The organism is Nocardia sp. NPDC052316 (genome assembly GCF_044547795.1).
Taxonomy (GTDB): domain Bacteria; phylum Actinomycetota; class Actinomycetes; order Mycobacteriales; family Mycobacteriaceae; genus Nocardia.
The window spans coordinates 571,164-628,834 of sequence record NZ_JBIUBB010000005.1 but is presented as its reverse complement, the minus strand read 5'-3'; the positions used below and the strand labels follow the sequence as shown (position 1 = coordinate 628,834).

Sequence of the window (57,671 nt, the reverse complement as noted above, 5' to 3'; positions counted from 1 at the left end):
CGGTTGCGTTCCGAACTCGGCGACGAGGACTTCCTGCCCGGCATCGCGTCCCTGTTCAATGGCGCGCTCATCTCCGCCAAGGCCGTCGACGTGATCGGCGTGCCCGACCTGCGCTTGTTCGTGCGCGGCGACGAGGTCGAGGTGCATCGCAGGCTGGTCCGCTCGGGACTGCCCTTCGGCACCTGTTTGCAGACCGCGTACCTGCATCCCAACGGTGCGGCCGAGTTCAAGCCGATCCTCGGCGGCCGGATGCACACCCAGTATCCCGACGATCCGGTGAAGCGCTACTTCACCTACCGTAACCGGGGGTACCTGATGTCGCAGCCCGGTATGCGGAAGCTGCTGCCGCAGGAATGGATTCGCTTCTCCTGGTTCTTCCTGGTCACCCGCCGCGACCCCGCGGGGCTGCGCGAATGGTTCCATCTGCGCTCGCTGGGCCGCCACGAGCAGTTCGGCAAACCCGACGAGCGTCCCTGAACCTGCGCACCGACGTGGGACGGGCCGACGGGGTAGTCGCGAACCGGCAATAAATGAGTTGCGTGGGGTGTCGAGCCATGTCAATGTTGGGCAACTGCGAGTGAGGCGAGGAGGTGTGGACCGTGGCTAGGAGCCTGCGGATTGTCGTGTTCGGACGAGCTGTGCCTGTGCACGCCGCCACACGAAACGCCCCCTCATTCTTCAGTCACTGAGTCCGCGTTGGGCTCGGTGCCCAACGAAAGATTCCTCCATCATGGTCGAGAACGACCTTCTTGTCCCTTACGGCTGGACCGAAGCCGTAGCCGATGAATACGCCTCGCTGATCGAGGAAGGCTGTGTGCCCGCCCGGGTGATCCGGATGGACCGCAGCGAATGTGATGTCGCCACACCCACCGGGCCGGCTCGGGCCAGCTGTCCACGCGCCGACGCCGAGGTCAGCGGGCTCTGCACCGGCGACTGGGTGACCATCGATGCGGAATCGATGGTGCGGCAGCTACTGCCACGCCGGTCGGCGATCATGCGATCGTCGGCATCCGGGCGCTCGCAAGGGCAGGTGCTCGCCGCCAATGTCGACACGGTGCTGATCTGCACCGCGGCCGACGGGGACGTCGACCTCGGGCGGATCGAGCGGATGCTCACGCTGGCCTGGGAAAGCAACGCCCAACCCATCGTGATGCTCACGAAAGCCGATGCGGCAGAAGCTGTTCCGCTCGACGACGTGCGGGCCGTCGCACCCGGTGCCGCGGTGGCCGCAGTGAGCGCGAACAGCGGTGCGGGCCTAGACGTGCTCGCCGCCATGCTCGACGGCACCGTCGCGCTGATCGGACCGTCCGGGGCGGGGAAATCCACCCTCGCCAATGCCCTGCTCGGGCAGGAAGTGTTCGCCACCAACGCCGTTCGCGCCGCGGACAAGAAGGGCAGGCACACGACCGTGCATCGGGAACTGCGGCCGCTGCCCAACGGTGGCACGCTGATCGATACACCGGGGCTGCGCGGGATCGGGCTGTGGGACGCCGCCGAAGGGATCGAGAAGACCTTCAGCGACATCGAGTCCCTCGCCGCCCGATGCCGATTCGGCGACTGCGCGCACAACGGCGAGCCCGGCTGTGCGGTGCTCGAAGCCATCGACAACGGTGAACTCCCCCAGCGGCGCTTCGACAGCTATCGCAAGCTGGCCAAGGAGAACGCCTGGATGGCGGCGCGCACCGACAAACGCCTGCAGGCCGAGCGCGACCGCCACTGGCGAAGCGTCATCAAACAGCAACGGCAGGGCTACAAGGAACGAGGCTCCCGCCGCTGAAACCGGACGGCCGGGGCGGGCGGTCGCAGTCGGCGATCAGCACCGCCCGCCCCGGCCACCGCGCCGCATGATGCAGCGGCACCAATCGGCCGCCCGAAACGCATCGTTGATCATGAAGACCTGCTCAGCGCCCTATGCAACTGGTTGCATATAACGAGGGTTTACGCTTAGTGTGCACACGGTGGACGGCTGCGGGGTCTCCCCCTGCGGCGCTGACGACAGGAGCAGGTCAATGACGGAACCGGGATCCAAGCCGCTCGCGGGCAGAACGCTGATCATGTCCGGCGGTAGCCGCGGCATCGGTCTGGAGATCGCCAAGCGGGCAGCGGCCGACGGCGCGAACATCACCCTGATCGCCAAGACCGATCTGCCGCACCCGAAGCTCCCCGGCACCATCCATACCGCGGCGGCCGAACTCGAGGCGGCAGGCGCGCAGGTGCTGCCGTTCGTGGGCGATGTGCGCATCGATGATTCGGTGGCCGAGGCCGTGCGGCAGACGGTCGAGCGGTTCGGCGGCATCGACATCGTGGTGAACAACGCCTCGGCCATCGATCTGTCGCCCACCGACACGCTGCCGATGAAGAAATACGACCTGATGCAGGACATCAACACCCGGGGCAGCTTCCTGCTGTCCAAGCTGAGCATCCCGCACCTGCGCGCCTCGGCCGCGGCCGACCGCAACCCGCACATTCTGACCCTGTCCCCGCCGCTCAATCTCGACCCGCGATGGGCGGGCATGGCGCTGGGTTACACCATCGCCAAGTACGGAATGTCGCTCACCACACTGGGTTTGGCGGAAGAACTCAAGGGTGACGGCATCGGCGTGAACTCGCTGTGGCCGCGCACGACCATCGCCACCGCCGCGGTGAAGAACTTGCTCGGCGGCGAGGAGATGATCGCGACCTCGCGCACCCCCGACATCTACGCCGACGCCGCCTACCTGGTGCTCACCTCGCCGGCCAAGTCGACCTCCGGCAACTTCTTCATCGATGACGATGTCCTTGCCGCGCACGGCATCACGGATCTGGAGAAGTACCGCGTGATCCCCGGCGACGGCCCACTCACCACCGACCTCTTCTTGGCCGACTCCCCACTGGGCAGGTAGCACCGAAACAGGGGGACGGGCGAGGCCCGTCCCCCTGTTCATATCCGTGCGAGATCAGTTGTCTTGCTTGGCATTCTCGATGCCGTACAGCCGCTCCCAGTTGGCGCGGCTGGTCAGCTCGGGCACCGCGGCGCGGTATTCCCGTTGCAGTGCGGGCAGCTCGTTGCGGAGCCTGCGCAGCACGTGAATGGTGCGGCGCAGCAGCTGACGGGCCCGCGCCTTGTCCCGCTGCCGGACTCGAACGCCGGACTGCGAGGCATCGGTGACCACCACGTGGTCGAACAGCGAGACATGCCACCAGTACGCGTCCTCGCGGGTGACCCCGATGACGCCGTGCTGGGTGCGGCCGAACCACTGGTTGACGGCGCGCTTGATCAGTACGAGCAGCGGGCGGCTCGGTTCGCCGGTGGCGCGGCGCAATTGGATGTCACCGGAGCGCACCGGCGGTGTCGACGCCGGATGCTTGATCGTCTCGGGGTAGTCGGCCCGGCTGCCGCGGGCGGCGGCCAGCGCGGCGATACCGCCGTCCTGCAACACCTTCGGGCCTTTCAGGAAGTCCTCAATGCCCTGCAGCGTGGTGTGCACCAGGCCGTACTGCATGGCGACCAGCTGCTCGGCCAGCTCACGGAACAGCTTGCGGGCGATCGCCTTTCCGTCGAGATCGGTGTGCAGCGAGCCGACGATCAACGAGTTGCGCGTGCTGAAGTAGCGCGCCCAGTCGTCGTAGTCCTTCCAGTAGAAGTCCGCGTGCCACACCGCCGCGTTCGGCAGGGTGACCGTGACGAAACCGTTCTCGCGGGCCCGGATGCCGTATTCGACGTCGTCCCACTGGAAGAAGATCGGGACGGGTAGGCCGATCTTGGCGACCACCTCGGCCGGGATCAGGCAGGTCCACCACGCGTTGTATCCGGCGTCGACGCGGCGCTCCTGGTTGCGCTTGAGCATGCTGGTGTTGCGCAACGCCTTCGGCACCTTCTGGCCGTGCCGCAGCTGCTGCAGGTGCACCTCTTCGGCGCCGACATTGAGGTAATCGGGGTTGAGCAGGAACAGCATCTGCGCGCCGACCAGGGTCGGCTCCACCGTCATGTTGGCGAAGGCGTTGAGCCGCAACACCGTTTCCGGTTCGCACAGGATGTCGTCGTCCATCAGGATGACGTCGGCGTGCTCGTTCGCCGCGGACACCTCGTAGAGCCCGCGCGTGAAGCCGCCCGCCCCACCGAGATTCGGCTGGCGCAGGTAGCGCAGCTTGTCGCCGAACGACGGAGCGACCTCTTGGTACAGCGGCCGGTCCTGCACCAGGTCGGTGCCCTGGTCCACCACGTACACCGCGTCGATCGCGCCGAGCACGACCTCGTCGGAGGCCAGCGCCGCGACGGTGTGCGCGCAGTCCTCGGCGCGGTTGAAGGTGCAGATGGCGATCGCGACGGGCCGGATGTGGTCCGGTGCCGCGGTGGTCCAGCTGACCTCGGTGATGCCGAGGTCGCCACCGATGGCGTCGAATTCGAGCCAGATGGCACCGCCGTCGACGTACTGGTCCAACGGCGCGGTGAGCGTCAGCGGGCCGCTCTCGGTGACCTGCGCGGTGTCGATGATCCGGCGATGCCCCGCGATATCGGAGGCGACCAGCCGGATCCTGGCCTTCTTGGTCACGTCGAGCACCATGGCCACCCGCACCTCGGTGACGGTGGTCCAGCGCTGCCAGTAGCTCGCGGCGAACCGGCCGAAGTAGGTGTTGGTGTGCGCGGCCGCGCCCTTTTCCAGCCGCAGCACCTGGCGTTCCCGATGCGCGCGACCCTTCACGACGGCATACAGCTCGTCGCTCACCTTCGCCGAGGGACCGGTGAAGATGCCGCGCTGCAACACCAGCCGATCCGGCGCCCGGTGGTCGGAGCGCAGCGAGGCAGGCGCGACAACGGCCGGCGCTCGATCGTTCGTTTCGGTAACGGCCTGGGTAGCCGACTGATCCATGAAGTCCTCGAAATCGTTATCGTGCCGGACGGGACAGACTGCCCCTGGATGCCGTTCGCGGCGGGGGTGAGGATATCAACCACCGTAGCGAGCTGCCTGCTCAGCCGTGGTGCCGCCGTGTCCTATTTCGATTGCTGAACGTTCGCTGCTCCGTCGGTGTCGGCCTGGTCGCCGCGCTCGCGCGCGCCGGTGAAGACGAATTTGTCGTAGGCCCAGTAGCGGAAGATCACCGCCACCATCTGGCCGATGAGCGTGCCGGAGATGTTGTCCGACAGCGGCGAGGACAGGTCGAGCACGTACCGGGAGAAACCGAGGCAGCCCAGTTGCAGGCCGATCGCGACGACATTGAAGACGGCATAGAGAAGGTATTCGCGCCCCGGATTGTCGGTCTTCTTGTGCGCGAAGGTCCACCACTTGTTGCCGAAATAGGTGACCACCGTGGCCACCGCGATCGCAATGATCTTGGCCGGCAGCGGGTAGTGATAAAGCATGCCCTCGCCGCCCCAGAACACCAGGAGGTTGTAGGTGCCCGCGTCGACGAGGAAGCCGATCGCCCCGACCACCAGGAATGCGCTGCCCTGCCGCAGCGCGGCGAGCACCTTCCCGACGATCGATCCCTGGGCGGGCGGCACGGTCTCGCCCGCCCGCGCGGTCGATTCACTGGTTGGCACGGCCCGACGGTACCGCAGGCCCGGCGCGGCATGGCGCGACCGAAAATTCCCCGTCGGCGCGCTGAGGTCGGCCACACGTCCGCAGTGCGTTCCCTGTACCCTCCCGGTGTTCCCACATTCACCACCGATCGCGAGGATTGACCCGGGTGGACTCCACCGAGCTTCGAATTGCCGCCGTGGTGCCGTGCCACAACGAGGAGGCGTCCGTCGCCAAGGTCGTGGCCGACCTGCTGGCCGCCGTGCCGGGAATCGTCGTCTATGTCTACGACAACCTGAGTACGGACAAGACGGCCGAACGCGCCCGCGAGGCCGGTGCGATCGTGCGCCACGAATACACCAAGGGCAAGGGCAATGTGGTGCGCCGCGCCTTCGCCGACATCGAGGCCGATGTCTATCTGATGATCGACGGCGACGACACCTACGAGGCGTCGGCCGCGCCGCTGATGATCAAGACCCTGCTCGACGGTCCGTACGACCACGTGCTCGGCGTCCGCAGGCAGGACGAGAGCGGATCGGCGTACCGCACGGGCCACGAGACCGGCAACAAGGTGCTCAACGGCGTGGTCGGCAAGGTGTTCGGCGAGAACGTCGAAGACATGCTGAGCGGCTTCCGGGTGTTCTCCCGCCGGTTCGTGAAGAGCTTCCCCGCCGTGTCGCGCGAGTTCGAGATCGAGACCGAGCTGACGGTGCACTCGCTGCATCTGCGGGTGCCGCGGACCGCGGTGCCGGTCGGCTTCCGCGATCGCCCCGCGGGCAGCGAGAGCAAGCTGCGCACGTATCACGACGGGTTCAAGATCCTGGCGCTGATCATCGGCCTGGCCAGGCACGAGCGCCCGGTCGCGTTCTACGGGCTGTTCGGCACGCTGAGCTGGCTGGTCTCCATCATCCTGAGCGTCCCGATCGTGGTCGAGTTCTACAACACCGGTGAGGTGCCCCGGTTCCCCACGCTGTTCCTCGCCTTCACCTTGCTGCTGCTCGGCAGCCTGGCGTGGACCGCCGGCCTGATCCTGGACGGCATCCGGCGCTCGCGGCACGAGGCCGCGCGACTGGTGTACCTGCGCTACTCCGCGGTGAGCGCGGACGAGCACCGGCCCGGCGGCGACGGCGGTGACGCCCGCACCGGCGGAGCAGGACTGTGACCACCGCGGCGGAGCACACCGAATCGAATTCGACACCGGCACTGGACGCATCGGCCGACGGGTCGGCGAAGACCACATCGGTCGAGGCGCCCGCGCCGACGAAGACTCGGTCGGCTCGCGACTTCGGCACGCGGATCGTGACGCGCCTCGGCGGGGCGACGGTCGCGTTCACGGTGCTGGTCGCGATCTTCGGCGGGCTGTTCACCGTGCTCACGCCGCCCTTCTGGGGCCACGACGAGATCACCCAGTTCGGCCGCGCCTACCAGGTCGCGCACGGCGGGTTGTTGCCGCAACGGATCGACGACACTCGCGGCGTCGCCTACGGCGGCGACGTGCCGAAAAGCATCACCGCCGTGATGGGTTACGCGCTGCGCGACTACACGACCAACCCCGAAGAGCCCGGCTCGATGGTCGAGGACCCTGCCGCCTACGACCGGCTCTGCGGGGCCGCGGTCTCCGACGCCACCGAGCCGGTCTGGTTCACCAACACCGCCGCCTACTCGCCGGTGCCGTATATCCCTGCCGCCGTTGGCATTCGGCTGGCCGAGGTGTTCGGGCTCGACGTCGGCGGGATGATCGCGCTGACCAGGCTCGCCGGGCTGCTCGCCTACCTGACGGTGGTCGGCTTCGGCCTGTACACGCTGCGCAGGCATCGGGTGCAGTGGCTGGCGTTCACCGTCGCGGTGCTGCCTATCGCGGTGTTCCAAGCGGGCACCGTCACCGCGGACACCATGACCAACGCGCTGGCCATCATGGTGTCGGCGCTGCTGGTGAAGGCGCTGTTCCTGGGCGACCGGCTCGGCCGAGTGGAAACCGGTGCGCTGCTTGCCGCGACGATCCTGCTGCCGGTGAGCAAACCGACCTATGTGCTGCTGGCGATGCTGGTGGTGCTGGTGCCCGCGGACCGGCTCGGCTTCACCGGTTGGCGGCGCTGGATCCCGTTGGCCTTCGCGGCCGCGGGCGGTCTGGTCTTCGCCGCGTGGATGAAGATCGCGGCACCCACCGGCGACGGCATGGGCCTGATGCGGCCCGAGCACCAGTGGCACTCGGTGAAACCGGGCGAGCAGCTGCGCGGAATCCTCACCGACCCGGGGCATTTCATCTCCGTGTTCGGCGAGAGCATCGCGCTGCGCGACGAGCGGTGGTTCAGCCAGTTCTTCGGCGAGCTCGGATTCGCCTACATCGATGTCCCCGCGCTGACGATGCTGGCCTGCCTGTTCGCGTTCGCGGTGAGCATCGGAGTCGCGGATCGACTGAGCGCGGCCACCTTCCGGCGCACCCTGCTCGTCGCGCTGACCGTGGCGGCCAGCGTGGCGATGATCTATGTGACGCTGTACATGTCGTTCACGCCGGTCGGCTACTACATCATCGACGGCGTGCAGGGCCGCTACTTCGTGCCGCTGGCGATCGTCGCCTTCGCGGTGCTGCTGCGCTGGATGCCGTTGCGCCTGACCGACATCGCGGGCCGGACGCCGACCGTCGGGCCCGCCGTCACCGTCATCGTCGCCACCGTGGTCGCGCTCATCGGCGCGGTCTGGAAGTACTACGACATCGTCTGGGGCTGAGCCGCACCGTTCTCGCTGGTGTGCGGCTAGTCGGCGGCGCTGCTAGTCGGCGGCGCTGAGGGTCTGCTCGCCCGCCGCCACGTAGGCGCGCTCGGTGATGGCTTTGTAGGGGCGCCACCAGGATTCGTTGTCCCGGTACCACTGGACGGTCGCCGCGAGGCCCGCGCGGAAGTCGGCGTAGCGCGGGGTCCAGCCGAGTTCGGTGCGCAGCAGCGTCGCGTCGATGGCGTAGCGCTGGTCGTGGCCGGGCCGGTCGGTGACGTGGTCGAAGTCGTCCGGATCCCGGTCGAAGGCCTGCAGGATCAGCCGCACCACGGACTTGTTGTCCAGCTCGCCGTCGGCGCCGATCAGGTAGGTCTGCCCGATCCGCCCGCGCTCCAGGATGTCCCACACGGCGCGGTTGTGATCGTCGACGTGGATCCAGTCGCGCACCTGATGTCCGGCGCCGTAGAGCCGCGGCCGGACGCCATCGATCAAATTGGTGATCTGGCGCGGGATGAATTTCTCCACATGTTGATAGGGCCCGTAGTTGTTGCTGCAGTTCGACAGCGTCGCGCGGACGCCGAACGAGCGGGTCCAGGCGCGTACCAGCAGGTCACTGGAGGCCTTGGTGGCCGAGTACGGGCTCGACGGGTTATACGGAGTGCGTTCGGTGAACGCGGGCTCGTCGGGGGTGAGATCGCCGTAGACCTCGTCGGTGGACACGTGGTGGTAGCGCACGTCGTAGCGGCGCACGGCCTGCAGCAGTGAATAGGTGCCGATGATATTGGTCTGCACGAACGGCCACGGCTCGGCCAGCGAGTTGTCGTTGTGCGATTCGGCGGCGAAATGCACCACCGCGTCGACGCCGCTGACCAGCTCGTCGACCAGATCGAGGTCGGCGATATCGCCGTGCACGAAATCGATCCGGTCGGCCACCGGGGCCAGCGAGGCGCGATTTCCCGCGTAGGTCAGCGCGTCGAGCACCGTTACGGTGGTATCGGGACGGTCGGCAACGGTCTGCTTGACGAAGTTGGCTCCGATGAATCCGGCTCCGCCGGTGACAAGCAAGCGCACGCCATGACCTTACTTCCACCGGTGCACCGCAGCGTGATCGATTCGAGATCGGCGCGCTCGAACGAACGAACTAGTCCATGCCGCCACAGTTGCGCTCTGTGACCTTGGTCTCTTACCCTTCAGTAGAAGTCGGACATCCAGTCCTCTTTGCAGCCCAAAACCGCACTTAGAGTGTGCGTTTCCGCCACCCCACCACGCCACGGGTCTCTTTGGTGAACAAAATTTGAATAAAAGGTCACAACCCGTTCACCACTCGTTGGCTGGTCTAGATTTCGATCGTCTAGTCCCCTCCGAACGCTTCACATTGAGGTTCCACCAAATGCTGATGAGGAAATTCGCCGTGACTTCGGCGCTGCTGATCGCCGCTCTCGGCGTGACTGCGGGCACCGTCAACGCGGCCCCCGCTGCCGATCAGAAGGTGATCAACTACACCGCCACCGGCACCGACACCCAGTCCATTCTCACGATCGACCAGGGCTCGATCCAGGTCGAAGACGGCGCCCTCAAGATCAAGGACGCGGCCGGCACCACCATCGCGGGCACCCCGCTCGTCATGCGGGTCGACGACTTCGAATTTCCGATCGCCGCGGACATCTCCGACCGCACCGCGACTCTGACCCCGCAGCTCGACATGGCGCACGCGACCTACAAGCCCGTCGCCCTGCCGTACGAGGACAAGGCGCCCTGGAAGACCGAGTACGACCGTGAGCAGGCCGCCTGGTCGCGCATGACCTCCACCATCTCCATGGGCGCCACCATCGGCACCCTCGTCGGCGGCCTCGGCGGCGCCGCGATCGGTTGTGTGCTCGGCGGCGCCGCAGGCCTCGTCCTGACCGGTGCCCTCTCCGCCATGCTCGGCGCCCCGGTCGGCTTCATCGGCGGCTGCATCGCCGGCTTCCTCGCCATGGGCGCCGTCGGCACCCTCCTCGGCCAGATCTTCGTGACCGCCCCCGTCGCGATCGGCGCAGCCATCCAGTACTTCACCACCATCAACGCCCCCTTCGTTCCCCCGGCCCCGGCCAAGTAGATACGTCTGTGCCCAGCTGAAGCTGGCCTGGCACAACTGAATTCGCCCAACCGAATTGAAACCGAACATCGAGCCAGGAACCCCTGCCCCCGGCGCACCGCCGGGGGCAGGGGTTCCTGAGGACCGCGCCCCGGTTACTGAAAGTTCGTGAGATCAGTTGCCGGCCGCTTCAATCACTCAACGCACCCGATGAGGACCAAAGCACATGCGTATCACTAAGTTTGCCGCCACCTCCGCGCTGCTGATCGCCGCTCTCGGCGTGACTGCGGGCACCGTCAACGCGGCCCCCGCTGCCGATCAGAAGGTGATCAACTACACCGCCACCGGCACCGACACCCAGTCCATTCTCACGATCGACCAGGGCTCGATCCAGGTCGAAGACGGCGCCCTCAAGATCAAGGACGCGGCCGGCACCACCATCGCGGGCACCCCGCTCGTCATGCGGGTCGACGACTTCGAATTTCCGATCGCCGCGGACATCTCCGACCGCACCGCGACTCTGACCCCGCAGCTCGACATGGCGCACGCGACCTACAAGCCCGTCGCCCTGCCGTACGAGGACAAGGCGCCCTGGAAGACCGAGTACGACCGTGAGCAGGCCGCCTGGTCGCGCATGACCTCCACCATCTCCATGGGCGCCACCATCGGCACCCTCGTCGGCGGCCTCGGCGGCGCCGCGATCGGTTGTGTGCTCGGCGGCGCCGCAGGCCTCGTCCTGACCGGTGCCCTCTCCGCCATGCTCGGCGCCCCGGTCGGCTTCATCGGCGGCTGCATCGCCGGCTTCCTCGCCATGGGCGCCGTCGGCACCCTCCTCGGCCAGATCTTCGTGACCGCCCCCGTCGCGATCGGCGCAGCCATCCAGTACTTCACCACCATCAACGCCCCCTTCGTCGCCCCTCCCGCGCCTGCCAAGTAGGCAACGCGCACAACCGAATACGAAGCAGAACCCCGCTCGGCATTTGCCGGGCGGGGTTTTTCGTGGTCCCGACATGCGCGAGCCCCGTCCCGGCCACAGCGGAACGGGGCTCGCCTGGACAGGCCGGCCGGCTTACGCCGTCCGCGCCTGTTGGCCTTCCTCGATCCGGGCCCGGACGAAGCGCGACACCCTGGCCAGTGCCGCTCTGCTCTCCGGCAGGCTCGGCGCGATGCTCATGAACGCGTGCACTTGTCCACGCCAGAGCTCCACCGCGTTCGGTACGCCCGCGGCGGTGAGCCGCTGGGCCATCAACTCGCAGTCGTAGCGGAGCACCTCGTCTTCGGCGGCGATCAGCAGCACCGGCGGCAGGCCCGCCAGGATCCCGTTGACCGGGGACAGCAGCGGATCGAGCTTGCCGTCGATCTCCGCGCCGATGCGGACCACGGCTTCCAGTGCCAGCAGCGGAATGTAGGGGTCGCGCCGCACATTCACGTGGGTTCGCTTCGCCGCGTAGTCCAGATCCAGCAGCGGACTCAGCCCGACCAGCCCGGCGGGTGCGGGCAGGCCCTCCTCGATCGCGCGCAGCGCGGTGGCGAAGGCCAGGTAGCCGCCCGCCGAGTCACCGGCGAAGACGATCCGGCGCGCGTCCGCACCGTGGCGCAGTAGCCAGCGGTAGGCGGTGAGACAGTCGTCGACCGAGTTGGTGATGCGCTTGCTCGGCAACTGCCGATAGTCGACGTTCACCACGGGCAGGCCGGTGCGCCGCGCCAGGCTCGCCGCGACCGGCCGGTGGGTACGCAACCCGCAGACCGCGAATCCGCCGCCGTGCATGTACAGCAGGGCACCGTGGCGCAGTGCCCTGGCCGCGCCCGCGGGCCGCACGATCTCCATCCGGAAACCGTTGAGCGACACCTGCTCCCGATGGACGCCCTGGGGTTCGGGCCGCAACCTGGCCAGCGTGTCGATCGCCAGCGCGCCGATCGGGATGGTCGCGCGGGTGATCGGTGCGGCGCGCAATGCGGGACGGACCACGCCGAGGCAGGCCGCCAGGACCAGACGCGCGGGGGCACTCAGATTTTCCGGATTCATGACAGTGGCTGACTCGCCGATTCTGGTCGCTGCCATCGCGCACCTACCTCACCAACTGGCGCGCCGAGCCACGACCGAGCGGTCCCAGGCGAGCTGTCGGCGCTGACATCTCACACAGTGTTATTTCAGAACACCATGCATTGTGTGACCTAAGCAACAGAATCGCTGAACCGACCGCTCCGGAAACCGTGAACGCCGATTCCGTAATCAATTCGACGAGTACTCGGAACCTCGCCGACGCTCGGCGCGGGCCGAACTGGCAGACTCCTGGTCATGCGGGGCATTATCTTGGCGGGTGGCACCGGTTCCCGGTTGCACCCGATCACACGAGGGGTCAGCAAGCAGCTGGTCCCGGTCTACGACAAGCCCATGGTCTACTACCCGCTGTCCACGCTGATGCTCGCGGGCATCCGCGACATCCTCGTCATCACCACGCCCGACGACGCCGACGCGTTCGGCAGGCTGCTCGGCGACGGCGCGCAGTTCGGCCTCTCGATCAGCTACGTGGTGCAGCCCGAGCCGGACGGCCTGGCCCGCGCCTTCGTGCTCGGCGCCGACCACATCGGCACCGACAACGCGGCACTGGTGCTCGGCGACAACATCTTTCACGGCCCCGGGCTCGGCACGAGCCTGAACCGCTTCGCCGGGATCGACGGCGGCGCGGTGTTCGCCTACTGGGTGTCGGACCCCACCGCGTACGGCGTGGTCGAGTTCACCGAGGGCCGCGCGGTGTCGATCGAGGAGAAGCCGAAGACGCCGCGCTCGAACTACGCCATCCCCGGCCTGTACTTCTACGACAACGATGTGGTCGAGATCGCGCGCACGCTGAAGCCTTCCGCGCGCGGCGAATACGAGATCACCGACATCAATCGGGCCTACCTGGAACAGGATCGGCTGCGGGTCGACGTGCTCGCGCGCGGCACGGCCTGGCTCGACACCGGCACCTTCGATTCACTGCTCGACGCCGCCAACTACGTGCGCACCATCGAGGAGCGGCAGGGCCTCAAGATCGGCGTGCCGGAGGAGGTGGCCTGGCGGATGGGCTACATCGACGACGAACAGCTGTGCAAGCTGGCCGAACCGCTGACCCGCTCCGGCTACGGCAGCTACCTGCTCGACATCCTCGAACGCGGCCGGGACTGGTGAGCATGGAGTTCAGGGAGCTCGATGTCCCCGGCGCCTGGGTGATCACCCCGCGCCAGCTCGGCGACGGTCGCGGCATGTTTCTCGAGGGGTTCAAGGCCTCGGAGTTCGAGAAGGTGACGGGCCGGCCGTTCGATCTGCGCCAGGTGAACTGCTCGGTCTCGGCCGCCGGTGTGCTGCGCGGCATCCACTACACCGAGGATCCGCCGGGGCAGGCGAAGTACGTCACCTGTGTGCGCGGTGCGTTTCTCGACGTGGTCGTCGACCTGCGCCCGGGTTCACCCACCTACGGGCGCTGGGACAGCGTGGTGCTCGACGACGTCGACCGGCGCTCGATGTTCCTGTCCGAGGGACTCGGCCACGCGATCCTGTCGCTGGAGGACAACTCCACCGTCACCTATCTGTGCTCGCTCGAGTACACGCCCGAATTCGACAGGGACATCGACGCTTTCGATCCTCGGCTGGGCATCGACTGGCCGACGGTCGGCCGCGACGGTCGGCCGCTGACCTTCATCCGTTCGGCCAAAGACACTGCCGCACCGCCCTTTTCCTGAGTAACACCAAGCAGGCCGGCACCACCTCGCGGTGGCACCGGCCTGCTTCTCCTGTCGGCTGTCGGAGGTCAGCCGACGAGCTCCAGCTCGGGCTCCGGTGCCCGCTCGACCTGCTTCGCGCGCTTGCCGAAGAAGGCCGAAAGGGCAACCAGCGCACCGACGATGGAGACGGCCGCAGCGAAGATCAGGCCGGGACGGTAGGTGTCGAGCATCGCGGTGGGCGAGGTGTCGCCGTGGCTGCCCGACGCGATGATCGCGGTGGTCACCGCGAGCACGATGGCCGCACCGACCTGCATCGAGGTCTGCAGCACGCCCGCAGCGAGACCCTGCTCGTCGTCGTCGATCCCGTTGGTCGCCTGAATGTTGATGGCGGGGAAGCCGACCCAGCCGATGCCGATCAGCATGATCGCGGGCAGCAGCATCGTCCAGTACGACGGGGCGGTGTCCAGTCGCAGGAACATCAGGTAGCCGACGGCCATCACGGCCATGGTGACGCCGATGATCGGGCCGGTGCCGAACCGGTCGACCAGCTTGTCGGAGAACACCGCGGACAACGCGACCATCAGACCGACCGGCAGCAGCGCCATCGACAGCTTCAGCGGCGACCAGCCCAGGGTGTCCTGCATGTACAGCGTCACGATGAACTGCCAGCTGAAGTAGGAACCGGCCACCGCGACGATCGCCAAGCTGGCGCGGACCAGCGACACCTTGCGCAGGATGCCGAGCCGGACCAGCGGGTGCTTGACCCGCTTCTCCACCGCGACGAAGCCGACGAACAAGACCAGCACCGCGGCGAACGACCCGAGGGTGCGTGCGGACGCCCAGCCCGCTTCCGGCGCAGTGACGACGGTGTAGACCAGCAGCAGCATCGCGGCGGTGGACAGCAGCGCGCCGAACAGGTCGTGGCCGCCTTCCTCGGCGGGCTTGTCCTTGGGCACCAGCACCCACGCGGCGGCCAGCGCGGCCAGCGCGATCGGGACCGGCAGCAGGAAGGTCCAGCGCCAGCCGACCCCGGTCATCAAGCCACCGAACAGCAGACCGGACGAGTAGCCGCCCGCGCCGAACACGGTGTAGATGGACAGCGCCTTGTTACGGGCCGGGCCCTCGGCGAAGTTGGTGGTGATGATCGACAGGCCGGTCGGCGCGGTGAACGCGGCGGCCAGACCCTTGATGAATCGGGTGAGGATGAGCAGCGGCCCCGAGCTGACCAGACCACCGGCCAGCGAGGCGATGGCGAAGACGGCCAGTGCGATCAGGAAGACCTTGCGGCGACCGAACAGGTCGGCGGTGCGGCCGCCGAGCAGCAACAGGCCGCCGTAGCCGAGGATATAGCCGCTGACCAGCCACTGCAGGGTCGAAGTCGACAGATCCAGTTCATTGCCGATGGACGGCAGTGCTACGCCGATCATCGAGACGTCGAGGCCATCGAGGAACAGCACGATGCACAGCGTGATCAGCATGCCCCAAAGCCGGGTTGTCCATATGTTCGCGTCGGTCGCGGAGGCGGCCGCGGGGGTTGCCGGTGAAGTCATGCGGAGTACGTTACATGCGCACGCATTAAATGCCAACACATTTAATGCAGTTGCATGGACCTCGATGGGCCACTAGGATGGGGCCATGTCGAACCCGTCGGCAATCGAGACAGCCCGGCGCACCGTCGCGCCGACCGGGCTGGTTGGCGAGTGGCGAGAGCTACTCGACCGGCATGCGACGGTGAGTTGCGCACTGGAAAAAGCGCTACAGGGACAGCATCAGATCGGACTCAGCGAGTTCGAGACGCTGGACCGGCTGGTCGACGCCAACTGTGGCGACTATCGAATGAGCGATCTGGCCAACGACATCTACCTGAGCCAGAGCGCCCTCTCGCGTGCGGTGGCCCGGCTGGAGCGCGACGGACTCGTCTCGCGCACCATGTGCCCCGAGGATCGTCGCGCCGTGTTCGTCTGCCTCACCGAGAAGGGTCACGAGGTCTACCAGCAGGCGCTGCCCACCCACCGTGCGGTGCTGAGCGACACCTGGCCCTCGCCCGGCCGGAAGTGCTGAGGCTCAGCCGAAGGTGCTGAGCCCCAGGTAATTTCAGACGGTGCAGCTCTCGCGCGCCGCTTCGATGCCGTCGCGTGCGTCCACCGCCACCGCACCCAGGTTCGCGAAAGCCCTTCGGTACCGGTCGATGTCGTTTTCCTTGTCCAGGTAGACCGGTCCGGTGAACGCCTCCACATAGACCACCGGCGGCTCGGACTGCTCGCCGACCCGCAACTCGGGGAATTCGAGCATGACGAACCGACCGGCGGCCATGCCCTCGTGGTACCCGGAATCCGTTGGCACCACCCGGATTCGCACGTTGGGCAGGTCGCACATCTGCCGCAGGTGCGCCAGCTGCCCGGCGGCCACCTCGGCCCCGCCGATGCGACGCCCGAGCACACTTTCGCTGATCACCGCGTCGAGTTGCACCGGCGCATCGGCCCGGGTGACCAGGGCCTGCCTGGCCATCCGCAGTTGAACCCGGCGATCGATCTCGCTCGCGGACATGTCGGGGCGCGCGGCGGCCAGCATCGCCCGCGTGTACGCCTCGGTCTGCAACAGGCCCGGCACCAGTTCGTTCTCGTAGGTCGACAGCCGGGACGCGGCCTCCTCGAGGCCGATGTACACCTCGAAGCCCTCGGCGATGACGTCACCGTAGGCGGTCCACCACCCCCGCGCCTTGGTCTCCCGCGCCAAGGCGGTGAGCGGGCCGATCAGGTCGGACGGCGCGCCGTACACCTTGCACATCGCCTCGACATCGAGGCTGCGCAAGGAGGTCTGGCCCGTCTCGATCCGCCAGATCTTGGCCTCCGACCACTCCAGCTGCTGAGCCGCCGTCCTGGTGGTCATCCTGGCGCGATTGCGCAGATCACGTAAGTGACGCCCCAGCTGGCGCCGGGGCATCGTCGATCCAGTGGTCCCCTGCGGTAAAGCCATAGTTGTTCCCCCCTCGTTGCCGTGCGCCGGTCGCACTGCCGAACCCCTCACGAGTTCGCCATTGTGACCATCCCTACCAGATGCTGTCATCGGAACACCGGCATCCAAACAGCATTGTTTCACAGCAAAACGGACAGAGGTCACGATGGGTGTCACAGCTAGGCCGGTGGCAAAACAACGCCAAAGGCGCTGTGCCGAGCGCGATTCGGCGCGTCTACCTGCGCGAGCCGCCCTTGCGGAAGCGCCAGAACTGCACGGCCCGAACGTCTTCGGAGAGCTGATTGACCGGCTCGGCGACATCGGACAGCGCCTGGAACAAATCGTCGGCCAGGTCGCTGATGTGCTCCACCCTGGTCGCCAACCGGGACGCGTTCACCAGGAACTCCAGCATCAGGCGCACCGCCGCCGCGATGGTCAGCCCCAACGGAACTCCGATCACCGCGGCCAGCACCCCCAGCACCGCGGAGACCCGCCACATGAGTACTGTCAGCGCGATCGGAACGGCGCAGGCGAACACCAGACCCAGGATGTAGGCCAGCGGCAGCAGCGTTCGCGTGGCAGGCCGACGGAACTGCACATCGAGCAAGCCGCGCGCCGCCTCGACACTCCACTGGCCGAAGGCGCGCGGACTCTCGAACGGCTCGGCCGGTTGCTCCTCCTCGATGGCAGCGGGCCGGGCGAACCGTCGGGTCGCTGATTCTTTCCAAGTGATCCACCGCGATTCGGCCTCGTACCCCTGCGGGTCGGGCGGCGCCGTCCCCTTGCCCGCGCCGGTGGACTCATCGCTCATGGTCGAAATCCTCCCCGCAATCCCACCGCCGAGCCAGCCGGAACTCCGAGCGCAGACCACATCAGTCCCATAATCCTCAGCGGTCTCGCAGTAATGACACAGCGAAAGGACAGGTCAGCCGCCCAAAGTAGCGGCGGGACAACAAAATTTGAGAAGTTCGAGCAACGTCATAGCAATTTGCTTTCAAGAGCACCTGAAAGAGACGTAGCCAACACTGGCAAAGAAGTTTCGAAGATCGCGTAACGCTGCGGACAGCTGGCACCGATACGACCCATGAATGCAGGACCCAGATCTACCGGGGAATGGAGAGAACAGTGCGCACCACGTTTCCGACTTCCGTCTCGGCGGCCGCTATGACCGCCGCTGCGCAGGACTACACCCAGCGCGGATGGACGGTCGCAGAAACGGCCAACGGTCTCTGCCTGATCACCGATGACGACCTTTCGGCCATCGAGGTCAGCGGCGAGCTGGCCGGCGAGGTTCGCCGCTTTTTGCGGGCGAACAATCTTTCCGGCCCGGTCATCGAACTGCCCGGCGCGGAGCGTCGCGAGATCCACCTGGTCACCGGCGTCCGCAAGGCCGCAATGGCGCTCGAGGCGCTCACCGCCGCGGGTGCCATCGTGCACACCGACGGCGCGACCGTGCCGCTGCCGCCCACCCACCTGCTGGCCGGTTCGGCCTGCTGGGGCGTCGCCCCGGGCGAGGCCCGCTGGGTTCCGCCGGTGGTCGCGATCGGCGCCGCTGTCCGGGCTGCGACCGCGCAGAAGCGCGACCAGCTCACCAGCGTCGCCTGCTGAAGGTTTGAACGACGGCCGGGAGCCCCGGCCGCACGACCGATATCCGATTCGCGTCGACAGTCCCGGCGCTCCGGTATCGGTCGTTCTGCTTCCAGCAGTAACCCGCCGATACGATCCGCAGTCGCGCTGGACACCCGCACCACGTCTTCGACGCCAGAAGACGGGTAGCGGGTATCGGTCGTTGTAGCCGCCACCCACACCGCATATCCCGCGTTCTCTTTTCAGACCGGCCATAGCGCGGGAGGATGTGGCATGGCCTCGATCACGGATGCACGCAACCTGTTGCGCACCTGCCCGCTCTGCGAGGCCGTGTGCGGACTCGAACTCACCCTCGACTCCGATGATCATGTGACCTCGGTCCGCGGCGACAAGCAGGACCCGTTCAGCAAGGGTTTCCTCTGCCCCAAGGGAGCGAGTTTCGGCCATCTCGACGAGGATCCCGATCGGGTGACCGAGCCGATGATCCGCGACCGGGCCACCGATACCTGGCGGACCGCGTCGTGGAACGAAGCCTTCGATCTGATCGCGGAACGCTTTCCCGCGGTGCTCGCCGAACACGGAAAACAGGCCGCGGCAGCCTATTTGGGCAACCCGAACGCACACACGGTGGCCGGGGCGCTCTATGTGCCCGTGCTGCTGCGCGCGTTGAGTACCAAGAACCTTTTCTCGGCGAGTACCGCCGACCAGATGCCCAAGCAGGTGGCCAGCGGGCTGATGTTCGGCGATCCGCTGACGGTGCCGGTCCCGGACCTGGATCGCACCGATTATCTGCTGATGCTCGGCGCCAACCCGCTGGAGTCGAACGGTTCGCTGTGCACCGCACCGGATTTCCCCGGGCGGTTGAAGGCGTTGCAGCGCCGCGGCGGCCGGTTCGTGGTGGTGGACCCGCGCGTCACCCGGACCGCGAAGCTGGCCGACGAGCACCTGTTCATCCGGCCGGGCAGCGATGCGTATCTGCTGTTCGGCATCGTGCACACGCTGTTCGCAGAGCAGCTCACCGACGTGCGGGTCGAGGTCGCCGGGCTCGACGAACTGCGTACGGCCGCAGCGGCCTTCAGTCCGGACTCGGTGGCGGTACGCACCGGGGTGCCCGCCGCGACGGTGATCCGCCTCGCGCGCGAACTCGCCGCCGCACCGACCGCGGCGGTGTACGCCAGGATCGGCACCTGCACAGCGGAGTTCGGCACGATCACCCAGTGGCTCGTCGATGCGATCAACGCGTTGACCGGCAACCTGGACGCGCCGGGCGGGGCGATGTTCGCCACCGCGGCGGCGGGCGGCATCCCGCGCAGCAGGCCGTTCCGGCTCGGCCGCTGGACCAGCCGGGTACGCGGACTGCCCGAGGCAATGGGCGAACTGCCGGTCGCGACCCTGGCCGACGAGATCCTCACCCCGGGCGAGGGGCAGATCCGCGCCCTGGTGACGGTCGCGGGCAACCCGGTGCTCTCCGCGCCGAGCGGTGCCCGGCTCGACGCCGCCTTCGCCCAGCTCGACTTCATGGTCAGCGTTGACCGCTACCGCAACGAGACCACCAGGCACGCCGACGTGATCCTGCCGCCGCCGCGACCGGTGCAGTCACCGCACTACGACTTCGCCCTGCTGCAGTTCGCGGTGCACAACTACGCCCGCTACTCCCGGCCGCTGGTGCCACTCGGCGACCGCCCGTCGGAGTCGGCGGTGCTGGCGCGGCTGGCCGCGGCGGTCTCGGGCATGCCGCACGAGGGTGCCGACGGGGTGGACCCGCTCACCGGGGTGGACGAACTGATCATCGCCGGCACGCTACAGAAGGCCGGAATGGCCGACCGGCGCGACGAATTGATCGGTGAGGGCACCACCGAACAGCGTCTGGATCTGATGCTTCGCCTCGGGCCGTACGGCGAGTGGAACGGGGGCACGCTGAATCTGCAAGTGCTGCTCGACAATCCGCACGGCATCGACCTCGGGCCGTTGCGGCCGAAGCTGCCCGGCGCCCTGCGCACCGAGTCGAAGAAGGTGGAGCTCGCCCCGCGGCAGTTGCTCGACGATGTGGCCAGGATGCGGGCCCGGCTGGCCGATACCGCGCCGGACGTGGTGCTGATCGGGCGGCGTCAGCTGCGGTCCAACAACAGCTGGATGCACAACATCGGCCAGCTGGTGAGCGGGTCGAATCGCTGCACGCTGCATATCAATCCAGCCGATGTGGCTCGGCTCGGGCTCGGCGAGCACGCGGTGGTGAAGTCGGCGGCGGGCACGCTGACGGTGCCGCTGGAGCCGACCGAGACGATCATGCCCGGCGTGGTGAGCCTGCCACACGGCTGGGGTCACACCGAAAGCACGCAGACGGTCGCGCGGGCGCACGCCGGGGTCAATGCCAATGTGCTGACCGATGATTCGGTGGTCGACGTGCCCTCGGGCAACGCCGTCTTCAACGGCGTCCCGGTGACGCTGACCCCGGCGTGACGCGCGACCGGACACCCTCTCCGGTACGTCGACCGGCCGCATACCATTCCGGCCGGTCGGCTTGTAGCTAAGTTTCGGAATCCCTTGCGCTAACTACGCATTCGGGGCATTCTCAACGTGGATTTCGTAGTGTTGCCAGGCCGAACGGACTTAACATGGACAGGATTTCGGTTTAGTCGCGGGGCTCAACGCCGAACCCTCGCAGGATCCGGATTCCGGCTACCAGAGGGTGACGAGAATGCCCAGTACGCAGTGCGGCAGTGACGGCGAGCACGAGCTACAGGAGCGGTACGGCACACAGGACAGAGCGGCGCGTTTCTACCACGACCAGGTGCTCGAGCAGCTCAATCCCACGATGATCGAGTTCATCGCCCGGATGGACATGGCCTTCATCGCCACCTCGGACAAGCACGGCGAGTGCGACTCGACCTTCCGGGCGGGCGAACCCGGCTTTCTGCACGTCATCGACGAACGCACGATTGCGTACCCCGAATACCGCGGCAACGGCGTGCACGCCAGCCTGGGCAACATCCTGGAAAACCCGCACGTAGGCATCCTGCTAATCGATTTCGTGCGCGATCTGATCGGCCTGCACATCAACGGATCGGCCCGCATCATCTCGGACGCCACCTTGCGCAACGCGGTGTCCGGCCTGCCCGAGAACCCCAAGGGCCGCACCGCCGAACGCTGGGTGGTGGTCGACGTCGAAGAGGCCTACATCCACTGCCGCAAGCACATTCCACACCTCGTCCCCGCCGACCGCGAACGCCGCGACTGGGGCACCGACAACGTCCGCGCCAAGGGCGGCGACTACTTCGGTGCCAAAGCACAGAGCGGCGACCGGGTCGAGGTGGCCGCGCTGGTCACCCGCTGATCGAGCAGGCCTAGTGGATCTTGAAGATCACCAGGCGCTGGACGACGAAGTTGATGACGGTGGCGGTGCCCTGGGCGACGACGAAGGCGAGCAGCTGGCGCCAGACGGCGTCGGGCAGGGCTTCGTAGAGCACCGCGTTGATACCCACCTGGACGGCGAAGGTGACCGCGTAGAGGATCACCACGGCGACGAACCGGGCTCGGCTCGGCGCCGCCTGGAAGGTCCACCGGCGGTTGATCAGGTACGCCGTGGTGGTGCCCGCGATGAAGCTGAGCGACTTCGCGGCCTCGCGCGGCAGCCCGAGCACGTTGAACAGCAGGCTGTACAGCCCGAAGTCGACGACCGCCGACAGACCGCCGGTCAGCGTGAACCGGACGATCTGGGTCTTCAGGTCGACGTCGGTACCGCCCGGCTCGTCGACCAGCGGCAGCTCGGCCGGGAGCGGCAGGTGGGGTTCGGCATGCACGCGACGAGCGTAGCGGTCACCAAAACGATATGTAGATCACTACTCCGGAGTAAGAGACCTCGACCGGATGTCCGGTCATACCTGTAGCCTCTATCCCGATGTCCACGAAAGCTCCGACCGCCACCACGACAACCGGTAACGAGAGCGGCACCACCGTCACAAACGATGGGGCCGACGCCGGGAACGCGTTCGCATTGCCGACGCACACCCGCACGTTGACCGGGTGGGGTCGCACCGCACCAACCTCTTCCGAAGTGCTCTCGACCAGCGATCCCGAACTGATCGCCAAGGCCGTCGCCATGGTCGCCGAGGACAACGACTCCAAGCCACCGCACCTGCGCCGCGGCGTCATCGCGCGCGGGCTCGGGCGCTCCTACGGCGACCACGCGCAGAACGCGGGCGGGCTGGTCGTCGATATGACGGCGCTGAACCACATCCACCGGATCGACCGCGATACGCGGATCGTCGACGTGGACGGCGGCGTCAGCCTGGACCAGCTCATGAAGGCGGCACTGCCGTTCGGGCTCTGGGTCCCGGTGCTGCCTGGCACCCGCCAGGTGACGATCGGCGGCGCGATCGCCTCCGACATCCACGGTAAGAACCATCACAGCGAGGGCAGCTTCGGCAACCACGTGCGCTCGATCGATCTGCTGACCGCCGATGGGCAGGTGCAGCACATCACCCCGAAGCGCAACGCCAAGCTGTTCTGGGCGACCGTCGGCGGCAACGGGCTGACCGGCATCATCCTGCGCGCGACCATCGAGATGACGCCGACGGAGTCGGCGTACTTCCTCAACGATGGTGTGAAGACCACCACGCTCGACGAGACCATCGCGGCACACAGCGACGGCAGCGAGGCGAACTACACGTATTCGAGCGCGTGGTTCGACGTGATCAGCCCGCTGCCGAAGCTCGGCCGGGCCACCATCACCCGCGGCAGGCTGGCCAAGGTCGACGAGCTGCCCAAGCGTCTGCGCAAGAAGCCGCTGAAATTCGATGCGCCGCAGCTGATGACCGTGCCCGACATCTTCCCGAACTGGACCATGAACAAGCTCACGCTGCGGTCCATCGGCGAGGCGTACTACGCCATGGGCGGCAACTACACCGGCAAGGTGCAGAACCTGACGCAGTTCTATCACCCGCTGGACATGATCGCGGAGTGGAACCGTGGCTACGGTTCCAACGGATTCCTGCAGTACCAGTTCGTGGTGCCGACCGAGGCGGTCGAGGAGTTCAAGCGGATCATCATCGATATCCAGGGGTCCGGGCACTACTCGGCGCTCAACGTGTTCAAGCTGTTCGGCGCGAGCAACCCGGCGCCGCTGAGCTTCCCGATGCCGGGCTGGAACATCTGCGTCGACTTCCCGATCAAACCGGGTTTGAACGAGCTGGTCAGCGAGCTGGACCGGCGGGTGCTCGAGTTCGGCGGCAGGCTGTACACCGCGAAGGACTCGCGGACCACCGCGGAGACGTTCCACCAGATGTACCCGCGGATCGACGAGTGGATCAAGATCCGCCGAACCGTCGATCCCACAGGCGTTTTCATGTCCGATATGGCGAGAAGGCTGGAGCTGCAGTGATCAATGCCGTAGGAAACCCGCAGGCCATCCTGCTGCTCGGCGGGACCTCCGAAATCGGCCTGGCGATCTGCGCGGAATACCTGAAGAAGGGCCCCGCGCGCATCGTGCTCGCGGCGCTGCCCAACGATCCGCTGCGCGAGGAAGCGGTCGCGCAGATGAAGGCGGCGGGTGCGAGCCAGGTCGACGTCATCGACTTCGACGCCCTCGACACCGACAGCCACCCGAAGGTGATCGACGCGGCGTGGGACGGCGGCGACGTCGATGTCGCCATCGTCGCGTTCGGGCTGCTCGGCAATGCCGAGGAGCTGTGGCAGGACCAGCGCAAGGCCGTGCAGATCGCCGGAATCAACTACACCGCCGCGGTGTCGGTCGGCGTGCTGATCGGCGAGAAGATGAAGGCGCAGGGCTACGGCCGGATCATCGCCATGTCCTCGGCGGCCGGTGAGCGGGTGCGCCGCTCGAACTTCGTCTACGGCTCGACCAAGGCCGGCCTGGACGGGTTCTACCTCGGCCTCGGCGAGGCGCTGCGGCCGTTCGGCCCGCGCGTGCTGGTCATCCGGCCCGGTCAGGTGCGCACCAAGACCACCATCGACGCCTGGGCCTCGGCCGGCGTCAAGGAGGCTCCGCTCACCGTCGACAAGGAAGACGTTGCGGCGCTTGCGGTTTCGGCTTCCCAGCGGGGCAAGGACCTGATCTGGGCACCCGGCGCATTCCGCTACGTGATGATGATCTTGCGCCACATCCCGCGCCCGATCTTCCGCAAGCTGCCCATCTGAGTTTTTGCTGCCTGCCGCACCTCGATCCGACCCCGCACCTGGTAAGCGGGTCGGCGAGGTGCGGTTTTCGTTTCGCCACGACCGGCACATGTCGCCGCATCCGCAGCCGGACCTGGCAGCATGATCGCCGATCCCCCGCACGCTCTCGATCCGAGACCGTGCGGCGCCGACGCGAATGCTCAGCCCGAGTGAACCCGGAGATGCCATGCGAGTAGTCCGAGAATGCCGCACCGGCACGGCGTGCCCGGCGCACGTCCAGGCCGCCGGAGTTGGCCGATGACGGCCACGGTCGCCGAGCGGGGCGAGGCACCCGCTCCCGTGCGTGGGCGAGGTGCGTTGCTGCTCAGGCACATCGGGTCCGGTGTTGGCGAGGCGCTGATGGCAACGTTGGTCGCCATCGCGGTGACCACGGTGGGGCTCGTGGCGTTTTCGATGGTGCAGTGGCCCGCGTTCAACTCCTCCAATGTGACTCGGGCATTGACGACCGTGGGGCAGGTCGTCGCCGCGGTTTTCGTGGTCGCGGCCATCGCGCTGGTTCGACACGGGGACCGTGGCAACTGGTTCACGCGGCCGTGGGTCGCGAAAGTGCTTTCTTGGGTTGGCATTTCGACGTTTGTCACCTGCACCCTCGGCATGCCGTTGGCGGCGACCAAGCTGTATCTGTTCGGTGTCTCGGTGGATCAGGAGTTCCGTACCGAATACCTGACCCGCCTCACCGACTCGGCCGCACTGCACGACATGACCTACGCGGATCTGCCGCCGTTCTATCCGGCAGGCTGGTTCTGGATCGGCGGACGGGTCGCGAACGTGCTCGGCATGGACGGCTGGGAGGCGTTCAAGCCGTATGCGATCGGGTCGATCGCGGTGGCGGCGGTGGTCTCGCTCGTGCTGTGGTCCAAGCTGATTCGCGCGGACTGGGCGATCGCGGTCACGGCGGCGGTCACCGCGCTCGCGGTGGCATACGCCGCGCCGGAGGCGTACAGCTCGGTGATCGTCATCCTGCTGCCGCCCGCGCTCGTCCTCGCGTGGGGCGCGCTGCACCGGCCGGCCGAAGCGACCGCCGGACGCGGCACCGCAGGCGGTTGGGGCGCGGTGGTCGGCACCGGACTCTTCCTCGGCGTGGCGGCGAGCTTCTACACCCTCTACTTCGCCGTCGCGGCCTTCGCCGTCGGCCTGATGGGTCTGGCGTCCGCCTGGCTCGCGGGGCGCGAACAGCGGCTCGCCGGTCATCCTCGGCGGGCGCGCACCGCCGAGAGCGTGGCGCGGCCGGCGTGGCGGGCCGCCGTCCCGCCGCTGGTGCGGCTGGTGGTGATCGCCGCGATCGCCGCGGTAGTCGCGCTGATCGTGTGGCTGCCAATCCTGTTGAAGGCATTGGACGGGGTACCGACGAGATCCGGTTCGGCGTTCCACTACCTGCCGGAGGGCGGTGCCGAGCTGGCGTTCCCGATGGCGGAGTTCTCGTTGCGTGGCGCGCTGTGCCTGGTCGGGTTGATCTGGCTGGTGGTGCGGGCGGCGTCGTCGCGACGGGCGCAGGCGCTCGGCATCGGCGTGGTCGCGATCTACCTGTGGACGCTGCTGTCGATGACGGCTACCGCGGCGGGCACCACCCTGCTGTCGTTCCGACTGGAGCCGGTCCTGCTGGTCCTGCTCGCGGCGGCGGGCGCCTTCGGCTTCGTCGAGGGCGCGCGGGCCATCTATCAGGCCATCGGCGAGCCCAGCCGGTTCCGGCTCGCGGCGGTGGCCGTCGCCGTCGTCGGCGCGCTGGCGTTCACCCAGCAGATCCCGCACATTCTGGGGCCGGAGATCACCACCGCGTACACCGACACCGACGGTGACGGCGTCCGCGCGGATCAACGCCCGCCCTCGGCCGTCGCGCACTACCGGGCGGTGGACGCGGCGCTCACCGCGCAGACCGGGCGCCCGCGCTCGGACACGGTGGTCCTCACCGCCGACACCAGCTTCCTGTCCTTCTACCCGTACTACGGCTTCCAGGCGCTCACCTCGCACTACGCCAACCCGCTCGCCGACTTCGCGGGCCGGGCCGCGACCATCGAGGGCTGGAGCAAGCTGAAGTCCTCCGGTGCGCTGCTGGACGCCATGGCCGCCTGCCCGTGGCGCGCCCCGGACGCCTTCCTGTTCCGGCGCGCCGATGACGCCTACACCTTGCGCCTCGCCAAGGACGTCTACCCGAACGATCCCAATGTCGAGCGCTACACCGTCAGTTTTCCCAAGGAGCTCTTCGCCGACCCGCGCTTCACGACTACCGACATCGGGCCGTTCGCGCTGGTCACTCTCCGCCGGTAGCGCAGCTCCGCATGGAACATCTCAGATGCGCGTCCTCACCTGCGCGTCTGCGATGTCCCGCGCGCCCGTCAGCCCCCGTTGCCAGGCACAACACAGCCTGTTCGGTTACCGTGGGCGGCTGAGTTAGAGCTAGCTAGTAGGAGAAGTTTGCAGGTGGTACGGGTAGAGCAGGTCGATTCGGGCGGTTTGGACGGGTCGGTTGTCGGGGTCGCGAGCAGGGAATCCATCGCGACCGGAGTGCTCACCAAGGGCCCGTCGGCCCCGGTTCGCAGGCGAAGACTCCCCCGTGTCCGGGTCAACCGGTTCGACCTGTTCGCCGGGCTCGGCTACCTCGCGCTGGCCACCTTGGTCCTGTCCGGGCAGTGGCGCAATACGCAGAGCGGGTACCTGATCAAGAGCGGTCAGGACCAGACGATGTGGGAGTGGTTCTTCGCGGTCACCGCGCACTCGGTGGCGAATCTGGAGAATCCGCTCGGCACGAACCTGCAGAACTTCCCCGCCGGGGTGAACATGATGGCCAACACGGCCATGTTCGGGGTCGGGGTGCCGTTCACGCCGATCACCCTGATGTTCGGGCCGACGGTGACGTTCGTGCTCGTGCTCACCCTCGGCCTGGCCGCCACCGCGCTCGGCTGGTATTGGCTGTTCTCCAGAGAACTCGTCGAATCCAAGTTCGCGGCGAGCCTCGGCGGGCTGTTCTGCGGCTTCGCGCCCGCGATGATCTCGCATGCCAACGCCCACCCCAATTTCGTTGTGCTGGTGCTTCTTCCGGTCATCGCGGGACACCTGATCCGGATGGCGCGGCGGGCCGACGCGGTGGGGGCGCGCGGGCGGATCCGGGATGCCGTCGTGCTCGGTTTGCTCGTCGCGATGCAGATCGCGCTGGGCGAGGAGCCGCTGCTGATCTTCGCGCTGGCGTTCGGGCTCTTCGCGGTCGTGTACTACCTGCACACACCGCGGCTCGGGCTGCGCGCGTTGCGCCGGGTCACGCCGACGGTGCTGCTCGCGGCGGCGCTCACCCTGGTGCTCACCGCGATACCGCTGTGGTGGCAGTTCTTCGGGCCGCAGAGTTACCGATCGATCGATCACGGGCCGATGGGCAACGACCTGAAGGCGATCGTGCAGTTCCCGTCCGAGTCGCTTGGCGGGATATTCTCGCCCGGCCAGTACGTGGCGATCAACGAGACCGAGCAGAACGCCTACTTCGGCTGGCCGCTGCTGCTGCTCGTCGCCGCCACCGCCACCCTGCTGTGGCGGGATCGACTGGTGCGCGCCGCGGGCGCGGTGATCGCGGTGTTCGGGGTGCTCTCGCTCGGTGCGGTCGCCATGCTGGGCAAGCGCAGCACCGGCGTCGAATTGCCTTGGCGCTGGGCCGAAAAGGTTCCGCTGCTCAACACGGTGCTGGAGTCCCGGCTCACCATGGCGGCGATCCCCGCCATCGCGGTGATCCTGGCACTGGCGAGCGATCGGGCCGTCCGGGCGTGGCGCGAGTCACCGGTCGACTGGCGACCGCTGGCCTGGTTCGGCACGCTCGCGTGCGTGTTGCTGCCGCTGGTGCCGACGGTGCTGCCGGTGATCGAGCGCGCGCCGACGCCGGAGTTCTTCGCGGGCGGCGCGGTGCGCGAGTACGTCCGCGACGGATCGGTGGTCATGGTGCCGCCGCCGCGCCCCGCCGACGCGCGGGCGTTGCGCTGGCAGGCCGACGCGGGGTTCGACTTCCCACTGGCCGGCGGGTACTTCGTCGGGCCGACCGGGACGCAGAAGAAAGGCATCTACGGCCCGGAGCTGCGCCCGACCACCGCGCTGCTCGTGCAGGCGCAAGACACCGGAATCGTGCCGCCGATCGGTGCCGAGGAACGCGCGCAACTGCAGAACGACCTGAACTTCTGGCAGGCCGACGTGCTGGTGCTGCCCGCAACCGCGAACGGCGACACGCTGTCGGCCACCGTGACGCGGTTGCTCGGCTTCGGCCCGATCCGGGTGGACGACGTGTGGATTTGGAACGTTCGCGCGCTGCGGTGAGCGCCGGTAACAGTGGTGATCACCGGGTCCGGCCCATCGGGTAGCTAGCATCAACCCCCGTGCGACCGGACCGATCAACTCGAGCGTTCACCCGTTACCGCCTGATCGCCCTCGTCTCCGGGTTCCTGGGATTCGTGCTGGCGCTGCTGACACCGCTGTTGCCGGTGCGGCAGGACCAGGCCACGCTGGACTGGCCACAGGCCGGGGTCGGCAGCGTCGAGGCGCCGCTGGTGTCGTATCAGCCACTGCGGCTGACCGCGACGCTGCCGTGCTCGGTCATCCAGGCGGTGGGGACGGGCACGGTGGTGTCCACCGTGCCGGTCGCCTCGGGCCAGGCCGCCAGCAAGGGGCTGGTCGTCTCGGTCACCGACGACACGCTGTCGGTGGTGCTGCGCGACGTTCCGCTGCTGTCCGCGCCGGTCGCCGAGATCACCGCGGCGGGCTGCACCGCACTCACCGTCGACTCGACCGCCACCGCGACGACCACGGAGATCACCGGGGCGTCCCGGCAGGACGGAACGCCCTTCCGTAACACCGTGACTCGCGACATCCGCCCGCAGGTGGTCGGGGTGTTCACCGATCTGGCGGCCGATCGGTTGGCCGATGCCAGGGTGCACGCCGACATCGACTCCCGGTTCTCCTCGTCGCCGACGGTGCTGAAGCTGGCGGCGATCGTCGCGGCCGTGCTGTGCACCCTCATCGCGCTGATCGCACTGCACCTGCTGGACACCAGCGACCGGCGCCGGGCCCGCCGGTTCCTGCCCGCGCACTGGTGGCGGTTCACCGTGACCGACGGCGTGGTGCTCGGCACGCTCGGCCTGTGGCACTTCATCGGCGCCAACACCTCCGACGACGGCTACATCCTGAACATGGCGCGGGCCTCCGGGCACGCCGGGTACATGGCGAACTACTACCGCTGGTTCGCGGTGCCCGAGGCGCCGTTCGGCTGGTCCTACGAGGTACTCGCCTGGATGACCCGGATCTCCGATGCCTCGCCGTGGATGCGGCTGCCCGCCGTGCTCGCCGGCGTGGTCTGCTGGCTGGTGATCAGCCGGGAAGTGTTGCCGCGCCTGGGTGCTCGGGTGCGGCGGAACAAGGTCGCGCTGTGGACGGCCGGGCTGGTGTTCCTCGCGTTCTGGCTGCCCTATGACAACGGGCTGCGGCCCGAACCGCTGATCGCGGCGGGTGCGCTGCTCACCTGGTGCTCGATCGAACGGGCCATCGCCACCGGGCGGTTGCTGCCCGCGGCGGTCGCGGTGTTGATCGCGGGGTTCTCGCTGGCCGCCGGGCCCACCGGGCTCATCTGCATCGCTGCGTTGATCGCGGGATCGCGGCCGGTGTTGCAGATCATCATCAAGCGGGCGCGCGGGGTGGTGCCCGCGGTCGGCGGTGGTGTGGCCGAAAGCCCAACGGGGGCAATGGGGCTCGAGCCTGCGGGTTCGCCGACTACGCCCGCGGATACGGGGACCGAGGCGGCGAACAGTGCGACCACGAAGTCAGGGGCACACGAGTCCCCGCGACCTTCCTGGGCGACAACGCTCTTCCGCTATCTGGCACTGCTCGCACCCGGCCTTTCCGCCGGAACCCTCGTGCTGGTGGTGGTTTTCGCCGATCAGACCCTCTCCACCGTGCTGGAAGCCACCCGGGTGCGCACCATCGTCGGGCCGAACGTGGCCTGGTTCGACGAACGCACGCGATGGGATTCGCTGCTGATGCTCTCCCCGGACGGGTCGCTGGCGCGGCGGTTCGGCGTGCTGGTCATGCTGCTGTGCCTGCTCGTCTGCGTGCTCCAGGTGCTGCGCAAGGGTCGCATCCCCGGCACCTCGCGCGGACCGTCGGTGCGGATTCTCGGCATCGTGTTCGCGTCGCTGGTCCTGATGATGTTCACGCCGACCAAGTGGACGCACCACTTCGGTGTGTACGCAGGCTTGGCCGGATCGCTGGCCGCGCTCGCGGCAGTCGCGGTGGGCAGCGAGGGAATTCGCTTGCCGCGCAACCGGGCGCTGTTCGCGGCGGCGGTGCTCTTCCTGCTCGCGATCACCTTCACCGGGTCCAACGGCTGGTGGTATGTGTCCAGCTACGGGGTGCCGTGGTGGGACAAGGCGCCGCTGTTCGCGGGCAAGGGCTTCTCCACGCTGTTCCTGGGGCTCAGCGGGGTGGCGCTGGTGGTCGCCGTCTGGCTGCACTATCGAGAGCCGTACCGCCGGGCTCGCACGGCGCCCAAACGATTCGATCGATTCGCGACCGCACCGCTGACCATCGCCGCGGCGGTTCTGGTGTTGTTCGAGGTGATGTCGCTGGCCAAGGCGGCGGTCGCGCAGTACCCCGCGTACTCGGTGGCAAAGTCGAATCTCCAGTCATTGACGGGTGATCCGTGCGCGCTGGCCAACGAGGTGCTGGTGGAGACGGACACCGCCAACTCGCTTCTGCTCCCCTACTCGGGCTCGCCCGCCGACGGATTAGCGGCTGAAACAAAGGGATTCACGCCCAACGGTGTCGCGAGCGACCTGACCGCCGACGCGGACGAAACCGTGGCGGGCGGCGCGAACTCGGTGAACTCCGACGCCGAGAACAAGACCACCAAGACCACCGGCGCGGGCACCGGAGGCGGCACCACCACGCAGACCGGCATCAACGGCAGCACGGTCGCCTTGCCGTTCGGCCTCGACCCGGCGACCACGCCGATCATGGGCAGCTACCAGGAGGGCGAGCAGCAGCAGGCCGCGCTGACCTCCCAGTGGTATCGCCTCGATCTGGCCGACAGTATGCGCCACGACCCCGCCTACCAGGTGCTCGCGATCACCGCGGCGGGCCGGATCAGGCATGTCGACGCCGACGGTGTGGTGACCTACGGTCAGGAGCTGCATCTCGAATACGGCGTGCGCGAGGCGGACGGCTCGGTGCGCAAGCTCGGCACGGTCGACCCGATCGACATCGGGCCCGCGCCGTCCTGGCGCAACCTGCGGGTGCCGTTGGACCAGCTGCCGGTCGAGGCGAACGCGGTGCGGCTCGTCGCGATCGACAACGACATCACGCAGAAGCAGTGGCTGGCCGTCACCCCGCCCCGGCTGCCCAAGCTGGCCCCGCTGAATTCTGTTGTCGGCTCGCATGATCCGGTGCTGCTCGACTGGCACGTCGGACTCGCCTTCCCGTGCCAGCGGCCGTTCGACCATCACGACGGCGTCGCCGAGGTGCCGAACTGGCGCATCCTGCCCGACCGGGTCGGCTCCGACGCGTCCAACGCCTGGCAGGACGACATCGGCGGCGGGCCACTCGGCTGGACCGGGCTGCTGCTGAAGTCGGAAACCATCCCCAGCTACCTCGATCACGACTGGTCGCGCGACTGGGGTTCGCTGGAGAAGTTCACCCCCTACGACCCGAAGGCCGAACCGGCTCGGATCGGCGTCACCGTCGAAACCCGCACCGGTCTGGCCACCGACGATCCGATCCGGGTCCGCTAGGTCGGCCGCCGCGCGACACCGAACCAGCCGGTTCGGTGTTGCGCTGGCGCAAAAATGTCGTAAACAGACCGGTTGGAAGCCTATTTCGCCGCACGATCGCAGGACGAAACCCACAGAAATCCGTAATCTGTGCAGTATGACGTCGACCTTCGACCACATGGATCTGCGCGATCTCGTTGGTCTCCTCACCGCCGAAGAACAGCGCGAACTGCGCCCCGCAGTGCTGCGCGTACTGGACCGCCTCCCCGCCCAGGAAGTCCTCCGCCGCGAACTCGGTCTGCGTATGACCAAGGTCTGAGCAACCCCACGGCCACTGCACCGGCGCGAAGCGATCCATACCGCACAATCCACGGTATGCCGTTGCCGCGCAACATAATCAGAGTCGCAACCCCCTAGGTTTTGTCTCCCAGGTCGACTGCGCACTGACCAACTGCGACAAAGTCGCCGACCCGGGCCGCTACGCCACCGAACCGGGCATTCTTGTTCCATACCGCCCGTCCCTTCTGGGGCGGGTTCAATTTTTTGGTCGCGCCGGAAGCACGCTGACCAAGCTGAGACACAGTCTCAAACCTGTCATCCAGCCGTCGAGTGCTGAGTCTGGCAACGCGCAGATGACGTTCTAGACCTCGGAGTCGGCTGTTACAACGCCCGGTCTCTGTCACCAACGATCACAGGCCCGTCGAGGCCGGCTGGGGTGCCGGTTCGACGGGCCTGCGGTGTTGTCGGGGTCGGTCTAGAACACCCGGAGGTTGCCTGGGGACCAGAGGCCGGAGCGGGTGGCGGTGCCGGTTTCCAGGCGGGCGGGGGTGGCATTGCGGTCGTACTGGTCGTAGCGCTCCAGGGAGCCCCAGTCGCGGGCCCAGTCGTCCTTGAGATAGGTGGGGACGGTGACGGAGTTCGCGAGCATTTGGGAGAAGCCGAGGAGCCCGCCGAACTCCTGGGCTTGCCAGGTGTTGGTGGAGGTGGTCGCCAGCGGGCGATCAGGGAGGATGCGGTAGCCGGGGACCTCCGCGACGCCGTTCTTGTGGTAGAGCGGACGCTGGCAGGGGAACTGGAGACCGACGGCCCAGTCCTCGAGCACCGGCTGATCGGGGCCGATGAAGGTGTTGAGCGACTGCAACTTCGGCATCCGCGGCGGCGTGAACGCCAGCCACTGGTCGCCGATCAGGATCGGGTCGTTGGCCACGATCCGCACCGCGTCGGCCTCCGGCGCGATCTCGGCGAGCGGGACGCGCAGGTTACGCCAGGACGGGGCCGGGCCGATATCGCGCGGCAGGTAGGTGCCGAGCTTGGCGACGCTGCCATCCGGCAGCCGCTTGCCGTAGTCGACGGTGAGCGACTGGCCGTACTCGGTGTCACCGGTGTCGTCGACCGACAGAATGCGACCGGCCGCGGAGATCACCACGAGCGGGCTGTCCGCCGAGCGCGGGGCGAGCCCGTACCAGCTCGACGTGAGATGCGCGGGCTGCTGCACATTGTCCTGGTAGCTGCCCAGGACCGGCGTGGTGGCCGGGTCGAGCCCGAACGGCAGCGCCACGGTGCTGCCGTTGACACCGCGCGCCCCCTGTCCACCGCCGGTGCCCGCGCTCTGCCCGTCGGCGAACGCGGCGCCGACGGACTGCTTCGAGGTGTTGCCGGTACCCGGCTTCACCTCCACGCTGTCGGCGGACAGATCGTTGGGCACCCCGTTCGGATCGAAGCCGACCGCGTCGACGCCGGCCAGCGGATCGTTCGGATCGGTGAGCGGGTTCGCCGGATCGGTGATCGGCTGCAGCGCACCACCGTTCGGATCCGATTCCACCAGGACGTCATTGGCGAGACCGCAGCTGCTGCCGCGCAGCGCGTCGAAGTTCGAGCGGGCCAGCGAGTACGCCGGGTACTGCGCGACCGCGCCCTTGACCAGCGACATCGCCTCTAGCAACACCATCAGTGCGGCGACAACGGTCAGCGGAATCGCGGCGAACTTGCGAATACGCTTGCCGCGCGCCGACTTCGGTGAGGCCTCCGGCTTGGCATAACCCTCACGCAGCGAGTGCCAGGCGACCAGCGCCAGCGCGAGACCGAACAAACCGAGCATCAGCGTGTTCGACTGGTAGCCGTGCAGCGAGATCCGCTTGTCGAACCACGGCACCCCGAAGCTGGACACATACCAGTAGCCGTTGATGCCGGAGAACGCGAGCGCGAGCACGAACAACAGGCCCGCCAGGAAGATCGCGCGATTCTTGCGCGCGCGCAACGCCGACGCCGAGACGGCGACCGCGGTCACCGCGGCCAGCGAACCGGCGATACCCGCGTACGCGCCGAAGTGGTGCGTCCACTTGGTCGGGTTGAACATCATGAAGAAGACGGTGCCGAAGACGACACCCATCAACCGCCAAGTCGGCCCGCTCGCGATGCCGGGAACCTGCCTGCGCCGCAACAACACCAGCATGGTGGTGAACAGGCACAGCAGCATCACCAGGAACGCGAACCGGCGGGCCAGCGAGCCGTCGACGGTCTCCACGAACAGGTAGTAGTAGCGCAGGTAGTCCTCGTACCAGGCCAGGTTCGGCCCGGTCACCTGACGCACCCGGTTGGCCTCCTGGATAGCGGAGAAGGTCTGATCGCTGTACACCACGATCAGCACCAGCAACCCGGCCGCGGCGATCGGTGCGAGCAGCGGCAGCGTCGACCACCACTTGGACCCGGCCGAGCCGAACTGCCTGCGCCTGCGCACCACGATCCGCACCAGCGGGCGAATACCGGCGAGCAACGCCGCCACACACATCAATCCGGTCGGCGCGGCCGCGAGGGTGAACGCCGCGACCAAGACCGCGACACCGGCGGGCAACAGCCGGCCGGTCGCGATGGCCCGCTCGATCGACACCCAGGTCAGCAGCGCGCCGAGCGCGACGATCGGCTCCGAGCGCAGGCCGTTGTCGAACGGCATCCAGAACGCGAGGAACACCAGACCGCCGGTCCACAGCGCGACCTTGCTGTTGCGCACCCCGCGCCCGAGCCGCGGCACCACCTCCCGGCTGATCACCATCCAGCAGAGGATGGCGCAGGCCAACGCGGGCAAGCGCACCCACGGGCTGGCGGTGGAGATCTCCGAGAAGACCTGGATCACGTAGTAGTACCAGCCGAACGGCGCCTCCGGCACGCCGTACCAGCGGAAGTAGTTGGCCATGTAGCCCGCGTTCGGCGCGACCCGCACCATGCTCAGGATGTAGCCGTCGTCGGAGGTGTTGGCGCCCACGAAATGCCACACCAGCAGCGTGCCGACCACCGCGCCGTCCGCCCAGGTCGGCTTCAGCCAGTTGGACGGCAGGAACCGGCGGTGCCCGCGCCCGTCGCTGCCGTCGAGCCGAGCCAGCGCGGCGAGCGCTACCAGGGTGCACAGCACCGCCGCGATCATCGCGATCAGCTTGATCACGGTCGGGCTGGTGGTGAACCGGGTGTCCACGGTCATGTGGAAGTCGAGTCCGGCGGGCGCCGCGCCCTTCAGCTCGGAGAAGACGCCGACCACCTGCGGCCGCAGGTCGCCGTTCAGCACGCCCTCGACCGGCACCTCGACCTGCTGCTCGGTCCCGGGCGCCGCGCCCTCGACCGGCTTGGTGACCGTGGTGGTCAGACCGGTGAACTCGGCATGCGTGCGCTTGTGATCGGAGCTGAACTCCAGCGCCGAGCACCGCTCCATGTCCGCGCGCGGCGCCGACACAACGACGGCGTTGCGGTCGATCACGTCCACCGAGGTGTCCGACACTCGAATGAACATGGCCTCCAACGCGGCCTTGTGGCCCTGCGGCGGCGCGGTGGCCAGCAACATGCCGCCCCGCTCCGGCAGCTGCGCGACCGCGCTACACGGAATGGTGGCGCGCAGGTCGATCGGGACCTGAGACATCAAGGGGGCCTGCACATTGCCGAGCGTCGCGCCCTGCGGCCAGTTCAGTTCCGCGGTGGTCTGGGTGACCGGCAGGAACGGGGTGGCCAAGGCGAACAGCGCGCCGAGCAATCCGGCGACCAGCGCGATTATTCGCGCGGTGCGGAAATCGGCCGTAGAGGCCGCTGGCACGGCAGGCGGTTTCGTCAGGACAGCAGTAGCGGCGTCGGGCACGATTGGCAATGCTAGCTCCCCAGCCCTCCCGCGTCTTCAGGCCCGGCTGGTCCGCCTCTCCGAGTCTTTAGGCCAGACTTAGGTACGCGGTAAGTTTCGTAGGCGTCCGGCGGATAAGCGCCGAATCACGTTGTGGGCGTGCCCGACGAGTTACCCATGTTCGGCACGAGATCAGTTGTCTGTTTCTTGATCGATTGAAATGCGAAATGAACTTTGAGCCTGCCGACCTGGACATATGTCACAGCTGATCACGCAAGAATGTGTGCGACTCACCTGGCACCCCCGGTACTGCTGCAGTTCCCGGCGGTGCGGTCCGTCGAGGTAAGTCGCGGCACATCCCAAGACCGGGAAAAGGCGTGCGATGGCGAGCTGGCAAGGTGTGGGTATGACCAAGGTGAATCTCTCGACGAATTACGGACCGATCGTCCTGGAACTTGACGACCAGAAGGCGCCGAACACGGTGCAGAACTTCGTGGATTACGTGAACGCGGGCCACTACAACGGCACCATCTTCCACCGTGTCATTCCCGGCTTCATGATTCAGGGCGGCGGCTTCGAGCGCGGCCTGCGGCAGAAGGGCGTGCAGGCGCCGATCCAGAACGAGGCCGACAACGGCCTGAAGAACGACAAGTACACCGTCGCGATGGCGCGGACCAACGACCCGCACTCGGCGACCGCGCAGTTCTTCGTGAACGTCTCCGACAACGCGTTCCTCAACCACTCGGCGCCGACGCCGTCGGGCTGGGGCTACACGGTGTTCGGCAAGGTGATCGAGGGCACCGAGGTGGTCGACAAGATCGCCGGCGTCGCCACCGGCAGCGCGGGCGGGCACCAGGATGTGCCGATCGACGACGTCGTCATCGAATCCGCCAGCCTCGGCTGAGGTAACCGACCTCGGTGAATCGGGCCGCGGCACAACGGTTGCGGCCCGATTCCGGCGTCACAGCGGCAACAGGTGGTGCTTGCGCGGATTGCGCGCGAGCGACTTGTCGCGCAGCAGCTGCAAGGCTTTACGCAGCTCCAACCGGGTGCTCGCGGGCTCGATGACCGCGTCGATGTAGCCGCGCTCGGCGGCCACCCACGGCGTCGCCATGGTGGCGTTGTAGAAGTCGATCATCTGCTGGCGCATGGCCGCCCGCTGCTCCTCCGGCGCCGCCTCGATCTGCTTACCGCCGATCAGGCTCACCGCGCTCTCCGCGCCCATCACCGCGATGCGCGCGGTCGGCCAGGCCAGGTTCACGTCGGCGCCGAGCTGCTTGGAGCCCATCACCGCGTAGCCGCCGCCGTACGACTTGCGAATCACCACAGTAACTTTCGGCACGGTCGCCTCCACGAAGGAGAACAGGAACCGGCCGCCGCGCTTGATCACACCGATCTTCTCCTGCTCCACCCCGGGCAGGAAGCCCGGCGTGTCGACGATGAAGACCAGCGGAATCTCGAACGCATCGCACAGCCGCACGAAATGCGCCGCCTTGTCCGAGGCCCGCGCGTCCAGCGCGCCCGCGTAGACCATCGGCTGATTCGCCACGACACCGACCGGACGGCCGTCGACCCTGGCGAAGCCGGTGATCATATTGCGACCGGCGGTGGCGCCGATCTCGTGGAAACCACCGTCGTCGAAGATTCGCAGCAGGATGTCGTGCATGTCGTAGGCGGCGTTATCCGAGTCCGGCACAAGGGAATTCAGTTCCCGGTCGCTGTCGGTGAGCTCCGGCTCCAGGCCGGGGTTCACGATCGGCGCCAGCTCCTGACAGCTGGTCGGCAGGAAGCTCAGATAGTCGCGCACCCACTCGAACGCCGCCTTCTCGTCCGGCGCGACATGATGGATGTTGCCGTACTCGGCCTGGCTCTGCGCGCCACCGAGCTCCTCGAGGCTGACATCCTCACCGGTGACCTCACGGATCACCTTGGGGCCGGTGACGAACATGTACGCCTCTTCGGTCGCCACCACCACATCGGTGTTGATCGGGGCATACACCGCGCCACCCGCGCACTTGCCGAGAATCATCGAGATCTGCGGCACCAGACCGGACAGCGGCTCCTGCCTGCGACCCAGCTCGGCATACCAGGCGAGCGAGGTCACCGCCTCCTGCACGCGTGCGCCGCCGGAATCGTTGATGCCGACCACCGGGCAACCGACCTTGGCCGCGTACTCCATGATCCCGGCGACCTTGCGGCCGAACATCTCGCCGACCGAACCGCCGTAGACGGTCTGGTCGTGCGAGAACACCGCCACGGGCCGACCGTCGACGAGACCGTGCCCGGTGACCACACCGTCACCGTAGAGCGCGGTGGGGTCACCCGGCTTGCGCACCAGCGCACCGATTTCCACGAAGGTGCCCGGATCGAGCAGCATGTTGATCCGTTCACGGGCGCTGGGAATCCCCTTCTTCGCCCGCTTCGCCACCCCCGCTTCACCCGCCGGTTCCTGCGCTAAATCCATTCGTTTACGCAGGTCGGCGAGCTTCTCGGCAGTAGTGCTCACTTCGTCCCTTTCGTAAGGCGCACCCGCTACGGGGCGATCACCGCAAGCTTCGCGGTGAGGTCGGCTCCGATCTTTCCGATCCGTGGTTCGTCGACGATCTGCAGGTGGTCACCCGGGATGTGGATGACTTCCAGGTTCGGAAGGTATTCGTCCCAACCACCATTGGGGCGGCGATCGGCGAAACGCGGTTCCAGCTCGATCATGCCGTCCTGATAGCGATCCGCGAGGTAAAGCACGACATCGCCGTCGTAGCGGGTCGGCGTGGTCTTGGCCAGGTGCCTGCTCTCGATCCACGAGGTGCGCTGATGTTCGAGCACGCCGCCGGGAATCTTGGTGCCGCTCATCTTGACCAGATCACTGATCATCTTGAACTGCTCTTCATCGGAGGCCGCGGCCAGCGTCTCCAGCTGCTCACGATCCAGCTCGCCCTCGACACCGTAGGTCTTCTTCGCGAAGACCTGGTAGCGCTCGATTCGGCGCACCCGCTCCTCGGGGCTGTTGTCCTCGTCCTCGACCGGCAACGCCAGGTCGATCAAACCGACAACACGCACGTCAGCGCCTTCGTCGCGCAGCAGCTGCGCCACCTGCAGCGCGAACACCGCACCGAGGGACCAGCCGTAGAGCACGTACGGGCCGTTGCCCTGGATCTTGCGCAGCTCGGCGACGTACTGCTGCGACCGCTGCAGGATGTCGCCTTCGACGCGCTCGAAGCCGTACATGGGCGTGCCAGCCGGCAGCCGCTTCAGCAGCGGTTCGTAGACCAGCGTGTTACCGCCCGACGGGTGGAACACGAAGACCGGCACGGCATTCGAGCCCTCTTCGCGGGCCCGCAGCGGCCGGATGAACCCGTCCACGTCGGCACCGCTGTCCTGCAGATTACGCACGATGTCAGCGAGCTGTTCGATGGTTTCGCAGTCGAGCACATCATCGATGGTGACCTCGGCCTTGATCCGCTCGGTGAGGCGTTCCGCCAGCTTCTCGGCGACCTCCTCCTCGAGGATGGGCAGGGTGTTGAAGATGCCGCCCGCCGACTTGCCGGTGACGATCGCCCAGGTTGCGTAAGTCAACCGTTCCGCGGCGTCACGCGGCGGAACATCGTCGTCATCGCTGGCCGAGGGCTGCACACCGAAGGTGACCGGGGCCTGCGCTGCCTGCGCGACAACCGATTCGGCGGCACCCACCGCGGTGGTGTCCTGAGCGTCGAGCGCCCGCTCGTTCGCCGCTTCCTTCGCATCCGCCGCGGCGGCCTGCTCCGGCGACGCCGGTGCGGGTGCCGCGGTACCGGCGGCGGCACCGGTGATGCCTGCGGCCGTCTCGGCCTCCGCGACGATCTGCTCGGCCTCGGCCTGCACCGACGTGGTCTCGACGTCCAGCGAAACACCTTCGGCGGCCGCCGCTTCGGTGACCGCGGCGGCCGGGTCGGCACCCGCTTCGACGGCCGCGCGGGCGGCCGCGATGAAGTTGCTGTCGACCACGATCTCTTCGCCGGCGGCCTGCCGCTCGGCCACCGCGAGCATCTCTTCGCGATGGTCGATGGCGTAGCGCAGCACCTTGCCGACCTCGGTCAGGTTGGCGTCGCGCACGGCCTGGATCTGCAGCTGCGGGATGTCGAATTCGTATTCGACGCGGTTCTTGATGCGCATGGCCATCAGCGAGTCGAGACCGAGCTCCATCAGCGGGATCTCCATCGGGAGATCCTCCACCGCGTAACCCATCGACTCGGCGACGATCAGCGCGAGGCGATCTTCCAGCGACTGGGTGCCGTCCGGATCCCAGCGCTCACCGAAGGTTTCGACGACCTCGAGATCGGCATCGCTCGCCGGTGCGGTAACGGTCGCCGGAACAGCCTCGGCCACAACGGATTCGGGTAGCGGCGCACCCGAGGTGACCACCGAGTCGAACAGCAACCGGAAGGCGTTGCCCTCCTTGGCATGCACCTGCACCGAGGCGCCGCCGGGGTGCGGAGTCAGCGTGGTGGTCAGCGTGCCGGTGACCGGAACGGTGGCATGCGCGACCGAAGCGCCCAGCGACACGTCGCTGAGTACCTGTGCCGCAGCGGCATTCACCAGCGCGGCGAGATCGGTGACCGAGGACGCCTGGACCTCCCACGCGTGCCTGCCGTCCGGCATCGCCACGTGTGCGCCCGGCACCCGGCCGTTGCCGCCACCACCGGCCATGGAGATCTTCGGCCAGTACTGCTTGCGCACGAACTTGGTACGCGGAATATCGGCGTAGTCACCCGGGCTGAGCAGGGACGGAAGATCGACCTTGTGCCCGTGCACGTACAGCTGCGCGAGGGCACCGATCACGCCGGCCGCCTCGTCTTCCTTGCGCTTCAGTGTCGGGATGAGCTGTGCGTCGTGCGCGCCCGCCGCGAAGGTGGTGCCGAGCACCTGCATCAGCGCAACGGAATTCGGCGCCAGCTCCAGGAACGTGGTGTGGCCGGTGTCGACCGCGAGCCGCACCGCGTTGGTGAAGTACACGCTGCCGCGCATGTTCTTGACCCAGTAGTCCTCGTTGTGCACCGGATCGGTACCCGCGCGGTAGAACTCGCCTTTGTGCACGGTCGAGTACAGGCCGGTCTTCAGCACGGTCGGTTCGATGCCCGCCAGTTCCGCGGCCAGCTCGCCGAGCAACGGGTCCATCTGCGACGTGTGGCCCGCACCGCGAGTCTGCAGGATCCGGGCGAACTTGCCCTCCGCCTCGACCCGCGCCACGATCGCCTCGACCTGCTCGCGCGGACCGCCGATCACCGTGTTGGTCGGTGCCGCGTACACCCCGACCTCGACGTCCGGGTATTCGGTGAGCAGTTTCTCGATGTCCTCGGCGCTGTATTCGACGAGTGCCATATTGCGCACGTCGTCGTCGGTGATCATCTGCTCGCCCTCGTGCATCAGCCGCGAGCGCGCGCAGATCACGCGGACCGCGTCTTCGAGCGGGAGACCACCGGCGATGTAGGCCTCGGCGACCTCGCCCATCGAGTGGCCGATGACGGCCTCGGGCTGGGCACCGTGCGCGCGCAACAGCGCGGCCAGGCCGATCTGGATGGTGAAGATACCGACCTGCGAGGTGCCGACGTTGTAGTCCTGGCTGTCGTCCAGGAACATGTCGCGGATGGAGTACCCGGCCTCGTCCTGCACCAGTTCGTCGACCTGGTCGACGGCCGCGGCGAAGATCGAGTTCTCCAGGTAGAGCCGCTTGGCCATCTTGCGGTGCTGCGCACCGAAACCGGAGAGCACCCAAACCGGGCCCATGGCCGCTGGCGCGTCGGAAGTGAAGACGCCGGCGCCCGGCTTACCCGCCGCGATGGCGCGCAGACCGGCAACGGCCTCCTCGTGCGAGGTGGCGAGCACCACGCCGCGCGAGCGCCAGTGGCTGCGCTTGGCCAGCGACCTTGCGACGTCCTCGAGCGAAACATCGCGACCAGCTTCGGATTCCAGCCAGTCGGCCAGTTCCGCAGCGGCCCGGCGGCGGCGGGAGGGCAGGTAACCGGAGACCGGCAGGATCACCGGCAGCGGCTCGGTGCGCTCGGCGGTCCATTCGGCAACGGGGGCAACGGCTGGCGCCTCCGCGACCGATGCCACGTTCGCTGCCTGCTCGACGTTCGCGTCAGTTTCGGCGTCGCCCGCCTCCGCGACGACCGCGTCCGCTTCCGCGATCACCTCGGTTGTCTCGTCGGCCAAGTCGGTCTCGAGCGCCGCGGCACCGGCGTCGACCGCTGCGGCCGCGACGTCGGTGGCCGTGGGCTCTGGGCTCGCCGTCACCTCGGCCGAGGCCGGAACATATTCCTGCACAACGATGTGCGCGTTGGTACCGCCGAAGCCGAAGCCGGAGATACCGACGGTAGCCGTGCCGCTGTAGCGCGGGAATTCCGTCGGCTCGGCGACCACCTGCAGGTGCGCTTGGTCCCACGGAATGTACGGATGCGGGCCCGCGTAGTTGATGTTGGGCGGAATGACGTTGTGCTGGAAAGCCATGACGACCTTGGCCAGGCTGGCCGCGCCCGCCCCGGACTCCAGGTGGCCGAAGTTGGTCTTCGCCGAACCGAGCAACGCGGGCTTGTCGGCGTCGCGGCCGCGACCGATCACACGGCCGAGCGCGTCGGCCTCGATCGGGTCGCCGATCGGGGTACCGGTGCCGTGCGCCTCGATGTAGTCGACGGTGGACGGCACGATCCCCGCGTCGCGGTATGCCCGCCGCAACACGTCGGCCTGCGCATCGGGATTCGGTGCGAGCAGCCCGTTGGACCGCCCGTCGTTGTTGACCGCGGAACCCTTGATCACGGCCATGATTCGGTCACCGTCGCGCTCGGCATCGGCGAGCCGCTTGAGCACTACGAGGCCGGCGCCCTCGGAGCGCACCATGCCGTCGGCATCGGAGGAGAACGCTTTGATCCGGCCGTTCTTGGCCACGCCGCCGTTCTGATCGAAGCCGAGGGTGGTCACCGGCGCGAGGAGCATGTTCACGCCACCGGCCAGCGCCACGTCGGCGTCGCCGTCGCGCAGCGCGCGCACTGCCTGGTGCACGGCGACCAAGGTCGACGAGCAGGCGGTATCGACCGTGACGGACGGGCCACGGAAATCGAAGAAGTAGGAGATCCGGTTGGCGATGATGCCGTTGGAGCTGCCCATGATGCCGTAGGCCTGCGCGGAGGCGGGCACATTCGGATCCATCTCCGCGCCGAGGCCGAGCGCGGCGATCAGCATGAAGTCACTGGTGGACGAGCCGACGAACATGCCGACCGCTTCGCCCTTGAGCTCGCTGGCCGGAATCCTGGCGTGCTCCAACGCTTCCCAGGTCAGTTCCATCATCAGGCGCTGCTGCGGATCGACCCGCTCGACCTCGATCGGCGACATGGCGAAGAACTCGGCGTCGAAGCCCTTGACCACGTCCTCGTCCAGGTAGCCGCCCAGCGTGTTGCCCTCGGCGACGGCCTTGGCGATCGCGGGTTCCTGCAGGAACTCCGCCCATCTGCCCTCCGGCCGCTCCCGGATGCCGTCACCACGGTTGATCAGGAATTCCCAGGTCGACTCCGGCGTATCGCCCGCGCCGGGCAGCCGGGTAGACAGGCCGACGATCGCGATGTCGTGCGCATCGTTCGGCTGGTAGCCCGCCGTGTAGAAGGAGTCGTCGGAAACGTCTTGCGCGCTTTCCGGTTCACCGTTGATGACCATCTCGGCCAAGGAGGCGATCGTCGGGTGCTGGAAATAGGCGGTCGCGGTGAGCACCACGCCGGTCATTTCCTCGATGTCACCGACGAGCGCGATTGCGTCGCGCGAGGCGAGCCCGAACTCCTCCATCGGCCGGTCGACGGTGATCTGTTCGAGCGGCAATCCAGTCGCCTCAGCAACCCAGTTGCGCAGCCAGTCCCGCAGCTCCGAGACCGTCATATCGGTCTGCGCGCCGGACGCCTCGGTGGCGGCAGCTTCCACCTGCGCGGATGCCTGGTCGGCGTCCGCGTCGGCGGGCAGGGATGCGGTCGTCGTGGTGGACGTGCCCTCGTTGTCAGCCATCAATTCCTCAAGCTACCTGTCTGCGTACCGGGCGCACCGCGAATGTCGGCTGTCCGAGGCCACCCCTGGGCAATTACTCTTCCGGTGCATCGGGGAACGCCTGCTGGGTGTAACCACCCCGCAGCGTTCCCTCGAGGTAGGCGGCCTTGCAGGCCCGCCGGGCGATCTTGCCGCTGGAGGTGCGCGGGATGGAGCCCGCGGGAACCAGCAGTACGTCTCGAACGGTCACCCCGTGGCGCGACGCCACCGCGGCGCGCACCTCGTCGGCGATGGGGAGTGGATCGGCCTTGCCCGCGCCAGGGCCGCGTTCGGCCACGATGACCAGCTGCTCGGAGGCGTCGTCGGCGTCGAACTTGAGTCCGGAGTGGCTGCCCTGGTCGAAGACGAGCGCGGGTAGCTGGTTCGCGGGCACCGAGAACGCGGCGACGAAGCCGGGGCGTAGCGCCTTGGAGGCTTCCTGCGCGGAGAACTCGAGGTCCTGCGGGTAGTGGTTGCGGCCGTCGACGATCACCAGGTCCTTCACCCGCCCGGTGATGTACAGCTCGCCGTCGAGGTACACGCCGTAGTCGCCGGTGCGCATCCAGTTGGCGTCGCGGTCGGTGCCTTCGGCGTGGCTGCCCTCGGGTAGCCGGTGCGAAACCTTGTTCTGGAAGGTCGCGGCGGTCTCGTCGGGCCTGCCCCAGTAGCCGATGCCCATGTTGTTGCCGTGCAGCCAGATCTCACCGACCCGGCCGTCGGGCTGCTCGTGCCCGCCGTCGGCCTCGACGGTCTCCGGGTCGACGATCACGGCCCACTGCGACAGCGCGACGTAACCGCAGGAGACCTGCGCGATGGCGTTCTCCGAGCCCGGCTCGACCTTGACCATGCGGCCTGCGTTGAGCTCGTGGCGGTCGACGTAGGTGACCTTCGCCTCGTCCTCGGCCTTGGTGGCGGACACGAACAGCGTCGCCTCGGCCATGCCGTAGCAGGGCTTGATCGCGGTCTTGGGTAGGCCGTAGGGCGCGAACGCCTCGTTGAACTTCTTCATCGAGGAGGTGGTCACCGGCTCGCTGCCGTTGATCAGGCCGATCACGTTGGACAGGTCCAGCGACTCGCCGTTCTTCGGCAGGCCGCGTGCCGCGGCGTGCTCGAACGCGAAATTCGGTGCGGCGGCGAAGGTTCCGGCGCCGTCGGACTGCGCGGCGAGTTCCTTGATCCAGCGGTACGGGCGGCGCACGAACGCGCTCGGCGACATGATGGTGATGTATTTGCCGCCGACCGCGGGCAGGATCACCGTCAGCAGGCCCATGTCGTGGAACAGCGGCAGCCAGGTGACGCCGCGCGAGTTCCAGTCCAGGTTGATCGCGTCGACCATCTGCAGCAGGTTGGTGCCGACCGCGCGGTGGGTGATCTCCACACCGGCCGGGGTCCTGGTCGAGCCCGAGGTGTACTGCAGGTAGGCGATGTCGTCGATGGCGATGTCGGGGCGCACCCAGCCCTCGCCGACACTGTCCGGGATCGCGTCGACCGCGATGATGCGCGGGCGCTGCGCGGCGGGCAGCGACCGGAAGAACTGCCGCACGCCGGCCGCCGAGGAGCTGGCGGTCAGGATCGCGGCGGGTTCGCAGTCGCCGAGTACGGCGTGCAGGCGGTCGGTGTGACCAGGCTCGTCCGGGTCGAACAGGGGCACCGAGATGGTGCCCGCGTAGATCGCGGCGAAGAAGGAGATCACGTAATCCAAGCCCTGCGGCGCCAGGATCGCGACCCGGTCGCCCGGGTTGGTCACCTGCTGCAGTCGAGCGGCCACCGCGCGCAGCCGAATGCCGAACTCACGCCACGTCAGTTCCTGCGCCTCGCCATCACGCTCACGCGAGTAATCGATGTAGCGGTACGCCAGGGTGTTCGCGTCGTTCCGGGTGTGCTTCTCGACGTGATCGACCAGGGTGTGATCCTCGGGAATTCGGATGTTCCCGGTCTCGTCCAGGTAGTCGTCGAAAGTCTCTTCCATTCCTTCTTCTCCTCCGAGGCACACGCAGCAAGACGGCGACAACGCCGTTGTTACCTGTGAGGCCCCGACTCGCTTTCGCCCGCGGGTGGCTCCAAGTGCTCGAGTCAGCCTGCAGTTATTGGGCGGTCTGCGCGGTGACCGCTATCGGCTAGATGTACTCAAACCAGAGTCATGTTACAGAGAAGACCGGCTCACTCGTCTCGCAGCAGGGGAATAACGGGGGCGAATGCGTCCATCTGGGTGGGAAAGACCCCGACATACGACATCGAGGTGAGTTGGCGCACACGGCGGATCTGCTCGGCGATTTCTTCGAAGCTGCCGATGGCCACGTACGGCGAGTTCAAGATGTCCTCGACCGAAAGCTTCACGTCCACCTCGAGATCCGGGTGCAGGCCGCGGTCGATCGCGGAAAGCGCCATCTCAGCGGTCTTCTCGCGATCGTCGGTGATGACGATGGCGGTGATGGCCCAGTTCAGCTCGATGTCGGCGAACCGGTCGCCCGCGGCCTCGCGGATCAGGTTCACCTTCTCGATCGTCTTCTCGAGCGTGATGCCCGACAAGAGACCTTTACCGTTCTTGGTGGTCACCGGCACGACCGAGATGATGTCGGCGTGCTTGGCCGCCAGCCGCAGCATCTTCGGGCCGCCGCCACCGGTGCAGATCGGCGGGCGCGGACCCTGCCGCGGCCTCGGCGTGCCCTTGATGCCCTGTACTTGGTAGTACTTGCCCTCGAAGGTGCACTCCTGGCCGCGCAGCAGCACGTCCAGGATGGTCAGCGCCTCGTCCAACTTCGCGAGCCGAACCCCGGGCGTCTCGTAGGGCAGGCCGGCGGCGACGAACTCGTCCTGCTTCCAGCCCGCGCCGAGGCCGACCTCGAGCCTGCCTTTGGACAGCACGTCGATGGTGGCCAGATCCTTGGCCAGCACCACGGGGTGCCGGAAACCGTTGGCCAGCACCGACGTTCCGAGGCGGATCTTCTCGGTGGCCTGGGTCAGCGCGCCGAGGGCGGCGATCGGGCCGATCTGGTCACCGAGGTGGTCCGGCACGACGAAGGTGTCGAAGCCGTACTCCTCGGCCTGCTGCGCCGTCTGGATGAACTTGCGGGCGCCACCCTCTTGCTTATTTCCCTCGCCCGCTGCCGCGAAGCGGAAGCTGCGCAGCGGCGTACCCAGCGCGGTCAACTCACCGGCTGGTGCGGCGGCTTCTGTCATGAACTCATGCTCCTGGCTGTAAGGAAATTCGGGCGCGACGGTGCAGGGTGGTGTCCCGAACACGGCGTCGGTGTTACCTGCGTCGCGATCACCTGCGGCACTTTACAGCGTGCTGTCCAACGGGAGTCGCGCTTGTCGGGGCAGTACTGGTGTTCTGCGTGCCGACCCCGTCGTTGCCTGTGAAATCTCACGACCGCACCGCGCCGGACCTCGGCTCCGTCGCGCGATCCACGTGCCGTATCTCCAGCTCGCTCGGTCACGAATGGGGCGGATGCGGTGCCGATTCGATGAGGCCGTTCGCCCAGTTGACGGTCCACTGGGTGGAGGTGGTGCCGTTCTCGTCGACGACGAAACCGTTGTACAACGCGTGCACCGGGTTGCCCGCCGCGCGCACCAGCGCACCGACGCTGCCCATGATGTTCCAGGGGCTCAGTGCTTCGCGCGGTGCGTCGCAGATCAGATCACCCTGCGCGCAGATCGTGAAGGTGCGCTCGGCCAGTTCGCCGAAGCCACCCGGGCGCGGACCGGTCATGGTGATGCCGGGGACGTTGAGTCCCTTCAGCGCGACCTCGGCCCCGACGCCCGCGGGCACCGCACCGATCTGGACGGGCTGGCCGGGACCGGTGTCGCCGGTGCGCCTGCCATCGGAGATGAGCGTCACGCCGAGCACCTTGTTCGCGGGCACCGGCCCCTTGCCCTGGCCGATCTGCGAGGCCACATCACCCGCGATCACCGCGCCCTGGGAGAACCCGGCGATCACGTAGGTGGTCAACGGACATTCCCGGTGCCGCTGCTGCATCGCGTCGATCATCCGCTGGGTGCCCTCGGACCGGCTGTTGTTGTACGACTGCTGGCCGTCCGGCGGGATGGCGATCGGATTGGAGAACTGCGCGACGTACGGGACGGTGTACACGTCCAGCCGTTCCTTCGGGAACTGCTGCCCGACCGGGTTGGAGATGTTGAGCATCAACGAGATCGGGTTCGCGGTCGGGTTGTGCGGGTCGTCGTTGCTGTTGGACTCCCAGGTGCCCGGCACCGAGATCATCTGCACGTCCGGACAACTCGCCGGTTGCGAGGTCGGTTCCTCGGGCGGCTTCGGCCCCGGCTTGGGCTGGCGCAGCAGCCCGGCGAGCAGGTACCACAGCAGCAGCACCACGATGATGATCAGGATGGGGATCCCGATCAGCAGCAGACACCCCACCGGCCTGGACCGGCGGGATGTGCCGCCGCGGCGCGCGTTCACCACCGCGCCTGACTAGCGCTCGGCGCCGTCGTGCCCGCGGTGCAGCTGTGTTCCCGGTTCACTCGCCGCGCTCCTTCACGTCGCTCACGCCTTGCAGTACGTCTGCTTCGCGGCGCTGATGTAGACCTCTCCGGCCTTCTCGACCGGCATCTTCGCCGGGTCGAAGGAGGGATCGGAGCCCGCCATCGCGGTAACGAAGGTCATCAGATCCTGATCGGAGGCCCCGGATGCGGTGCCCTGGCAGACATAGTTCGCCACGCTGAGCGCGATATCCGGAGTGGACGGCGTGACGCCCTGCTGCTTGAGCGCGTCGAGGTACTTCTTGTCCTTGTCGGTGAGCTTCGAGGTGTCCGCGGGCGGCGCGGACTCGGCGGGCACCGGCTGCGGACGCTCGGGAGCGACCGTCTCGGCCGGCGGCTGCTCGGGCTGGGGGGTGGGCGCAGGCGCCTGCTGGCCGGTGTCGTCGCCGCTGGTGGACGAGGCGGGCGGCTGCGTCGCCGCCGTGGTGCGGGTCAGCGTCGGCGTGCTCGATGCGGTCGAGTCGTTGCCACCGCAGGCGGCGAGCAGGCCGGTCGCCGCGATCGCCACGACAACGCCGAATACCTTGCCACGGGTCCTCTGCATGAATTCTGTCCTCGATCTGTTCGCAAACGGGGGAGGTCGCCACCCAACATAGCGGCAAGACTTAAGAGATCGGAGCCGGACAACAAACAGACCGGTCAGATTTAAAGCCCGTGAACCTCCGGTTTGCCATCGCGCACCACGATGAAACCGGTTTGGAAGTTCTGCTGCACACCGCCGGGGACAGGGAACTCATCGCTGATCGGGTAGCCGAGCTTGCCGTTCTCATACCCGAGCACCTGCCAGGCGTCCATGAGCGGACCGTTCTTCACCGCCCACGCACCCGACAACGGGCTCCAATAGATGTTGCCGCCCTCGAAACGGCTGTACCGGCCGAGGTCCTTCAGTGGCTGCTCCTCGGCGGCGGGGAAGCCGAGCCAGCTGTTCTCGTAACCCATTTGCGCGTATTTGCCCAGGATCATGCCCTGCACCCGGCGCACGCCGGTCTTGGCGCTGTAATAGAACGGGCCGTTCTCGAACGACTGCACGGCGCCGTCCCGGTTCGGGGTCGCCACCTCGGGTCCGATCGGGTAGCCCGCCGGGCCTGCCTCGTACCCCTGCTTGCCCCACTCGTCGAGGATGGCGCCGCGCACCGCCTGGGCCCCGGTCTGCGGAGTCCAGTAGAGCGCGCCGTGCTGGAAGCTCTGCATGCGGCCCTTGCCGTCCGGCAGCCCGCGTTCGTCACCGGTCGGCAGCCCGAGCGGGCCTGCGGCGCCCTGCGTGGCCTGGTATCCGCCGCCGATCATGCCGCCGACCGGGTGCGCGCCGCTGCCCGGGGTGAAGTAGACCCGGCCGGCCCGGAAGTCTTGGGCCACACCGCCGCCCGCCACCGGGTACTCGGCAGACAGGCAGTCCCCTAGCCAGTTGTTCGCGGCGGCAACGGTGGCGATCTGGCCGCCGACCGTGCAACCGGCCTGGCCCGGATCGACGCCGAGCGCGGCCGCGGCCTGCGTCCAGGACTGCCGCATCTCGAAGTCCCAGTAGGGCCACGAGTGCGTGCCGGACGGACGGTAGTTCACCTGCGCCGGGATCGCCAGCTTGCCGAGCTTGGTGACGAAGTTCTGCGAGGTGAGCCGCGACAGGATCTCCAGCCCCATGCCCGCGTAGTTGGTGCTGACGCCGGGAATGCCGGACGCCTGGTCGAACGGGCCGGACGCACCGCTGCCGCTGGACACGTACAGCGTGACGCCCTTGAGCTTCTCGGCCAGCGTGTACGGGTCGTGCGCGGCCCACTCCGGGCTGGTCGGCGGGCCCCACATGGCGCCGACGTCGTAGCCGCCCGCGTCTCGCATGGCGAACTGGATGGCCTGCGGCATGCCGATCGTGGTTGTAGTGAGAAAGCCCGAGTAGGACGCGGCGTACTTGGCGAAGCCGGGGTTGCGCGCGGCCAGGAACATGGCCGCCGTGCCGCCCATCGAAAGTCCCTCCATGCCACGGACATCCGTCGCGCGCCAATCGGCCTCGAGCAGCGGCGGCAGTTCCTTGGTCAGGAAGGTTTCCCACTTGTAGTTCTTGCCGTTGTTCGGCTGGATCCAGTCGGAGTAGAAGCTGGACTGGCCGCCGATCGGCAGCACCACGGTGACGTTCTTGTCCGCGAAGAAATCGACGGCGCCCGCGTCTTTGGTCCAGCCGCTCTCCTCGTCGGTGGCGCGCAGGCCGTCGAGTAGGTAGAGCACGGGGAAGCGCACGTCGGGGCGGGTGTTCCAGTCCTTGGCGAGTAGCAGCTGCACCTGGATCGGGGTGGCCATGGACGGCGAGTTGATCCACAGCGCGACGCGGCGGTCGGTCAGCCAGATCACCTTCTGCACGGTCGCAGGCGCGCCCGCCTCCGGGACTGCCGGGCCGGGGGCCGGGGCCGGGGCGGGCTGCGCCGCGGCCGGTGCGACGCCCGCGGCCAACGGGATGACCATGGCGGTAGCGAGCAGCACTAACCGCCCGCGAGCCGGGCGCGCGCCACGACGCTCGCGTCTTCCCCATCTGCCGCGCCGAATCCCTGCCACAAGAGCTTTCTACTCCCGTACGCGCCGTCTTCCAGGGAGGACACGCACGATAAGGAAACGGTCGTGTTCGTTGTGCGGGCTCGCACAACGCATCCGGCGCCGCCGCTTCCGTGCGGAAGCCGCGGCGCCGAAGCGGTGCAGACAACTCGGGCCGCACCCCGAGGGGTACGGCCCGAGCGGTTGATCAGGCGATCACCAGGCGCCGGTGGCGTCCAGGATCTGGTTGCGGGAGTTGAAGAGCTGACCCTCCCAGTACTTCCAGGAGTGGGTGCCCTGGGCCGGGAAGTCGAACCGGGCCGGGATACCGAGCGAGGCCAGGCGAGCCTGGAACGCGCGGGTGTTGACCAGCGAGAGCGCCTCGAGCGCCATCGCGTTGCTGGTGTTGAACACGCCGACCGCCGAGTTCGGCGCGTCGTACTGACCCGGCAGGCCGCTGGCCGCCGAGATGTACATCGGCAGGCCCTTGAGCTGCGGCGCGAACACGAAGGGGTCCATCCGCAGCCACGCCGGGCTCCACGGCGCCGCCATCGAGTCGACGTTGAAGCGGCCCGCGTCCAGCATCGCGACGCGGATCGCCTCGCGCATGCCCGGCGCGGAGATGTTCAGGTAGCCCGAGTACGAGGCGGCGAACTTGAACTGGTCCCGGTGGTAGGCGGCGAGCGCGAGCGCGCCACTGCCACCCATGGAGAGACCGGCCACCGCGTTGTTGGTCCGCGAGACGCCGTAGCCCTCGAGGAAGGCCGGGAGCTCCTTGGTCAGGAAGGTCTCCCACTTGTAGGTGGTCTTCTGGCCGTTGGTGTTGCTCGGCGCGTACCAGTCCGTGTAGAAGCTGGACTGGCCGCCGACCGGCATCACCAGGGTGATGTTGTCGTTCGCGAACTGCTGCAGCGCGTTCGTCTCGAACGACCACGCGTTGCGGTCGTCCCGCGCGCGGAGTCCGTCGAGCAGGTAGAGCGCCGCGTTGCCGCCGCGTGCTGCCCACTGCACCTGAACCTTGATCGGGCCCATGCTGGACGGGACCATCAGATCTTCGAATCCGCCTGCGGGAGCACGCAAGACCGGTGCGTGCACCGGCGCCGCGGTGGCGATCGGGGCCGCCACGCCCGCGGCGATCGGTAGCGCCAATGCAGCGGCACCGACAGCCAGAATTCGATTACGCCAACCACGAGGTGCGCCTCGCCGTCCCGACTCAGTTCTCATCGGCGCGGCCGCCCTGCCGAAACGCATGAATCCTGCTCTCTTTCTGCTTTTCTGCCTGTTGTGGTGCCGTCGGCGACCCCGAGAGGGGCGCAACCGCACCAGTGCTGCCAACGAGACGCACGCCGCAGCACACCGGACCCCGACATTCCGGCGCATGCGACTGCGAAACTACGATCTGGTCACACTTGCGCTCGCTGGACGATATTCGACACCGGTGGCCTTAGCAAGGCCGAGGCAACCAGGTGGCCGAAATCCGCCCGTACGCAATCTGTGATGGTGCGGTGACCCTATCGCGTTCGGCCGGTGATTGTCGTGCCGGAGCACCAAATTTTCACCTGATGGCCGGAAGTGTCAGCGCCGGCGCGGCGTCGAACCCGGGGTGGACAGCGGAGAGTGCCTGGGAATGCCGCGAATTGAGTTCACCCCAAATTCGCGCTGAGATCTGGCAGCATCTGGAAAACCTGGTCCTGCCAGTAGTTCCAGCTGTGCACACCCACCGGGGTGTACACGAACACGGCATTGCTCGGACCGAGACTGTTCATCCGCGCTTCGAACGCACGGGTGTTGGCCAGCGCGATCGTCTCCAGCGCCATCGCGTTGCCGAGGTGATAGACGTCGATCGGCGCGTTGATCACATCGCGTGGCCCGTTCACGCCGTTGCCGGTGGCGATCCACAGGCGAGTTCCGTTGTCGCGCAACAGTGGCGCGAACATGAACGGATCGTTGCGCAACCAGCGCGGATCCCATGGCGGACCCCACATGGCGTCGATGTTGTAGCCGCCCGCGTCGAGCATGGCCAGCCGCAGGCCCTCCTTCATGGCCGGCGCGGAGATGTTCAGGTAACCCGAATATGAACCGGCATAACGGAACTGGTCGGCATGGTATGCGGCGAGCGCGAGCGCGGCGCTGCCACCCATGGACAGGCCGAACACCCCGTTGCCGCGCGGGTTGAACCCGAGACGGTCGTGCAAGGCCCAGCGCAGATTGTCGGTGAGAAAGGTCTCCCAGGCATAGGCCTGCCGTTGGCCATTGGTATTACTCGGCGCAATCCAATCCGAGTAGAAGCTGGACTGGCCACCGACCGGCATCACCACATTGATGTTCCACTGCGTCAGCACACCGGAGATGTTGGTGTCGATCTCCCAGCCGCTCAGATCGTTGCGGGCGCGCAGACCATCCAACGCGTAGACCACGCGATCGGTGTTGCCGTCCGCGGCGCGGAAGATCCTGGACTTGATCGGGCCCATGCTGGAGTCGACCCAGAAGTCGAAGCCCTCCGGATCGAAGGAGGCCTGCGCGGGGGCGTCGAGGCCGCCGAACGGCAGGGTGATGGCAACGGCGAGACCGGCGACCGAGCGCCGCAACCAACGGCGGCCGACCGATTCGCGACTGCTGGCAACCGCTCCGCGTACTCCATCCGACCGCATCGACTTCACCTTTCGACCGTGCGGTCGTCGTTGACCGCAACCGTGGTGCATGGAGATCGACACTCGGCGTCGATGGCTTCCAACGGCGAAGTCCTCGGGCCTTTGACTCTTCTATAGGCAGTTATCCGAGTTTTCCCGTTCCGGAATCGCGGGGCGATGCCGGATCGTGACGGAAACCAGTGATTTGCCGTTATCGGCGGGCAGCCTGCGCGTCCTGACAATGACAAGATCGCAATTCGGCTTCCAGCGACCAACCAGCCAATAAGTGGGGCCCTGCCGAAAACGACAGACCGCCCGGCGCTGGACAGCGCCGGGCGGTCTGGTTACGACGAATTCGTCAGCCGATATTGGCGGACATGTCCGGAATCATCCGGTAGGCCTCATCGGTCCAGTTGTTCCACGCGTGAATACCGAAGGCGGGATAGGAGTAGACGGTGTTGCCGCCGCCGAGCGTCGCCATCCGCACCTGGAACGCACGGGTATTCGCCAAGGCCAGCGCCTCCAGCCCCATCCCGTTGAGGGTGTTGAAGCTCGGCGGATCGTTCGCCGCGGGCAAACCACTCGCCGCGGCGATCCACAGTCGGGTGCCGTTGCGCACCAGGTTGGGCGCGAAGACGAACGGATCCATCCGCAGCCACTGCGGACCCCACGGCGGCGCCATCGAGTCGACGTTGTATCCGCCCGCGTCCAGCATGGCGACCCGGATGGCCTCACGCATGCCCGGCGCCGAGATGTTCAGGTAACCGGAGTACGAACCGGCGAAGCTGAACTGGTCCGGGTGGTACGCAGCCAGGGTGAGCGCCGCGCTGCCGCCCATGGACAGGCCGAACACGCCGTTGCGGGTGTCGCTGAAGCCGAGCCGGTCGCGCAGCGCGTTGCGCAGGTCGCGGGTCAGGAAGGTCTCCCACTGGTACCGGTAGCTCTTGCCCGGCCCCGCGGCCAGGATGTTGAGCGCGCCGGAGCCGGAGGACGAGCCGGTGCCCGCCGGGATGCCGAGCAGCTCGCTCGGCGCGTTCCAGTCGGCGTAGAAGCTGGACATGCCGCCGACGGGCATGACGACATTGATGTTCCAGTCGGCCAGCACCTGAGGAACGTTGGTCTCGATTTCCCAGCCGTTGAGGTGCTCCGGCGCCCGCATGCCGTCGAGCACGTACGCGACGCGGTTGGTGTTGCCGTCCCTGGCGCGCAGCACCCGCGACTTGATCGGGCCCATGCCGGAGTCGACCCAGAAGTCGAACGCGGCGGGGTCGAAGCCCGCCGATGCGGTGGCGCCGCTGCCCGCTGCCGCGATGCCGAAGGGCAGCAGAAGTGCCACGGCGATCCCGAGAGCGGATCGCTTGATCCACGAACCAGTGGCTCCCGAGGTACCGGGTCTACCTTTCCAGCGGGCAATTCGCATCAAACTCGACCTTTCGTTCGGGCGGCCGGGGGGCAAACAGCTGGCGATCTAAACCGGCCCCCTCTTCGGACACCGAGTGCCGCTGTCCACCGAAACGGGACGAATCGACCTCTGTGCATGTTCTTCGTGTATCAATCGGCAGCGGAAGCTTATATGTTGCTGGAAAGTGACTCATGCCACAACTCACCGTCCACTACCTCTCCACATTCGTTACCGAACGGCACTTGGACGACTGGCAAACGAAAAGACCACCCGGTGCACTCGGCACCGGGTGGTCCTGACGAACAGACTTACCCGAAAATCACCCGATATTGGCGGACATGTCCGGGATCATCCGGTAGACCTCATCGGCCCAGTAGGTCCAGTTGTGCACACCCACGGCCGGGAAGTCGTAGGTGGCGTTGGTGGCGCCCAGCGTCATCATCCGAACCTGGAACGCGCGGGTGTTGGCCAGGGCCAGTGCCTCGAGTCCCATGGCGTTGACGGTGTTGAAGCTGAGCCCGTCGGCAGCACTCGGCAGGCCGCTGCCCGCCGAGATCCACAGCCGGGTGTTGTTGGCCTTGAGCCGCGGCGCGAAGACGAACGGATCCATCCGCAGCCACTGCGGACCCCACGGCGGCGCCATCGCGTCGATATTGAAGCCGCCCGCGTCCAGCATGGCCACCCGCAGCGCCTCGCGCATACCCGGTGCCGAGATGTTCAGGTAGCCGGAGTACGAACCGGCGTAACGGAACTGGTCCGGGTGGTAAGCAGCCAGGGTGAGCGCGGCGCTGCCGCCCATGGACAGGCCGAACACGGCGTTGCCGGTCGGGCTGAAGCCGAGGCGGTCACGCAGCGCGTAGCGCAGGTGCTTGGTGAGGAACGTCTCCCACTTGTAGGTGTTCGACTTGCCCATGCCCGCCGAACCCGACAGCAGGCCCGAGCCGGAGTTGGCCGAACCGGTCGACGCGGATCCGGCGCTGCCGAGACCGAAGAAATCGCTCGGCCCGTTCCAGTCGGCGTAGAAGCTCGACGGTCCGCCCACCGGCATCACGACGTTCATGTTCCATTTGGTCAGCTCGCGCACGACCTCGGTGTCGACTTCCCAGCCGCTCAGATCCGGCCGGGCACGCATGCCGTCCAGCGCGTAGACCACGCGGCTGGTGTTGCCGTCGGCGGCGCGGAAGACCCGATTCTTGATCGGACCCATCTCCGAGTCGACCCAGAAATCGAAGCCGTCCGGGTTGAACGCCGCGGACGCCGGGCCGGCCGGGCCTGCCACCGACACCCCGAGCGGTAGCAGAATCGCCATCGACAGCAGCGCCGAACGCTTCAGCCACGATCCGGCTCTTCGAGTATTCAGACGCCCGAACACGCCTCGCATCAGTTTCGACCTCTCGTTCGTGCAACAGCATCGGCCGTTGTCTAACGATGACCCGCCGATGCCAACACCTAGTTGACGCCACGACGGGCGTACTTTCGCAGCCTAGCGCGTCATCGTGACTCTGGCGTTATCGAACCGAGACAGAGGGGTGTACACCAGATTTGTGGACTCGACCAATGCGACGCGCCGGACCCTGTGAAAGCACCAACCCACCGGGACCCGGAAAGTCCAGGCCCCGGTGGGTTGGTCGGCTCGTTTCAGCGCGGCGGCTGCGGGGCCTTCGGGAACGGATCGACCAGACCGCAGCGCTCGATCTCGTACTTGGGCACCCGGTCGATCCGGTACTTGGCGAAGGTCAGCGCATTGCGCAGGTTGTGCCGGAAACGCTCGAAGGTGAGCGGATCGCGGGAGGAGACCAGCAGCGCTTCGGTGGTCGGGCACGCCATCGCGGTGCGGGCCTGGGTCACCCACTTCTCGTCCATGTACCACGGCATCCACGGCTTCTTGTCCACCATGCCGGTGTCCACCACGACCCAGTCCGGGTACAGGGCCTTGTCGTGCCCGATCCGGCCGTCGGTGAGCCGCTCGGTGTGCGCGGCCAGCGGATAGGCCAGGCCCATCTGGTCGATGACGCGCACGTCCAGCGGGA

General features: G+C 67.4%; 41 protein-coding genes (2 of these 41 cut by a window edge). 20 read left to right on the top strand and 21 right to left on the bottom strand.

All coding sequences use genetic code 11. From position 1 onward, the window contains the following. The 3 genes from ACIHA7_RS26405 to ACIHA7_RS26395 form a co-directional block, all read left to right on the top strand. Window positions 1-477, top strand: partial view of a glycosyltransferase gene (locus ACIHA7_RS26405; protein ID WP_397293615.1) — the final stretch only. Its footprint begins 528 nt before the window's first position; 477 of the gene's 1,005 nt are visible here — the last part of the coding sequence; its start codon lies beyond the left edge, outside the window; the stop codon is at window positions 475-477. Window positions 478-730: 253 nt separating this feature from the next. Continuing rightward, window positions 731-1,777 (top strand): ribosome small subunit-dependent GTPase A, encoded by a 1,047-nt coding sequence (rsgA, locus tag ACIHA7_RS26400; protein WP_397293614.1) that lies wholly within the window; start codon window positions 731-733, stop codon window positions 1,775-1,777. 232 nt (window positions 1,778-2,009) lie between these two features. Then, window positions 2,010-2,882: an SDR family oxidoreductase gene (locus ACIHA7_RS26395; protein ID WP_397293613.1), complete on the top strand. Its 873-nt coding sequence runs from the start codon at window positions 2,010-2,012 to the stop codon at window positions 2,880-2,882. A 54-nt stretch (window positions 2,883-2,936) separates the two neighbouring features. Here ACIHA7_RS26395 and ACIHA7_RS26390 read toward each other — a convergent pair whose 3' ends face one another. Together ACIHA7_RS26390 and ACIHA7_RS26385 are read right to left on the bottom strand one after the other, a co-directional pair. Beyond that, window positions 2,937-4,850 (bottom strand): glycosyltransferase, encoded by a 1,914-nt coding sequence (locus ACIHA7_RS26390; protein WP_397293612.1) that lies wholly within the window; start codon window positions 4,848-4,850, stop codon window positions 2,937-2,939. A gap of 122 nt (window positions 4,851-4,972) precedes the next feature. Further along, complete coding sequence (locus ACIHA7_RS26385; RefSeq protein WP_397293611.1) at window positions 4,973-5,596, bottom strand: GtrA family protein; 624 nt, start codon at window positions 5,594-5,596, stop codon at window positions 4,973-4,975. Between the two features lie 71 nt (window positions 5,597-5,667). Between ACIHA7_RS26385 and ACIHA7_RS26380 the strand changes: the two genes are divergently transcribed. Together ACIHA7_RS26380 and ACIHA7_RS26375 are read left to right on the top strand one after the other, a co-directional pair. Continuing rightward, window positions 5,668-6,660, top strand: a complete 993-nt coding sequence (locus tag ACIHA7_RS26380; protein ID WP_397293610.1) for a glycosyltransferase — start codon at window positions 5,668-5,670, stop codon at window positions 6,658-6,660. Further along, window positions 6,657-8,225 carry a DUF2142 domain-containing protein gene (locus ACIHA7_RS26375; protein ID WP_397293609.1) on the top strand — a complete coding sequence of 523 codons (1,569 nt, stop codon included), beginning with the start codon at window positions 6,657-6,659 and terminating at the stop codon, window positions 8,223-8,225. The genes ACIHA7_RS26380 and ACIHA7_RS26375 overlap by 4 nt, the downstream gene beginning before the upstream one ends. Window positions 8,226-8,267: 42 nt before the next feature. Here the strand turns inward: ACIHA7_RS26375 and rfbB are convergent, their stop codons facing one another. Beyond that, window positions 8,268-9,281, bottom strand: a complete 1,014-nt coding sequence (rfbB, locus tag ACIHA7_RS26370) for a dTDP-glucose 4,6-dehydratase (RefSeq protein ID WP_397293608.1) — start codon at window positions 9,279-9,281, stop codon at window positions 8,268-8,270. A gap of 319 nt (window positions 9,282-9,600) precedes the next feature. Here rfbB and ACIHA7_RS26365 point away from each other — a divergent pair, with 319 nt between their 5' ends. Further along, entirely contained in the window at window positions 9,601-10,308 is a 708-nt protein-coding gene (locus ACIHA7_RS26365; protein WP_397293607.1) for a hypothetical protein, read from the top strand. A 205-nt stretch (window positions 10,309-10,513) separates the two neighbouring features. Beyond that, window positions 10,514-11,224: a hypothetical protein gene (locus tag ACIHA7_RS26360; RefSeq protein WP_397293606.1), complete on the top strand. Its 711-nt coding sequence runs from the start codon at window positions 10,514-10,516 to the stop codon at window positions 11,222-11,224. A gap of 132 nt (window positions 11,225-11,356) precedes the next feature. On the opposite strand, the gene ACIHA7_RS26355 is transcribed toward ACIHA7_RS26360, so the two are convergent. Then, on the bottom strand, window positions 11,357-12,349 hold the full coding sequence (locus ACIHA7_RS26355) for an alpha/beta hydrolase (protein WP_397293605.1): 993 nt from the start codon (window positions 12,347-12,349) through the stop codon (window positions 11,357-11,359). A 237-nt stretch (window positions 12,350-12,586) separates the two neighbouring features. Between ACIHA7_RS26355 and rfbA the strand changes: the two genes are divergently transcribed. Together rfbA and ACIHA7_RS26345 are read left to right on the top strand one after the other, a co-directional pair. Beyond that, a complete protein-coding gene (gene rfbA / locus ACIHA7_RS26350; protein WP_397293604.1) occupies window positions 12,587-13,459 on the top strand; it encodes a glucose-1-phosphate thymidylyltransferase RfbA in 873 nt (290 codons plus the stop codon). 2 nt (window positions 13,460-13,461) lie between these two features. Beyond that, entirely contained in the window at window positions 13,462-14,010 is a 549-nt protein-coding gene (locus ACIHA7_RS26345; protein ID WP_397293603.1) for a dTDP-4-dehydrorhamnose 3,5-epimerase family protein, read from the top strand. Between the two features lie 68 nt (window positions 14,011-14,078). Here ACIHA7_RS26345 and ACIHA7_RS26340 read toward each other — a convergent pair whose 3' ends face one another. Then, a complete protein-coding gene (locus ACIHA7_RS26340) occupies window positions 14,079-15,542 on the bottom strand; it encodes an MFS transporter (protein WP_397293602.1) in 1,464 nt (487 codons plus the stop codon). 85 nt (window positions 15,543-15,627) lie between these two features. Between ACIHA7_RS26340 and ACIHA7_RS26335 the strand changes: the two genes are divergently transcribed. After that, the gene (locus ACIHA7_RS26335) at window positions 15,628-16,053 is read left to right on the top strand and encodes a MarR family winged helix-turn-helix transcriptional regulator (protein WP_397293601.1); all 426 of its coding nucleotides are present in this window, start codon (window positions 15,628-15,630) and stop codon (window positions 16,051-16,053) included. Between the two features lie 33 nt (window positions 16,054-16,086). On the opposite strand, the gene ACIHA7_RS26330 is transcribed toward ACIHA7_RS26335, so the two are convergent. Continuing rightward, entirely contained in the window at window positions 16,087-16,935 is an 849-nt protein-coding gene (locus tag ACIHA7_RS26330) for a helix-turn-helix domain-containing protein (RefSeq protein WP_397293600.1), read from the bottom strand. Between the two features lie 247 nt (window positions 16,936-17,182). Next, window positions 17,183-17,758: a DUF4282 domain-containing protein gene (locus ACIHA7_RS26325; RefSeq protein WP_397293599.1), complete on the bottom strand. Its 576-nt coding sequence runs from the start codon at window positions 17,756-17,758 to the stop codon at window positions 17,183-17,185. A gap of 314 nt (window positions 17,759-18,072) precedes the next feature. Between ACIHA7_RS26325 and ACIHA7_RS26320 the strand changes: the two genes are divergently transcribed. The 3 genes from ACIHA7_RS26320 to ACIHA7_RS26310 all read left to right on the top strand — a co-directional run bounded on the left by ACIHA7_RS26320 (window position 18,073) and on the right by ACIHA7_RS26310 (window position 21,868). Further along, window positions 18,073-18,555: a hypothetical protein gene (locus ACIHA7_RS26320; RefSeq protein ID WP_397293598.1), complete on the top strand. Its 483-nt coding sequence runs from the start codon at window positions 18,073-18,075 to the stop codon at window positions 18,553-18,555. A 252-nt stretch (window positions 18,556-18,807) separates the two neighbouring features. After that, complete coding sequence (locus tag ACIHA7_RS26315; protein ID WP_397293597.1) at window positions 18,808-20,994, top strand: molybdopterin-dependent oxidoreductase; 2,187 nt, start codon at window positions 18,808-18,810, stop codon at window positions 20,992-20,994. Window positions 20,995-21,232: 238 nt separating this feature from the next. After that, window positions 21,233-21,868: a pyridoxamine 5'-phosphate oxidase family protein gene (locus tag ACIHA7_RS26310; RefSeq protein ID WP_397293596.1), complete on the top strand. Its 636-nt coding sequence runs from the start codon at window positions 21,233-21,235 to the stop codon at window positions 21,866-21,868. Window positions 21,869-21,878: 10 nt separating this feature from the next. Here the strand turns inward: ACIHA7_RS26310 and ACIHA7_RS26305 are convergent, their stop codons facing one another. Continuing rightward, entirely contained in the window at window positions 21,879-22,334 is a 456-nt protein-coding gene (locus tag ACIHA7_RS26305) for a GtrA family protein (RefSeq protein ID WP_147135459.1), read from the bottom strand. 98 nt (window positions 22,335-22,432) lie between these two features. Here ACIHA7_RS26305 and ACIHA7_RS26300 point away from each other — a divergent pair, with 98 nt between their 5' ends. The 6 genes from ACIHA7_RS26300 to ACIHA7_RS26275 all read left to right on the top strand — a co-directional run bounded on the left by ACIHA7_RS26300 (window position 22,433) and on the right by ACIHA7_RS26275 (window position 32,775). Further along, window positions 22,433-23,914 carry an FAD-binding protein gene (locus ACIHA7_RS26300; RefSeq protein ID WP_397293595.1) on the top strand — a complete coding sequence of 494 codons (1,482 nt, stop codon included), beginning with the start codon at window positions 22,433-22,435 and terminating at the stop codon, window positions 23,912-23,914. Next, window positions 23,911-24,690: a decaprenylphospho-beta-D-erythro-pentofuranosid-2-ulose 2-reductase gene (locus tag ACIHA7_RS26295; protein WP_397293594.1), complete on the top strand. Its 780-nt coding sequence runs from the start codon at window positions 23,911-23,913 to the stop codon at window positions 24,688-24,690. Before ACIHA7_RS26300 ends, ACIHA7_RS26295 begins: the two co-directional genes overlap by 4 nt. A gap of 378 nt (window positions 24,691-25,068) precedes the next feature. Next, a complete protein-coding gene (locus ACIHA7_RS26290; protein ID WP_397293863.1) occupies window positions 25,069-26,994 on the top strand; it encodes an arabinofuranosyltransferase in 1,926 nt (641 codons plus the stop codon). A 153-nt stretch (window positions 26,995-27,147) separates the two neighbouring features. Then, the gene (locus ACIHA7_RS26285) at window positions 27,148-29,016 is read left to right on the top strand and encodes a glycosyl transferase (protein WP_397293593.1); all 1,869 of its coding nucleotides are present in this window, start codon (window positions 27,148-27,150) and stop codon (window positions 29,014-29,016) included. A 59-nt stretch (window positions 29,017-29,075) separates the two neighbouring features. Next, entirely contained in the window at window positions 29,076-32,477 is a 3,402-nt protein-coding gene (locus ACIHA7_RS26280) for an arabinosyltransferase domain-containing protein (protein WP_397293592.1), read from the top strand. A 136-nt stretch (window positions 32,478-32,613) separates the two neighbouring features. Further along, window positions 32,614-32,775, top strand: a complete 162-nt coding sequence (locus ACIHA7_RS26275) for a hypothetical protein (RefSeq protein WP_167768902.1) — start codon at window positions 32,614-32,616, stop codon at window positions 32,773-32,775. Window positions 32,776-33,210: 435 nt separating this feature from the next. Here the strand turns inward: ACIHA7_RS26275 and ACIHA7_RS26270 are convergent, their stop codons facing one another. Then, complete coding sequence (locus ACIHA7_RS26270) at window positions 33,211-36,573, bottom strand: arabinosyltransferase domain-containing protein (RefSeq protein ID WP_397293591.1); 3,363 nt, start codon at window positions 36,571-36,573, stop codon at window positions 33,211-33,213. Between the two features lie 385 nt (window positions 36,574-36,958). On the opposite strand from ACIHA7_RS26270, the gene ACIHA7_RS26265 reads away from it, so the two are divergent. After that, complete coding sequence (locus tag ACIHA7_RS26265) at window positions 36,959-37,456, top strand: peptidylprolyl isomerase (protein WP_397293590.1); 498 nt, start codon at window positions 36,959-36,961, stop codon at window positions 37,454-37,456. Window positions 37,457-37,513: 57 nt separating this feature from the next. Here ACIHA7_RS26265 and ACIHA7_RS26260 read toward each other — a convergent pair whose 3' ends face one another. The 12 genes from ACIHA7_RS26260 to zomB all read right to left on the bottom strand — a co-directional run. Then, window positions 37,514-39,016: an acyl-CoA carboxylase subunit beta gene (locus ACIHA7_RS26260; RefSeq protein ID WP_397293862.1), complete on the bottom strand. Its 1,503-nt coding sequence runs from the start codon at window positions 39,014-39,016 to the stop codon at window positions 37,514-37,516. Between the two features lie 68 nt (window positions 39,017-39,084). Then, on the bottom strand, window positions 39,085-44,571 hold the full coding sequence (gene pks13 / locus ACIHA7_RS26255) for a polyketide synthase Pks13 (protein ID WP_397293589.1): 5,487 nt from the start codon (window positions 44,569-44,571) through the stop codon (window positions 39,085-39,087). Between the two features lie 73 nt (window positions 44,572-44,644). Continuing rightward, window positions 44,645-46,558: a long-chain-fatty-acid--AMP ligase FadD32 gene (gene fadD32, locus ACIHA7_RS26250; protein WP_135234272.1), complete on the bottom strand. Its 1,914-nt coding sequence runs from the start codon at window positions 46,556-46,558 to the stop codon at window positions 44,645-44,647. Between the two features lie 191 nt (window positions 46,559-46,749). After that, on the bottom strand, window positions 46,750-47,769 hold the full coding sequence (locus ACIHA7_RS26245; RefSeq protein ID WP_107653612.1) for an LLM class F420-dependent oxidoreductase: 1,020 nt from the start codon (window positions 47,767-47,769) through the stop codon (window positions 46,750-46,752). A 256-nt stretch (window positions 47,770-48,025) separates the two neighbouring features. Continuing rightward, the gene (locus tag ACIHA7_RS26240; RefSeq protein WP_397293861.1) at window positions 48,026-49,012 is read right to left on the bottom strand and encodes a cutinase family protein; all 987 of its coding nucleotides are present in this window, start codon (window positions 49,010-49,012) and stop codon (window positions 48,026-48,028) included. A gap of 84 nt (window positions 49,013-49,096) precedes the next feature. After that, complete coding sequence (locus ACIHA7_RS26235) at window positions 49,097-49,636, bottom strand: DUF732 domain-containing protein (RefSeq protein WP_397293588.1); 540 nt, start codon at window positions 49,634-49,636, stop codon at window positions 49,097-49,099. Between the two features lie 101 nt (window positions 49,637-49,737). Further along, window positions 49,738-51,543 carry an alpha/beta hydrolase-fold protein gene (locus ACIHA7_RS26230; protein WP_397293587.1) on the bottom strand — a complete coding sequence of 602 codons (1,806 nt, stop codon included), beginning with the start codon at window positions 51,541-51,543 and terminating at the stop codon, window positions 49,738-49,740. Between the two features lie 282 nt (window positions 51,544-51,825). After that, window positions 51,826-52,860: an alpha/beta hydrolase gene (locus ACIHA7_RS26225; protein WP_397293586.1), complete on the bottom strand. Its 1,035-nt coding sequence runs from the start codon at window positions 52,858-52,860 to the stop codon at window positions 51,826-51,828. Window positions 52,861-53,252: 392 nt separating this feature from the next. Continuing rightward, window positions 53,253-54,260, bottom strand: a complete 1,008-nt coding sequence (locus ACIHA7_RS26220) for an alpha/beta hydrolase (RefSeq protein ID WP_397293585.1) — start codon at window positions 54,258-54,260, stop codon at window positions 53,253-53,255. A 337-nt stretch (window positions 54,261-54,597) separates the two neighbouring features. Continuing rightward, entirely contained in the window at window positions 54,598-55,659 is a 1,062-nt protein-coding gene (locus ACIHA7_RS26215; protein ID WP_397293584.1) for an alpha/beta hydrolase, read from the bottom strand. A gap of 301 nt (window positions 55,660-55,960) precedes the next feature. After that, a complete protein-coding gene (locus ACIHA7_RS26210) occupies window positions 55,961-57,022 on the bottom strand; it encodes an alpha/beta hydrolase (protein WP_397293583.1) in 1,062 nt (353 codons plus the stop codon). Window positions 57,023-57,279: 257 nt separating this feature from the next. Beyond that, a protein-coding gene (gene zomB / locus ACIHA7_RS26205; protein WP_397293582.1) for a flagellar motor control protein ZomB crosses the window boundary here: on the bottom strand, window positions 57,280-57,671 show its 3' portion. Its footprint extends 1,573 nt past the window's final position; 392 of the gene's 1,965 nt are visible here — the last part of the coding sequence; its start codon lies off the right edge, out of view; its stop codon occupies window positions 57,280-57,282.

Bases quoted from the DNA above. Each gene is read 5' to 3' on its own strand.
- ACIHA7_RS26245 (WP_107653612.1), bottom strand. From the start codon at position 47,769: ATGACAGAAGCCGCCGCACCAGCCGGTGAGTTGACCGCGCTGGGTACG.
- ACIHA7_RS26235 (WP_397293588.1), bottom strand. From the start codon at position 49,636: ATGCAGAGGACCCGTGGCAAGGTATTCGGCGTTGTCGTGGCGATCGCG.
- ACIHA7_RS26345 (WP_397293603.1), top strand. From the start codon at position 13,462: ATGGAGTTCAGGGAGCTCGATGTCCCCGGCGCCTGGGTGATCACCCCG.
- ACIHA7_RS26310 (WP_397293596.1), top strand. From the start codon at position 21,233: ATGCCCAGTACGCAGTGCGGCAGTGACGGCGAGCACGAGCTACAGGAG.
- pks13 (WP_397293589.1), bottom strand. From the start codon at position 44,571: ATGGCTGACAACGAGGGCACGTCCACCACGACGACCGCATCCCTGCCC.
- ACIHA7_RS26260 (WP_397293862.1), bottom strand. From the start codon at position 39,016: ATGGATTTAGCGCAGGAACCGGCGGGTGAAGCGGGGGTGGCGAAGCGG.
- ACIHA7_RS26290 (WP_397293863.1), top strand. From the start codon at position 25,069: ATGGCAACGTTGGTCGCCATCGCGGTGACCACGGTGGGGCTCGTGGCG.
- ACIHA7_RS26335 (WP_397293601.1), top strand. From the start codon at position 15,628: ATGTCGAACCCGTCGGCAATCGAGACAGCCCGGCGCACCGTCGCGCCG.
- ACIHA7_RS26265 (WP_397293590.1), top strand. From the start codon at position 36,959: ATGACCAAGGTGAATCTCTCGACGAATTACGGACCGATCGTCCTGGAA.
- ACIHA7_RS26225 (WP_397293586.1), bottom strand. From the start codon at position 52,860: ATGCGTTTCGGCAGGGCGGCCGCGCCGATGAGAACTGAGTCGGGACGG.
- ACIHA7_RS26330 (WP_397293600.1), bottom strand. From the start codon at position 16,935: ATGCCCCGGCGCCAGCTGGGGCGTCACTTACGTGATCTGCGCAATCGC.
- ACIHA7_RS26220 (WP_397293585.1), bottom strand. From the start codon at position 54,260: ATGCGGTCGGATGGAGTACGCGGAGCGGTTGCCAGCAGTCGCGAATCG.
- ACIHA7_RS26315 (WP_397293597.1), top strand. From the start codon at position 18,808: ATGGCCTCGATCACGGATGCACGCAACCTGTTGCGCACCTGCCCGCTC.
- ACIHA7_RS26215 (WP_397293584.1), bottom strand. From the start codon at position 55,659: ATGCGAATTGCCCGCTGGAAAGGTAGACCCGGTACCTCGGGAGCCACT.
- fadD32 (WP_135234272.1), bottom strand. From the start codon at position 46,558: ATGGAAGAGACTTTCGACGACTACCTGGACGAGACCGGGAACATCCGA.
- ACIHA7_RS26365 (WP_397293607.1), top strand. From the start codon at position 9,601: ATGCTGATGAGGAAATTCGCCGTGACTTCGGCGCTGCTGATCGCCGCT.
- rsgA (WP_397293614.1), top strand. From the start codon at position 731: ATGGTCGAGAACGACCTTCTTGTCCCTTACGGCTGGACCGAAGCCGTA.
- ACIHA7_RS26210 (WP_397293583.1), bottom strand. From the start codon at position 57,022: ATGCGAGGCGTGTTCGGGCGTCTGAATACTCGAAGAGCCGGATCGTGG.
- ACIHA7_RS26325 (WP_397293599.1), bottom strand. From the start codon at position 17,758: ATGAGCGATGAGTCCACCGGCGCGGGCAAGGGGACGGCGCCGCCCGAC.
- rfbA (WP_397293604.1), top strand. From the start codon at position 12,587: ATGCGGGGCATTATCTTGGCGGGTGGCACCGGTTCCCGGTTGCACCCG.
- ACIHA7_RS26390 (WP_397293612.1), bottom strand. From the start codon at position 4,850: ATGGATCAGTCGGCTACCCAGGCCGTTACCGAAACGAACGATCGAGCG.
- ACIHA7_RS26230 (WP_397293587.1), bottom strand. From the start codon at position 51,543: ATGGTCATCCCGTTGGCCGCGGGCGTCGCACCGGCCGCGGCGCAGCCC.
- ACIHA7_RS26360 (WP_397293606.1), top strand. From the start codon at position 10,514: ATGCGTATCACTAAGTTTGCCGCCACCTCCGCGCTGCTGATCGCCGCT.
- ACIHA7_RS26340 (WP_397293602.1), bottom strand. From the start codon at position 15,542: ATGACTTCACCGGCAACCCCCGCGGCCGCCTCCGCGACCGACGCGAAC.
- ACIHA7_RS26275 (WP_167768902.1), top strand. From the start codon at position 32,614: ATGACGTCGACCTTCGACCACATGGATCTGCGCGATCTCGTTGGTCTC.
- ACIHA7_RS26395 (WP_397293613.1), top strand. From the start codon at position 2,010: ATGACGGAACCGGGATCCAAGCCGCTCGCGGGCAGAACGCTGATCATG.
- ACIHA7_RS26300 (WP_397293595.1), top strand. From the start codon at position 22,433: ATGTCCACGAAAGCTCCGACCGCCACCACGACAACCGGTAACGAGAGC.
- ACIHA7_RS26355 (WP_397293605.1), bottom strand. From the start codon at position 12,349: ATGGCAGCGACCAGAATCGGCGAGTCAGCCACTGTCATGAATCCGGAA.